This window comes from Pseudomonas sp. GL_135, assembly GCF_057834665.1.
The window spans coordinates 3,845,001-3,901,394 of record NZ_CM174408.1 but is presented as its reverse complement, the minus strand read 5'-3'; the positions used below and the strand labels follow the sequence as shown (position 1 = coordinate 3,901,394).

Annotated in this window: 53 protein-coding genes (2 of these 53 running past the window's edge); 20 read left to right on the top strand and 33 right to left on the bottom strand. The window is 61.4% G+C overall.

Annotated elements, in window-relative coordinates; all coding sequences use genetic code 11:
- The 5 genes from AC3ISG_RS17410 to AC3ISG_RS17390 form a co-directional block, all read left to right on the top strand.
- On the top strand, positions 1–1,031 hold the 3' portion of the coding sequence (locus AC3ISG_RS17410; RefSeq protein WP_272631092.1) for a sugar ABC transporter ATP-binding protein. Its footprint begins 538 nt before the window's first position; the window shows 1,031 of its 1,569 coding nt (coding positions 539–1,569); the start codon falls outside the window, past its left edge; its stop codon occupies positions 1,029–1,031.
- An 81-nt stretch (positions 1,032–1,112) separates the two neighbouring features.
- Positions 1,113–2,135, top strand: coding sequence for an ABC transporter permease (locus AC3ISG_RS17405; RefSeq protein ID WP_122537858.1), 1,023 nt, complete (start codon positions 1,113–1,115; stop codon positions 2,133–2,135).
- Between the two features lie 346 nt (positions 2,136–2,481).
- Positions 2,482–2,886, top strand: coding sequence for a TraR/DksA family transcriptional regulator (locus AC3ISG_RS17400; RefSeq protein ID WP_122537744.1), 405 nt, complete (start codon positions 2,482–2,484; stop codon positions 2,884–2,886).
- Between the two features lie 123 nt (positions 2,887–3,009).
- The gene (locus AC3ISG_RS17395) at positions 3,010–4,692 is read left to right on the top strand and encodes a methyl-accepting chemotaxis protein (RefSeq protein ID WP_489297546.1); all 1,683 of its coding nucleotides are present in this window, start codon (positions 3,010–3,012) and stop codon (positions 4,690–4,692) included.
- A gap of 287 nt (positions 4,693–4,979) precedes the next feature.
- On the top strand, positions 4,980–6,443 hold the full coding sequence (locus tag AC3ISG_RS17390) for a T6SS phospholipase effector Tle1-like catalytic domain-containing protein (RefSeq protein ID WP_122537746.1): 1,464 nt from the start codon (positions 4,980–4,982) through the stop codon (positions 6,441–6,443).
- A gap of 92 nt (positions 6,444–6,535) precedes the next feature.
- On the opposite strand, the gene AC3ISG_RS17385 is transcribed toward AC3ISG_RS17390, so the two are convergent.
- Positions 6,536–6,772, bottom strand: coding sequence for a DUF2789 family protein (locus AC3ISG_RS17385; RefSeq protein ID WP_489297545.1), 237 nt, complete (start codon positions 6,770–6,772; stop codon positions 6,536–6,538).
- A 449-nt stretch (positions 6,773–7,221) separates the two neighbouring features.
- Between AC3ISG_RS17385 and AC3ISG_RS17380 the strand changes: the two genes are divergently transcribed.
- On the top strand, positions 7,222–7,689 hold the full coding sequence (locus AC3ISG_RS17380; RefSeq protein WP_122537748.1) for a hypothetical protein: 468 nt from the start codon (positions 7,222–7,224) through the stop codon (positions 7,687–7,689).
- 105 nt (positions 7,690–7,794) lie between these two features.
- On the opposite strand, the gene AC3ISG_RS17375 is transcribed toward AC3ISG_RS17380, so the two are convergent.
- Genes AC3ISG_RS17375 through AC3ISG_RS17350 form a run of 6 tightly spaced genes read right to left on the bottom strand, consistent with a single transcriptional unit; the run spans position 7,795 to position 13,879 of the window.
- Positions 7,795–8,160 (bottom strand): Na+/H+ antiporter subunit G, encoded by a 366-nt coding sequence (locus AC3ISG_RS17375; RefSeq protein ID WP_122537749.1) that lies wholly within the window; start codon positions 8,158–8,160, stop codon positions 7,795–7,797.
- Entirely contained in the window at positions 8,157–8,435 is a 279-nt protein-coding gene (locus AC3ISG_RS17370; protein WP_122537750.1) for a K+/H+ antiporter subunit F, read from the bottom strand. The genes AC3ISG_RS17375 and AC3ISG_RS17370 overlap by 4 nt, the downstream gene beginning before the upstream one ends.
- Entirely contained in the window at positions 8,432–8,920 is a 489-nt protein-coding gene (locus AC3ISG_RS17365; protein ID WP_489297544.1) for a Na+/H+ antiporter subunit E, read from the bottom strand. The genes AC3ISG_RS17370 and AC3ISG_RS17365 overlap by 4 nt, the downstream gene beginning before the upstream one ends.
- Positions 8,917–10,596, bottom strand: a complete 1,680-nt coding sequence (locus AC3ISG_RS17360) for a monovalent cation/H+ antiporter subunit D (protein WP_489297543.1) — start codon at positions 10,594–10,596, stop codon at positions 8,917–8,919. Before AC3ISG_RS17360 ends, AC3ISG_RS17365 begins: the two co-directional genes overlap by 4 nt.
- A complete protein-coding gene (locus AC3ISG_RS17355; protein WP_065986226.1) occupies positions 10,593–10,937 on the bottom strand; it encodes a Na+/H+ antiporter subunit C in 345 nt (114 codons plus the stop codon). Before AC3ISG_RS17355 ends, AC3ISG_RS17360 begins: the two co-directional genes overlap by 4 nt.
- Positions 10,937–13,879: a monovalent cation/H+ antiporter subunit A gene (locus tag AC3ISG_RS17350; protein WP_489297542.1), complete on the bottom strand. Its 2,943-nt coding sequence runs from the start codon at positions 13,877–13,879 to the stop codon at positions 10,937–10,939. Before AC3ISG_RS17350 ends, AC3ISG_RS17355 begins: the two co-directional genes overlap by 1 nt.
- A 271-nt stretch (positions 13,880–14,150) precedes the next feature.
- Between AC3ISG_RS17350 and tusA the strand changes: the two genes are divergently transcribed.
- On the top strand, positions 14,151–14,405 hold the full coding sequence (tusA, locus tag AC3ISG_RS17345) for a sulfurtransferase TusA (protein WP_065986265.1): 255 nt from the start codon (positions 14,151–14,153) through the stop codon (positions 14,403–14,405).
- A gap of 76 nt (positions 14,406–14,481) precedes the next feature.
- Positions 14,482–15,630, top strand: coding sequence for a 4-phosphoerythronate dehydrogenase PdxB (gene pdxB / locus AC3ISG_RS17340; RefSeq protein ID WP_489297541.1), 1,149 nt, complete (start codon positions 14,482–14,484; stop codon positions 15,628–15,630).
- A 54-nt stretch (positions 15,631–15,684) separates the two neighbouring features.
- Here pdxB and AC3ISG_RS17335 read toward each other — a convergent pair whose 3' ends face one another.
- Complete coding sequence (locus AC3ISG_RS17335) at positions 15,685–15,861, bottom strand: PA1571 family protein (RefSeq protein WP_205484274.1); 177 nt, start codon at positions 15,859–15,861, stop codon at positions 15,685–15,687.
- Between the two features lie 172 nt (positions 15,862–16,033).
- Here AC3ISG_RS17335 and AC3ISG_RS17330 point away from each other — a divergent pair, with 172 nt between their 5' ends.
- Positions 16,034–17,812, top strand: coding sequence for an ABC transporter transmembrane domain-containing protein (locus AC3ISG_RS17330; RefSeq protein ID WP_489297540.1), 1,779 nt, complete (start codon positions 16,034–16,036; stop codon positions 17,810–17,812).
- Positions 17,813–17,833: 21 nt separating this feature from the next.
- On the opposite strand, the gene ppnP is transcribed toward AC3ISG_RS17330, so the two are convergent.
- On the bottom strand, positions 17,834–18,121 hold the full coding sequence (ppnP, locus tag AC3ISG_RS17325; RefSeq protein WP_065986230.1) for a pyrimidine/purine nucleoside phosphorylase: 288 nt from the start codon (positions 18,119–18,121) through the stop codon (positions 17,834–17,836).
- Between the two features lie 90 nt (positions 18,122–18,211).
- The gene (locus AC3ISG_RS17320) at positions 18,212–18,754 is read right to left on the bottom strand and encodes a 3'-5' exonuclease (RefSeq protein WP_122537757.1); all 543 of its coding nucleotides are present in this window, start codon (positions 18,752–18,754) and stop codon (positions 18,212–18,214) included.
- Positions 18,755–19,212: 458 nt separating this feature from the next.
- On the opposite strand from AC3ISG_RS17320, the gene AC3ISG_RS17315 reads away from it, so the two are divergent.
- The gene (locus tag AC3ISG_RS17315) at positions 19,213–20,043 is read left to right on the top strand and encodes a substrate-binding periplasmic protein (protein ID WP_122537758.1); all 831 of its coding nucleotides are present in this window, start codon (positions 19,213–19,215) and stop codon (positions 20,041–20,043) included.
- A 134-nt stretch (positions 20,044–20,177) separates the two neighbouring features.
- Here AC3ISG_RS17315 and AC3ISG_RS17310 read toward each other — a convergent pair whose 3' ends face one another.
- Positions 20,178–20,345, bottom strand: a complete 168-nt coding sequence (locus tag AC3ISG_RS17310) for a DUF2897 family protein (RefSeq protein ID WP_122537759.1) — start codon at positions 20,343–20,345, stop codon at positions 20,178–20,180.
- Between the two features lie 175 nt (positions 20,346–20,520).
- Between AC3ISG_RS17310 and pyrF the strand changes: the two genes are divergently transcribed.
- A complete protein-coding gene (gene pyrF / locus AC3ISG_RS17305) occupies positions 20,521–21,219 on the top strand; it encodes an orotidine-5'-phosphate decarboxylase (protein WP_163022158.1) in 699 nt (232 codons plus the stop codon).
- Positions 21,220–21,265: 46 nt separating this feature from the next.
- Here pyrF and AC3ISG_RS17300 read toward each other — a convergent pair whose 3' ends face one another.
- The gene (locus tag AC3ISG_RS17300) at positions 21,266–22,405 is read right to left on the bottom strand and encodes a glycerophosphodiester phosphodiesterase (RefSeq protein ID WP_489297539.1); all 1,140 of its coding nucleotides are present in this window, start codon (positions 22,403–22,405) and stop codon (positions 21,266–21,268) included.
- Between the two features lie 366 nt (positions 22,406–22,771).
- Between AC3ISG_RS17300 and AC3ISG_RS17295 the strand changes: the two genes are divergently transcribed.
- The 4 genes from AC3ISG_RS17295 (at position 22,772) to AC3ISG_RS17280 (ending at position 26,323) form a co-directional block, all read left to right on the top strand.
- Entirely contained in the window at positions 22,772–23,704 is a 933-nt protein-coding gene (locus AC3ISG_RS17295; protein ID WP_489297538.1) for a 2-hydroxyacid dehydrogenase, read from the top strand.
- A gap of 42 nt (positions 23,705–23,746) precedes the next feature.
- On the top strand, positions 23,747–24,511 hold the full coding sequence (locus tag AC3ISG_RS17290; RefSeq protein ID WP_489297537.1) for an SDR family oxidoreductase: 765 nt from the start codon (positions 23,747–23,749) through the stop codon (positions 24,509–24,511).
- 120 nt (positions 24,512–24,631) lie between these two features.
- Positions 24,632–25,321, top strand: coding sequence for a fumarylacetoacetate hydrolase family protein (locus tag AC3ISG_RS17285; protein ID WP_205484264.1), 690 nt, complete (start codon positions 24,632–24,634; stop codon positions 25,319–25,321).
- A gap of 96 nt (positions 25,322–25,417) precedes the next feature.
- Positions 25,418–26,323 carry an AraC family transcriptional regulator gene (locus tag AC3ISG_RS17280; protein ID WP_489297536.1) on the top strand — a complete coding sequence of 302 codons (906 nt, stop codon included), beginning with the start codon at positions 25,418–25,420 and terminating at the stop codon, positions 26,321–26,323.
- 261 nt (positions 26,324–26,584) lie between these two features.
- On the opposite strand, the gene AC3ISG_RS17275 is transcribed toward AC3ISG_RS17280, so the two are convergent.
- Entirely contained in the window at positions 26,585–27,523 is a 939-nt protein-coding gene (locus tag AC3ISG_RS17275; protein WP_489297535.1) for a LysR family transcriptional regulator, read from the bottom strand.
- Between the two features lie 29 nt (positions 27,524–27,552).
- Between AC3ISG_RS17275 and AC3ISG_RS17270 the strand changes: the two genes are divergently transcribed.
- Positions 27,553–28,257 carry a CTP synthase C-terminal region-related (seleno)protein gene (locus tag AC3ISG_RS17270; RefSeq protein WP_489297534.1) on the top strand — a complete coding sequence of 235 codons (705 nt, stop codon included), beginning with the start codon at positions 27,553–27,555 and terminating at the stop codon, positions 28,255–28,257.
- Positions 28,258–28,410: 153 nt separating this feature from the next.
- Here the strand turns inward: AC3ISG_RS17270 and AC3ISG_RS17265 are convergent, their stop codons facing one another.
- From AC3ISG_RS17265 to AC3ISG_RS17255, 3 genes are all read right to left on the bottom strand, one after another.
- Positions 28,411–29,829 (bottom strand): short-chain fatty acid transporter, encoded by a 1,419-nt coding sequence (locus AC3ISG_RS17265; protein ID WP_065986241.1) that lies wholly within the window; start codon positions 29,827–29,829, stop codon positions 28,411–28,413.
- A 213-nt stretch (positions 29,830–30,042) separates the two neighbouring features.
- The gene (locus AC3ISG_RS17260; RefSeq protein ID WP_122537771.1) at positions 30,043–30,699 is read right to left on the bottom strand and encodes a CoA transferase subunit B; all 657 of its coding nucleotides are present in this window, start codon (positions 30,697–30,699) and stop codon (positions 30,043–30,045) included.
- A 92-nt stretch (positions 30,700–30,791) separates the two neighbouring features.
- Complete coding sequence (locus AC3ISG_RS17255) at positions 30,792–31,493, bottom strand: CoA transferase subunit A (RefSeq protein ID WP_037013408.1); 702 nt, start codon at positions 31,491–31,493, stop codon at positions 30,792–30,794.
- Between the two features lie 130 nt (positions 31,494–31,623).
- On the opposite strand from AC3ISG_RS17255, the gene AC3ISG_RS17250 reads away from it, so the two are divergent.
- The 3 genes from AC3ISG_RS17250 (at position 31,624) to AC3ISG_RS17240 (ending at position 34,691) form a co-directional block, all read left to right on the top strand.
- Positions 31,624–32,547 carry a LysR family transcriptional regulator gene (locus tag AC3ISG_RS17250; protein WP_122624804.1) on the top strand — a complete coding sequence of 308 codons (924 nt, stop codon included), beginning with the start codon at positions 31,624–31,626 and terminating at the stop codon, positions 32,545–32,547.
- A 152-nt stretch (positions 32,548–32,699) separates the two neighbouring features.
- Positions 32,700–34,070, top strand: coding sequence for a GntT/GntP/DsdX family permease (locus tag AC3ISG_RS17245; RefSeq protein ID WP_122537773.1), 1,371 nt, complete (start codon positions 32,700–32,702; stop codon positions 34,068–34,070).
- A 345-nt stretch (positions 34,071–34,415) separates the two neighbouring features.
- Positions 34,416–34,691 (top strand): hypothetical protein, encoded by a 276-nt coding sequence (locus AC3ISG_RS17240; RefSeq protein ID WP_122537774.1) that lies wholly within the window; start codon positions 34,416–34,418, stop codon positions 34,689–34,691.
- A gap of 9 nt (positions 34,692–34,700) precedes the next feature.
- Here AC3ISG_RS17240 and ssuE read toward each other — a convergent pair whose 3' ends face one another.
- The 17 genes from ssuE to AC3ISG_RS17155 form a co-directional block, all read right to left on the bottom strand.
- On the bottom strand, positions 34,701–35,282 hold the full coding sequence (ssuE, locus tag AC3ISG_RS17235) for an NADPH-dependent FMN reductase (protein WP_489297533.1): 582 nt from the start codon (positions 35,280–35,282) through the stop codon (positions 34,701–34,703).
- 358 nt (positions 35,283–35,640) lie between these two features.
- Positions 35,641–36,723, bottom strand: coding sequence for a polysaccharide biosynthesis/export family protein (locus tag AC3ISG_RS17230; RefSeq protein WP_122537776.1), 1,083 nt, complete (start codon positions 36,721–36,723; stop codon positions 35,641–35,643).
- Positions 36,724–36,889: 166 nt separating this feature from the next.
- Positions 36,890–38,302 carry an undecaprenyl-phosphate glucose phosphotransferase gene (locus AC3ISG_RS17225; RefSeq protein ID WP_489297532.1) on the bottom strand — a complete coding sequence of 471 codons (1,413 nt, stop codon included), beginning with the start codon at positions 38,300–38,302 and terminating at the stop codon, positions 36,890–36,892.
- A gap of 13 nt (positions 38,303–38,315) precedes the next feature.
- Positions 38,316–39,539 carry a glycosyltransferase family 4 protein gene (locus AC3ISG_RS17220; protein ID WP_122537778.1) on the bottom strand — a complete coding sequence of 408 codons (1,224 nt, stop codon included), beginning with the start codon at positions 39,537–39,539 and terminating at the stop codon, positions 38,316–38,318.
- Positions 39,540–39,634: 95 nt separating this feature from the next.
- Positions 39,635–40,675, bottom strand: coding sequence for an acyltransferase family protein (locus tag AC3ISG_RS17215; protein ID WP_489297531.1), 1,041 nt, complete (start codon positions 40,673–40,675; stop codon positions 39,635–39,637).
- A gap of 9 nt (positions 40,676–40,684) precedes the next feature.
- A complete protein-coding gene (locus AC3ISG_RS17210; protein ID WP_122537780.1) occupies positions 40,685–41,806 on the bottom strand; it encodes a glycosyltransferase family 4 protein in 1,122 nt (373 codons plus the stop codon).
- Positions 41,807–41,930: 124 nt separating this feature from the next.
- Positions 41,931–43,253, bottom strand: coding sequence for a hypothetical protein (locus AC3ISG_RS17205; RefSeq protein ID WP_272631150.1), 1,323 nt, complete (start codon positions 43,251–43,253; stop codon positions 41,931–41,933).
- Between the two features lie 115 nt (positions 43,254–43,368).
- Positions 43,369–44,622 (bottom strand): glycosyltransferase family 4 protein, encoded by a 1,254-nt coding sequence (locus AC3ISG_RS17200; protein WP_272631152.1) that lies wholly within the window; start codon positions 44,620–44,622, stop codon positions 43,369–43,371.
- Entirely contained in the window at positions 44,619–45,620 is a 1,002-nt protein-coding gene (locus tag AC3ISG_RS17195; RefSeq protein ID WP_122537783.1) for a glycosyltransferase, read from the bottom strand. Before AC3ISG_RS17195 ends, AC3ISG_RS17200 begins: the two co-directional genes overlap by 4 nt.
- A gap of 106 nt (positions 45,621–45,726) precedes the next feature.
- Positions 45,727–46,251 carry a transcription/translation regulatory transformer protein RfaH gene (rfaH, locus tag AC3ISG_RS17190; RefSeq protein ID WP_122537784.1) on the bottom strand — a complete coding sequence of 175 codons (525 nt, stop codon included), beginning with the start codon at positions 46,249–46,251 and terminating at the stop codon, positions 45,727–45,729.
- A 5-nt stretch (positions 46,252–46,256) separates the two neighbouring features.
- Complete coding sequence (locus tag AC3ISG_RS17185; RefSeq protein WP_122537785.1) at positions 46,257–47,057, bottom strand: WbqC family protein; 801 nt, start codon at positions 47,055–47,057, stop codon at positions 46,257–46,259.
- Positions 47,058–47,084: 27 nt separating this feature from the next.
- Positions 47,085–49,301 (bottom strand): polysaccharide biosynthesis tyrosine autokinase, encoded by a 2,217-nt coding sequence (locus tag AC3ISG_RS17180; RefSeq protein ID WP_122537786.1) that lies wholly within the window; start codon positions 49,299–49,301, stop codon positions 47,085–47,087.
- Positions 49,302–49,754 (bottom strand): low molecular weight protein-tyrosine-phosphatase, encoded by a 453-nt coding sequence (locus tag AC3ISG_RS17175; protein WP_122624810.1) that lies wholly within the window; start codon positions 49,752–49,754, stop codon positions 49,302–49,304.
- Positions 49,744–50,673: a glycosyltransferase family 2 protein gene (locus AC3ISG_RS17170; protein WP_122624811.1), complete on the bottom strand. Its 930-nt coding sequence runs from the start codon at positions 50,671–50,673 to the stop codon at positions 49,744–49,746. The genes AC3ISG_RS17175 and AC3ISG_RS17170 overlap by 11 nt, the downstream gene beginning before the upstream one ends.
- 17 nt (positions 50,674–50,690) lie before the next feature.
- Positions 50,691–52,205 carry an oligosaccharide flippase family protein gene (locus AC3ISG_RS17165; protein WP_122537790.1) on the bottom strand — a complete coding sequence of 505 codons (1,515 nt, stop codon included), beginning with the start codon at positions 52,203–52,205 and terminating at the stop codon, positions 50,691–50,693.
- 53 nt (positions 52,206–52,258) lie between these two features.
- On the bottom strand, positions 52,259–53,380 hold the full coding sequence (locus tag AC3ISG_RS17160; protein ID WP_122624813.1) for a DegT/DnrJ/EryC1/StrS aminotransferase family protein: 1,122 nt from the start codon (positions 53,378–53,380) through the stop codon (positions 52,259–52,261).
- Positions 53,381–53,481: 101 nt separating this feature from the next.
- Positions 53,482–54,267 (bottom strand): hypothetical protein, encoded by a 786-nt coding sequence (locus AC3ISG_RS17155; RefSeq protein WP_206079348.1) that lies wholly within the window; start codon positions 54,265–54,267, stop codon positions 53,482–53,484.
- A gap of 911 nt (positions 54,268–55,178) precedes the next feature.
- Here AC3ISG_RS17155 and AC3ISG_RS17150 point away from each other — a divergent pair.
- Positions 55,179–56,394, top strand: the 5' portion of a protein-coding gene (locus tag AC3ISG_RS17150) for an aminopeptidase P family protein (protein ID WP_489297530.1). Its footprint extends 593 nt past the window's final position; the window shows 1,216 of its 1,809 coding nt (coding positions 1–1,216); the start codon lies at positions 55,179–55,181; its stop codon lies beyond the right edge, outside the window.

The window sequence follows — 56,394 nt, the reverse complement described above, 5'->3', positions numbered from 1 at the left end:
CCGTTTCCTACGACTCCGACGTGCTGATCATGGACGAGCCGACGTCCGCCATCACCGAGACGGAGGTGGCCCACCTGTTTTCGATCATTGCCGACCTGCGCGCCCAGGGAAAGGGCATCATCTACATCACCCACAAGATGAACGAAGTGTTCGCCATCGCCGATGAAGTGGCGGTGTTCCGCGACGGCGCCTACATCGGCCTGCAGCGGGCCGACAGCATGAACGGCGACAGCCTGATTTCGATGATGGTTGGCCGTGAACTGACTCAGCTGTTTCCCGAACGCGACCAGCCCGTGGGCAAGTTGCTGCTGTCGGTTCGCGACCTGTCGCTCGACGGCGTGTTCGAAGGCGTGTCGTTCGACCTCCACGCTGGCGAAGTGCTGGGCATCGCGGGCCTCATGGGCTCGGGGCGCACCAACGTCGCCGAAACGCTCTTCGGCATCACCCCGAGCACCCGCGGGGAAATTCTCCTCGACGGGACGCCAATCCGCGTCAGCGACCCGCACTTCGCCATCGAGAGAGGCTTTGCGCTGCTCACCGAAGACCGCAAGCTCAGCGGCTTGTTTCCGTGCCTGTCGGTGCTGGAAAACATGGAAATGGCGGTGCTGCCCCATTACGTGGGCAACGGCTTTGTCCATCAGAAAGCCCTGCGCGTGCTGTGCGAAGACATGTGCAAAAAACTGCGGGTGAAGACGCCGTCCCTGGAGCAGTGCATCGATACGCTGTCCGGCGGCAATCAGCAGAAGGCGCTGCTGGCGCGCTGGCTGATGACCAACCCGCGGGTGCTGATCCTCGATGAGCCCACCCGCGGCATCGATGTCGGCGCCAAGGCCGAGATTTACCGGCTGATTTCCCTGCTCGCCAGCGAAGGCATGGCGGTCATCATGATTTCTTCCGAGCTGCCGGAAGTGCTGGGCATGAGCGACCGGGTCATGGTTATGCACGAAGGCGAAATGATGGGCACCCTCGACCGCGCCGAGGCCACTCAGGAACGGGTCATGCATTTGGCGTCCGGAAACCCTGTTCACTGAATTTCGGGCTGTTGAAGCTCCAATTCGAGCACTGCGCCAGGACCCAGTCGGGTCGAAAAAGAACAAGAGGCACACATGAAGATGAACGCGATACTGGAAAACAAACCCGCGCTGGCGCCCCGCAAGCACAAGCGCCGGCTGCCCACCGAACTGAGCATTTTCCTGGTGCTGATCGGCATTGGCCTGATTTTCGAGCTGTTCGGCTGGATCGTCCGCGATCAGAGCTTTCTGATGAACTCCCAGCGGCTGGTGCTGATGATTCTGCAGGTGTCGATCATCGGCCTGCTGGCCATCGGCGTGACCCAAGTCATCATCACCACCGGCATCGACTTGTCGTCAGGCTCGGTGCTGGCGCTGTCGGCGATGATTGCCGCCAGCCTGGCGCAGTCGTCGGACTACACCCGCGCGGTGTTTCCGTCGCTGACCGATCTGCCGGTGTGGGCGCCGGTGATCGCGGGGCTCGGGGTGGGGCTGCTCGCCGGTGCGATCAACGGCAGCATTATCGCCATCACCGGCATCCCGCCATTCATTGCCACACTGGGGATGATGGTCTCGGCGCGGGGCCTGGCCCGCTACTACACCGGTGGTCAGCCGGTGAGCATGCTGAATGATTCCTACACGGCGATCGGCCAGGGCGCCATGCCTGTCATCATCTTTCTGGTGGTGGCGGTGATTTTTCACATCGCCCTGCGTTACACCAAGTACGGCAAATACACCTACGCCATCGGCGGCAACATGCAGGCGGCGCGTACCTCGGGGATCAACGTCAAGCGTCACCTGATCATCGTCTACAGCATCGCCGGTCTGTTGGCAGGGCTGGCCGGGGTGGTGGCGTCGGCGCGGGCAGCCACCGGGCAGGCCGGCATGGGCGTTTCCTACGAACTGGACGCCATTGCGGCTGCGGTCATCGGCGGCACGAGCCTGGCCGGGGGCGTCGGGCGGATCACCGGCACGGTCATCGGCGCCTTGATTCTCGGTGTCATGGCCAGCGGCTTTACCTTCGTCGGCGTCGATGCCTATGTCCAGGACATCATCAAGGGCCTGATCATCGTCGTCGCCGTGGTTATCGATCAGTACCGCAACAAGCGCAAGCTCAAGCGCTAAGCTATAGACGTGCTGCTTAAAGGGCCAGATATCAGGCCCTTTTCGTTTTTCATCGGTTTGAACCGATCACGCAATGGCCGGTCAGACACCATCTGCCGCTTTTCGAGCGCACCCCGACCGGGCGAGCACGCGTTGAAATCCCGGCGCGACCCAATGCCACCGGGTATTCAAACCCTTGTTGGACGAATCCTGATCAATTATGTTGCCGAGTACCGAACCCGGCCTTAGACTGCCGCCCCTCGTAAATTGAGTGCCAAGCGGCGCTTCGAGACTACGGCGCTCTTTATGCCAGGTTGAGGCGCACCTTTGAGATCGCCTTAATGCACGTTTTTTTATAGAGAAATCAATGACCAAGGAAAAGTTGCTGGCGATGCCGGCCGATGACTACATGAACGCCGAGCAGCACGCGTTCTTCGTCGACCTGTTGCAAGCCATGAAAGTCGAAATCCACGAGCGTATCGAGCAGAGCCGTATCGCGATCGAAAGCCTGGACACCCCGGCTGACCCAGCCGACGCCGCTTCCGTGGAAGAAGAGCGTCACTGGCTGGTGAACGTGATTGACCGTGACCAGCGCATGCTGCCTCAGCTGGAAATGGCCTTGAGCCGCATCGCTGACGACAGTTTTGGCTGGTGCGAAGACAGCGGCGAGCCGATTGGCCTCAAGCGCCTGCTGATCAGTCCGACCACCAAGTACTGCATCGAAGCTCAGGAACGCCACGAGCAGATCGACCGCCACCAGCGTCAGGCGTGATCCCTCGGGTTCGACCGCCTGCAACGGGTGGTCGAGCCGTTCCATTGCGCACCGTCTGCTGCGCCCATTCAAGTTCCCCGTCACCGCACATTCCGACCGACTACCACCAATGACTCATGGCGCATGGCCGCTATTTGGGCGTCTAATGCTTTCACAATAATGAAAGCAGGGCAGGTCCCGGACATGGATGCGAAAGGTCGTCACGCAGCAACACCCTCCCACCCCGCGCACGCGTCTGCTGACGGGCAGGTTCGTACCGGTTCGCGCTGGCTGACGCCCGCCCTGCAAAGCCTTGGTCTGTGCCTGCTGTTTGCGGCGATGGCTTGGGTCAATGTGTCTGTCTATGTGAGTCTGCCCGTTGCGCTGTTGGTCTTGTGGTTACCGGCGCTGTTCGCGAGTCAGACGCCAGGGGCCGTGGCAGGTACGAGCGAAGACGGGATGACTCGTCTGACCCGGGATCTGTCCCGAAGCACCAGTCACAACGCGTTGTCCGCTGCGGCCGTGGCGTTTTCCGTCAGGCAACTGGCGGGCAAGCTGCAGTCCCAGGTCAATGCGGCCGAGCAAATCGTCAGCAGCGCTGACGTGATGATCACCACCGAGCGCGCCACGTCGACCCTGAGCCAGCAAGCGCTCAGCGCTGCCAGTCAGGCGCGGGAGAGCAGCGGTGCCGGGCTCAGCGTCCTCAATGAATCCATTGGTCTGATGCACCAACTGAGTGAACGGGCCGACAGCAGCCGTGAACTGATCGAAGCACTCAGCCAGCGCAGCGAAGACATTCAGCGTGTCACGGCGGTGATCCAGTCCATCGCCAGCCAGACCAATCTGCTTGCCCTGAACGCTGCCATCGAAGCCGCGCGCGCCGGTGAACACGGCCGTGGCTTTGCCGTGGTGGCCGATGAAGTGCGCGGGCTGGCCGGGCGCACGGCGACGGCGACCAATGAGGTCGGGGAGATGGTGGTTGATATTCAGCAGCGCACCCGTCAGGTGGTCGAGCAGATTCGCCAGTTGTCGGGCGACTTGAGTGGCGGCGTGGCCCAGGTTGAATCCACCGGCAAGCAGTTGGCGAACATCGCCGAGCTGGCCGTTGGCGTGGAGCAGCAGGTCGGTGAAATTGCACGGGGCGCCCAGACCAATCAGGAGCAATTGAGCAGCCTGTTCGTGGCCGTCGAGCAAATGCGCAGCGACCTTGCCGTCAGCGATGACCAGACCCGGCGCCTGGCGCAGTCGGCGTTGCAAATGGAAGAACAGGCGGAAACCATCAGCGAACGCCTGGCCCAGGTCGGCCTCGATGACTACCACCAGCGCATTTATGACCTTGCCCGGGAAGGCGCCGGCCAGATTGCCGCGAAGTTCGAGCAGGACATCGATCAGGGCCGGGTCAGCCTGACCGATCTGTTCGACCGCACTTATCAGCCCATCGCCAACACTTCGCCGGCCAAGTACCAGACGCGATTCGACCGCTACACCGATCAGACGCTGCCGGCCATTCAGGAGCCGCTGCTGACCCGTCATGAAGGGCTGGTTTTTGCCATCGCTTGCACCCAGCAGGGTTACGTGCCGACCCACAATCAGGTGTTCAGCCGACCGTTGACGGGCGACACGGCGGTCGACGCGATAAACAACCGTACCAAGCGCAAATTCGACGACCGCACCGGCATCCGCTGCGGCAGTCACCAGCAGCCGGTTCTGTTGCAGACCTACACCCGCGACACCGGCGAACTGATGCACGATCTTTCGGTGCCCATCATCGTCAAGGGCCGGCATTGGGGCGGGCTGCGGCTGGGCTATAGACCGGAGAAAAGCTGAGGATCAAGCCGCAAGCTTCAAGCTTCAAGCTTCAAGTGGAGAGCAGGGAGCAATGATCGGGCGTCTTGTCGCTTGTGGCTTGTGGCTTGAAGCTTGCAGCTCTTCGCGGAGCGTTAGTTGTGCGACTTAGGCCCTTTAATTATTTAACCGTCCGATATTGGAGTAGGACGCGTCTGAAGTGCAGTTCCATCGGTTGACGGAGCGTCAACTGCGATCATCCTGTGAGTATATGTCCGAATATGTAAATGCCTGTTCGGGACTCATGTCAGTACTCACGGATGAATCAAATGACAAAAATATCCAATACTCACGCAGCAAACGATGCCCGCACCGACGCGCCCCAAGTCACCGTTCGCCTCGGCGTGTTCTTCGACGGAACCGGTAATAACCGGGTCAATAGCCAGATAGGCGCCGACTGCCAGGCCATGGCGGAAGTAAACGGTGGCGTGCATACAAAAGAGTGCGGGGGTCGACACACTGACCCTGGCAGCAGTTACAGCAACAGCCTTACCAATATCGCGAGACTGGCCGGCTTATATGCACGCCAACGCAAGGCGATCATTAACGCCGATGGCGCTTATGTGTACGGCGCGGTGTATGTCAGTGGTGTTGGTACTACCTCTGGCGGCCGCGATTCCCGCCTGTCGGGTCAGGGCTTTGGGCGCGGTACTACCGGCGTGGTGGCGAAAGTGTCGTGGGGCATCAAAAAACTTGCCGACGAACTTCTTATGTTTGAGAGCGATAACCCGGGTTGTGTCATCGGGGCGCTGGAACTGGACGTGTTTGGCTTCAGTCGGGGTGCGGCGTCGGCCCGGCATCTGGCCAACGAAGTGCTGAAAAAATCCCGGGGCGCGCTGGACCCGGTTCTCGATCCCCGCAAGCTGCCGCTGTCGGACAGCTTTTCATGGGCCAGCGGCAGCGTGCGGCTGAAGGTCATTGGGCTGTTCGACACGGTGGCCGCCGTGGGCGGGATTTCCGACCTGGGTAGCGTTCGCGATGCCGTCAATAAACGGGTCAATCTGTTTCTGCCGCCAGGGTGTGCGCAGCAGGTGCTGCACCTGGTCGCCGGCGACGAGCATCGGCGCAACTTCGTGCTTAACAGCGTCAAGCCCGACTGGCCCCGGGAAATCGTGCTCCCCGGCAGCCATTCGGACATTGGCGGCGGCTACCAGCCCCAGGAAGTGGAGAAAGTGTCGCTGTTCCGGCCTCGCCGCAGTCTGGTCAGCGTCAATACGCCGTACGATGCCACAGATGCCTGGCAGCAGGCCCACGCCGAGCTGTCCACGCTCGATGCACAACGCTTGCTCGACCCTGCGGATGAAAGCGCCTCGCTGGGCGTGGAGTGTTTCGAGCGGTCCGGCAGCACCTCACGAGGCGTCAAGACAGTCGTCGCGACAGTGACGCTGGAGCGCCGTGTCTACAACCATCTTGCCCTTGTTTACCTGCGGGTGATGCACGCGCTGGCGAGCGAAGAGGGCGTGCCGTTCCTGCCCATCAAGGACTCCGCGGAAATAAGCCTGCCACCGGAGTTGCGTCCCATTGCCGCCAAGCTGCTGAGTTACGCCAAAGGGGAGGGCGGTGCGTTGAGTGATGCTGAGCAAACCCTGTTGTACCGGCGCTACATCCATCGCTCGGCCCACTGGAACAATTTCCGACGCGACGCGCTGGTGGACGGGTTGTTCGTGCATGCCCCTGCGCTCGAAGGGCGGCAGATGTTTACCAATATTGGTCAGCCCGGTTATCCACAGTGAGCAGCGCGCATCAAACGAACCGGTGGCGATGATGACGGAGCAGGAAAAAAATGACGGCCTCCAGGGCCGTCATTTTTTATAAGCGCGACGTGTCAGGTCGGCGTGTGCAGCAAAGCGTTCAGTTCGTCGACGATGGGTGCCCAGTCATCATCCAGCTGGATCTTTTCCTTGAGCAAGGCCGCTTGATTGTCCGTCCAGAAATCGGCTTCGGACACTTTCACGCCTTCAGGCACATGATGCCCGGCGACGAACGCGTCGATGCTGGCCTGATCGGATTCCAGCCCCAGTTGTTCGAACAACAACTCAAGCGACGGTGTCATGATTTCCATTTTTTCTCCCGGACGGGTCGAGGACCCGGATTGGCGTGGTCAGTGAGTAACCTTCTGTTGCATGGGAGTGCCCGGAGAGGACAAGAGTTCTAACTGATTGCCTGAAGGGCCACCGACACACCGCGCGCTTTAGCAGGACTGGCGTTAGCCGGGAACGCGTCTGGTGTCACACGGCGAAATTGAGGGTGCCCAAACCGGCCTCTTTCCGGCTGAAGCCGGTCCTACTCAAACATCCCATGGCGTCTTGCTGTGTTGGGCCAGGTCAACTGAAACAGCCTACGGCGTCAAAAACTTCATTACTGCGGACGAAAGGGATATATCCCCTATAGACTCACTGCCAGTAGAATCCATGCTCACGCCAGCGTCCGGTTTCAGGGCGCACCTTTCTCGTTTCTTTCTCGCCCGGTTCGCTGTACGGGCGAGTTCCTATCATGTTGGGAGTTTGTACATTGGCAGTAGGTAATCTGGATACCCATGCGTTATTCGTGCTCGGCGACGTGCGCGCAAAGTTGGTGAAGCTGTTCCAGGCGCGATTCGTTTATGTCATCGAACAATCCCCTGAAGGCATCTACATGTCTGAGATCGACACTGAAACCGCACTGGTGGTCGATGACAAACCCGGGCTGGAACTCAAAGTGGGTGACCACTTCCGTGCCGCGGTATTGCCCAGCCGCGAAGGCGGCAAGTTCGAACTCCGTTTCCGCGACATCAAGATGACCATCTATGGCTTGGGCGAATACGCGTTTGTCGAAGTGCCCGAAGGCCACGGCATCGTCTTCAAAGAATCCCACAGCATCTTCATGGTGTTTGCCGCCCACGAACAGATCCAGTCCGGCCTTAGCAAAGTCCTCAAAGCAGCGACCGCCAAAGCAGCCAAATGGCGCAAAGGCGAACTGACGTTCAAGGCCAGCGAATAAGAGCACCCCTTCAGCAAAACCTGCACACGGAACGCGCCCACATCCCCCATGTCCCAAGCGGCGGGTGACGGGGCCGCCTGCGCGCTGCAAATCCGCAGACCGGGCTCAATGCCCCTGCTGTCTGCCGTCGCTGACCTCGGGTGGCACGTCGTCACCGGCCATGCGCTTGCGGAACAGCCCGGTGCGCGCCAGCAGCAAAGTAGTCACGGGGACGGTGATTGCGAGCAGGATCGGGATCAGCCAGGCATGCAACACGGGCCCTTCCTTCAGTGCCGAAAAGTAGACGATCGACGCCAGCGCCACGCACCATGCGCCGAGGGTCGAGGCCAGCGCGGGCGGGTGCATGCGCTGGAAAAAGTCCTTCAGGCGCAACAGACCCAACGCGCCGATCAGGCCGAACAGGCTGCTGAGCACCAGCAGGGCGGCGGTCAGCACTTCGACCCAGAACGGCAGAACCTGCAACGAATTCATTCGATCACCTCGCCGCGCAACAGAAATTTGGCCAGCGCGAATGAGCCGACGAAGCCGAACAGCGCGATCAGCAGAGCGGCCTCGAAGTAGGTGTCACTGGCGTAACGAATGCCCAGCACCAGCATCATCAGCATTGCCAGGATGTACAGGTAGTCCAGCGCGAGTACCCGGTCCTGCGCCGACGGGCCTTTGAACAGCCGGATCAGGGTCATGACCATGGCGAGGGTGAACACCGACAGCGTAAACAGAATCGCGTTTGTGAGCAGAGCGCTCATTGGAAGATCTCCATCAGTGGCCGTTCGTACGTGCTTTTGAAATGCGCGATGAAGCGCGCTTCGTCGTCCAGGTCGAACACGTGCATCAGCAGCACGCTGCGATCCAGCGCCAGTTCGGACCAGACCGTGCCCGGCACCACCGTGCAGATCATCGCCAGCGCCGCCAGACCGTGGGCATCGTGCAGCGCCAGCGGGACCTTGACGAAGGCCGAGCGGGGCGGACGGCGACCTGCGCGCAGCACGCCCCAGGCGACGGCCAGATTGGACACCACCACATCGCGACCGACCAGCAGAAACAGGCGCAGGGCGACACCGGGTTTGCGAATTCGCGACGGCGACGGGCGCAACGGCGCGAAAATGCAGGGCGCGAAAAAGCCGAGCAGTGCGCCCAGCAGCAGATTGCCCGGGCTCAGGGACAGGTTGAGCAACAGCCACAAACCCCACAGGCACAGCGACAACAGCGGTGCGGGAAACAGGCGCTTCATGGCTGCACCTCCGCCGTTGACGACGCAGGCCCCGGTATCGGTCTGGCTGCCTTGACTGACAGCACGTATTGCTGCGGATCGTGCAGCGCCTGTGCGGTGTCCTGGGTGTAGTGCAACAGCGCCTGAGCCTTGAACGTCAGCACAATGGCGCAACCCACCAGCAAGGCAATCGGCAGGCATTCGTTGAGCCGCAGCAGCGGCGCCGCGTGTTCCTGAGGCGTCCAGAAACGTTTGATGCCGACACGCACAAACGCAAACAGTGACGTCAGTCCGGAAATAATCAGCAGGGCCACCAGCGTCCAGCTGTCGCCACGAATGGCTTCGTCCTTCGCCACATCAAGGCCCAGCGGATTGAGCAGGGCGCTTATCAGTGTCAGCTTGCCGAGGAAGCCTGACAGCGGCGGCATGCCGATGATCAACAGCGCGCAAGCGATGAAACTCAGGCCCAGGAACGCCATGGTCCAGGGGATGACATGGCCGACCACGGCTTTTTGTTCGTCATCCAGATTGGTGCCCGGCACCGGGTGCAACGACTCCAGCGCCTTGGGCAACTGGTCGGCGTCGTCGTCGAGGGCGATGTCATTGGCCGAGCGCGAACGTTCGATCAGCTCCGCCAGCAGGAACAGCGCGCTCAGCGCCAATGTCGAGCTGACCAGATAAAACAGAGCGCCAGCGGTCAGGCTCGGCTGCGCGAAACCGACCGCCGAGAGCAGAATCCCCGCCGACACCAGAATGCTCAGACTGGCCATGCGCTCCAGGCGCTGGGCCGCCACCACGGAAATCGCCGCCACAGCAACGGTCGCCATCCCGCCCCAGATCAGCCAGTCCCCGCCGAAGAACGCCGAGGCGCCGGCCTGACCGGAAAACAGCAGCGTCCACAACCGCAGCAGTGTGTAGAAGCCAACCTTGGTCATGATCGCGAACAGCGCCGCCACCGGTGCACTGGCAGCAGAATACGCCGGCACCAGCCAGAAATTCAGCGGCCACATGCCGGCCTTGGCCAGAAACGCGACCGCCAGAATGGCCGCGCCAGCGTGCAGCAAGCCCAGATCGCCGTCCGGCACTTGAGGAATTTTCACCGCCAGGTCGGCCAGGTTTAGCGTGCCGGTGACGCCGTAGATCAGCGCTGCGCCGATCAGGAACAGCGACGAGGCAAGCAGGTTGATGGTGATGTAATGCAGGCCCGCCGATACCCGCGCCCGTCCAGAACCGTGCAGCATCAGGCCGTAGGATGCGGCCAGCAGGACTTCGAAGAACACGAACAGGTTGAACAGGTCGGCGGTGAGAAACGCGCCATACAGCCCCATCAGCTGAATCTGAAACAGGGCGTGGAAACTGGCGCCGGCGCGATCCCAGCGGGCGAGGGCGAAGAGCAGCGCGCTGAAGGCGACGATGCCGGTCAGCACCAGCATCAATGCTGACAAGTGATCGACCACCAGCACGATGCCGAACGGCGCTTCCCAGTTGCCCGGCAGGTACACGCCGATGGAACCGGTGGTGCCGGTTTTCTGCACCCACACCATCAGCGTGATGGCGATCGCCAAGCCGAGGCCGGTGGAGAACAGGTTGATCCGCGCTTTCAGCGGGCGGTGTTTCTCGCCGAGCCACAGCACCAGCGCAGCGGTGAGCACCGGCAACAGGATCGGCGCGACGATCAGTTGATTCATCACACTCATTCACCCAGCTCCCGGCCGTCGACGTGGTCGTTGCCGGTCAGGCCGCGCGACGCCAGCAGCACCACCAGAAACAGCGCGGTCATGGCGAAGCTGATGACGATGGCCGTCAGCACCAGCGCCTGGGGCAGGGGATCGGTGTAGTTGAGCAGGTCCTGGGGCACGCCGTCCTTGATGATCGGCTCCTTGCCGATGAACAGGCTGCCCATGCTGAAGATGAACAGATTGACGCCGTAGGACAGCAGGCACAGGCCCATCACGACCTGAAAGGTCCGTGGACGCAGGATCAGCCACACGCCGGAAGCGGCGAGGACGCCGATGGCAATGGCGATGACTTCTTCCATCAGATGGCTCCTTGTGAAATCGGGCTGTCGGCCGGGACCGGCTCAATGGGCGGCGGCAGCGAGGTCGGGCGATGGCTGCGCACCGATTGGTGAGCCAGTGCCGTGAGGATCAACAGGGTCGATCCGACCACCACGGCGTACACGCCGATGTCGAAAAACAGGGCGCTGGCGATGTGCAGGTCACCCAGTATCGGGAGGACTACGTGCGCGGTGTGGGTGGTCATGAACGGATAACCCAGGGCCATCGAGCCCAGACCCGTGGCCAGCGCGAAGAACAGCCCGGTGCCCATCCAGCGCAACGGCCGCAGGCTCATGTTGGCCTCGACCCACTGAGTGCCGGCCACCATGTATTGCAGGATGAACGCCACCGACATCACCAGTCCTGCGACGAAACCGCCACCCGGCTGGTTATGCCCGCGCATGAACAGGTACATCGACACCACGAAGGCCACTGGCAGCAACAGGCGCACCAGCACCGCCGGCACCATCATGAAGCCCAGTGCCGTGTCGGCAGCGTGACGCGGGTTGACCAGATCGGTGACCACGTCGCGGGCCAGCAAGCGCTGTTGTGCTGGCAGGGCGATGCTTTCTTTTGGCGGACGGAAGCGGCGCAGCAGCGCGAAGACGGTCAACGCCACTACCGCCAGCACGGTAATCTCGCCGAAAGTATCGAAGCCACGGAAGTCCACCAGCATGACGTTGACGGCGTTGGTGCCGCCGCCCTGGGCCAGGGCGCGGCTCAGGTAAAACTCGGAAATGGCGTTCGGCGTCGGCCGCGTCAGCATCGCGTAGGACAACACCGCCATGCCGCCGCCCACCGCCACGGCCAGGACGAAATCGCGGATCCTGCGCACCTTGGCCCGGCGTCGCGCCTGGGACGGTGGCGGCACGTTTTCGTTGCGTCGCGGCAGCCAGCGCAGGCCCAGCAGGATCAACACCGTGGTGACGACTTCCACCGCCAGTTGGGTCAGTGCCAGGTCCGGCGCGGAGAACCAGACAAAGGTCACACAGGTCATCAGCCCACAGACGCTGACCATGGTCACGGCCGCCAGCCGGTGATATTTGGCCTGCCACGCAGCGCCAATGGCGCAGGCAATCGCGATCAGCCAGAGCATCACAAAGACGCCGGAACCGGGGATCTTCGGTCGATCACCCCAGCTCAGCCCGCTCTCGTACATTGGCACGAAACCGGCGACCAGCGCGGCCAGAACCATCAGGAACAACTGCGCCTGCAAACGACGTGTGGTCAGCAGCCTCATCAGTCGGCGGGCGCCGCGCATCTTCCACACCAGCACGCGCTCGAACATGCGCTTGCCGTTCAGACGCCACATCAGCGGCGGCCCATTGACTTGCTTGCGCTTGATTGGGCCACGGAGCAGCAGATATAGAACGATGCCAGCCGCCATGGCGATCAGGCTCATGATCATCGGCGCGTTCAACCCGTGCCAGATCGCCAGGCTGTATTCGGGGAGCTCACCGCCCACCACCGGCTGTGCCGCGGCGGCGAGCAATGGGCCGACGGAGTGCGTGGGAAAAATGCCGACGATCAGGCAGGCCAGCACCAGCAATTCCACCGGCAGGCGCATCCAGCGCGGCGGCTCGTGGGGCGTGTGCGGCAGGCGCATGGCTTTCGGGCCGAAGAACACATCGACGGTAAAGCGCAGGGAATACGCCACGCTGAAAATCCCGGCGATCGTGGCGATCACCGGCAGGGCGATTTCCACCCAGTCGGTGGAGGTGATGAACACCGTTTCCGCGAAGAACATTTCCTTGGACAGGAAGCCATTCAGCAGCGGCACCCCGGCCATTGACGCGCTGGCGACCATCGCCAGTGTCGCGGTGTAGGGCATCAGCTTGATCAGCCCACTGAGTTTGCGGATGTCGCGGGTGCCGCTTTCGTGGTCGATGATCCCCGCCGCCATGAACAGCGACGCCTTGAATGTGGCGTGATTGAGGATGTGAAATACCGCTGCAACGGTTGCCAATGGACTGTTCAGGCCAAGCAGCAGGGTGATCAGCCCCAGGTGACTGATGGTGGAGTAGGCCAGCAGGCCCTTGAGGTCGTTCTGAAAGATGGCCGAGTAAGCGCCGATCACCAGCGTGCAGGCACCGGCGCCGCTGACCATCCAGAACCACTGTTCGCTTCCGGACAGCGACGGCCACAGGCGCGCCAGCAGGAATACCCCGGCCTTGACCATGGTCGCCGAGTGCAGATAGGCCGATACCGGTGTGGGCGCTGCCATGGCGTGGGGCAGCCAGAAATGGAAGGGGAATTGCGCGCTCTTGCTCAGCGCGCCGATCAGAATCAGCGTCAGCAGCACGGGGTACAGCGCGTGGGCGCGGATGGCGTCGCCCGAAGCCAGGACGCGATCCAGGTCATAGCTGCCGACGACGTGCCCGAGCAGCATCATCCCGACCAGCAGCGCCAGGCCGCCGGCACCGGTGACCATCAGCGCCATGTAAGCGCCGCGTCGAGCGTCGGCGCGGTGGTGCCAGTAGCCGATCAGCAGGAACGAGAAGACGCTGGTCAGCTCCCAGAAAAACACGATCTGAATGAGGTTGCCGGACATGACCAGCCCGAGCATGGCGCCCATGAACGCCAAAAAGAATGAGAAGAAGCGCGGCACCGGGTCGTCCGGCGACATGTAATAACGCGCGTACAGCGACACCAGCGCGCCGATCCCCAGCACCAGCATCGAGAACAGCCAGGCAAAGCCGTCCAGGCGCAGGACGAAGTTCAGGCCCAGGCTCGGCAGCCAGAAAAACTCTTCTCTGATGACCCCGCCATGGGCGATCTGTGGATACCACAGTGCGACCTGCACCGCGCCGATCAAGGCGATCAGGCCGGCGAGAATGGATTCACTGTTGCGTGCGTTGTGCGGCAAGAGCGCCGCCAGACAGCTGCCGATGAAAGGCAGAAGCAGTAGAACTATCAGGGACATAGGCTTCTAATCTGCGGAGAAATGTCAAGGATCATACGTGCCGGGTCCGGGATGACCAAACGCCAAGATGTCGCAGAATCCTACAAAGTTTGTAGGCAGCAGCGTAGTTGACAGTCTGTGTCGCGTAAGGTTGGCGGCTATCTGCCCCATTGTAAGAGCGCGCTTGCTCGCGAAGGGGCCGGGGCAAAGTGCCGATTGGCGACCTGTACCGATTAGGCGACAATGCCGGCCTGTTTTCGGAGCCCCCCTCATGTCTGATTCGATCACCCCCATGTCTGATCCCATTGAAAGCCCCGCCGTCGATGCCGTGCTCGACGCCACCGGCCTCAACTGCCCCGAGCCGGTCATGATGCTGCACCAGAAGGTGCGTGACCTGCCGCCCGGCGGCTTGCTGAAAGTGATCGCCACCGATCCGTCCACCCAGCGTGATATCCCCAAATTCTGTGTGTTCCTCGGCCATGAGCTGGTGGACAAACAGGCCGGCGACGGTGAGTTCCTGTACTGGATTCGCAAGAAGCTCGACTGATTTGTCCCATGCTTGGCTCCGCGCTGGCCCGTGAGCGCTCTGGCGCCTACACTGCGGCCACTCCAGGAGCCCTGACATGCGCATAGTTGCCGACGAAAACATTCCCTTGCTCGACGCTTTTTTCGCAGGCATCGGCGACATCCATCGCTATCCGGGCCGTACGCTCGACCGCGCCGCCGTCGCCGAGGCCGATATTCTGCTGGTGCGCTCGGTGACCTGGGTCGACCGGGCATTGCTCGAAGGGACGCCGGTGCGCTTTGTCGGCACCTGCACCATCGGCACCGATCACCTCGACCTCGATTACTTCAAGGAAGCCGGCATTCGATGGTCCAGCGCCCCGGGCTGCAACGCCCGTGGCGTGGTGGACTACGTGCTGGGCAGCTTGCTGACCCTGGCGGAAATCGAAGGCGTCGAGCTTGCCAGCCGCACGTATGGCGTCGTGGGTGCGGGGCAGGTCGGCGGTCGCTTGATCAAGGTTTTGCGAGGCCTGGGCTGGAACGTTCTGGTCTGCGACCCGCCCCGACAGGCCAGCGAAGGCGGCGATTACGTCAGCCTCGACGAGATCATCGCCCGTTGCGATGTGATCAGCCTGCACACACCGCTGGATAAAGCCGGAGACACGCCCACCTGGCACCTGTTCGACCGCGCCCGCTTGCAGCAGCTCAAGCAGGGCGCCTGGCTGATCAACGCCGCGCGCGGCCCGGTGGTCGACAACAGCGCCCTGCGCGAAGTGCTGCTGGAACGTGAAGACCTGCAAGCGGTGCTGGACGTCTGGGAGAAAGAACCGGCGGTCGACGTCGAACTGGCCGATCTGTGCGTCATCGGCACCCCACACATCGCCGGCTACAGCCTCGACGGGCGACAGCGCGGCACGGCGCAGATCTATCAGGCCCTGTGCGCGCACCTCGGCCAACCGGCGAGCATCAGGCTTGAAGATCTGCTGCCCAAGCCCTGGCTGGCGCAGGTCACTCTGGATGCCGCCACCGACCCGGTGTGGGCGCTGAATGCGCTGTGTCGCGGCGTGTACGATCCTCGTCGCGACGACGCCGATTTCCGCCGCAGTCTGGTGGGCGACGCCGAGAGCCAGCGGCTGGCTTTCGATGCGTTGCGCAAGCATTACCCGCCGCGCCGGGAAATCGACGGCCTGCAGGTTCGGATCAACGGCAAGTCGGCGGCCCTGCGTCAGATCGTCGAGGCCCTCGGCGCAACGGTTGTGGGTGACTGATCGGCGCCCATAAAAAACCCGGCGCCATGGCCGGGTCTCAAGCAAATCTGCACATCAACTTTGTTTTTCGGGCTGCACCCAGTACTTCTCGCATTCCTGGCAGGCTGCCTGAACCATTTCTTCAGTGATCAGGATTTCCTGCCCGTTTCTATCGAGAATCGCGCCGCCCAGTTGCAGCTCGGGCTGAGGGCGGAACACGGGTTCTTGATTGCTGCCGCTGTGCAAGGTCATGGCCTGTCTCCTCATCAAATACGTGCGCGTCAATAGTAATCACGGCTGCATGTCCAGGCCGTGACAGCATTCCTTGACTGAAACCCGCCTGCAGAGTTCAGCGAAAGCTGACGAGCGTACACGGGGAGGGAGGTGTAGGCTCTGCGGCTGATTCGTCTACCGGGTGTCTTCCATGGCTTCAGTCTTTTCCGGCCGTCAGCGGCATGCCATTCGTCTTGCTCTGCGCATGATCGCGCCGTATCGCAAGCAAGCCGTCGGTGCGTTGGTGGCGTTGGTGGTCACCGCAGGCATCACCCTGTCTATGGGGCAAGGCATACGGCTGATGGTCGATCAGGGCTTCATGACCCGTTCACCAACCCTGCTCAATGAAACCATCGGCCTGTTCATGGTGCTGGTGGTCGCCCTCGCGGTCGGCACCTTCGCGCGCTTTTATCTGGTGTCGTGGATCGGCGAGCGGGTGGTCGCCGATTTGCGCAAGCAGGTGTTCGACCACCTCGTCAGCCTGCATCCCGGTTTCTACGAGAACAATCGCAGCTCGGAAATCCAGTCGCGCCTGACGGCCGACACCACGCTGCTGCAATCGGTGATCGGCTCGTCGCTGTCGATGTTCCTGCGCAACGCGCTGATGGTTATCGGCGGCATCATCCTGCTGTTCTTCACCAACCCCAAGCTCACCAGCATCGTGGTCGTCGCACTGCCTCTGGTGATCGCGCCGATTCTGGTTTTCGGGCGCCGTGTGCGCAGTCTGTCGCGGGAGAGCCAGGACCGCGTGGCGGATGTCGGCAGCTACGTGTCCGAGGCCCTGGGGCAAATCAAGACCGTTCAGGCCTACAACCATCAGGAGCAGGATCGTCAGCGTTTCGCGCAGACCGCCGAAGACGCGTTCGAGACGGCGCGCAAACGAATTCTGCAGCGCTCGTGGCTGATTACCCTGGTGATCGTACTGGTGCTGGGCGCGGTCGGCGTGATGCTCTGGGTCGGCGGCATGGATGTGATTGCCGGCCGCATCTCCGGCGGCGAGCTGGCGGCGTTCGTGTTCTACAGCTTGATCGTCGGCAGCGCGTTCGGCACCCTCAGCGAGGTCATCGGTGAGATGCAACGGGCGGCGGGCGCGGCAGAGCGCATCACCGAATTGCTGCAGGCGCGCAGCGAAATCACGGCGCCCACCAGCGATCTGCTCACGCTTCCCGAACGCATCAGTGGTCGCCTGGCGCTGGAAAACCTCAGTTTCGCCTACCCCTCACGGCCGGAGCGCAATGCCGTGGACGGCTTGAGCCTGACCGTCGACGCGGGGGAAACCCTGGCGCTGGTCGGGCCTTCCGGTGCGGGCAAGTCGACGCTGTTCGACCTGCTGCTGCGCTTCTATGACCCGCAACAGGGGCGCGTGCTGATTGAAGGCATGCCTGCCGAACGCCTCGATCCGCTGGATCTGCGCCGCTGCTTCGCCTGGGTGTCGCAAACCCCTGCGCTGTTTTTCGGCTCGGTGGAGGACAACATTCGCTACGGCAACCCGGCGGCCAGCGTCGAGCAAGTGGAAGCGGCAGCGCGGATTGCCCATGCCCATGAATTCATTCAACTGCTGCCACAGGGTTATCAGACCCATCTGGGGGACGGCGGCATGGGCTTGTCGGGCGGGCAGCGTCAACGTCTGGCGATTGCTCGGGCCTTGCTGGCCGATGCGCCGATTCTGCTGCTCGACGAAGCCACCAGCGCACTGGATGCCCAGAGCGAGTACCTGATTCAGCAGGCACTGCCGACGTTGATGAAGGGCCGCACGACCCTGGTGATCGCCCATCGGCTGGCGACGGTGCAGAACGCAGACCGCATTGCGGTGATGGATCAGGGGAAATTGGTCGCGGTGGGAACCCATCGCGAGCTGATCGCCAGCAACCCACTGTACGCGCGGCTGGCCGCCTTGCAGTTCAATTCCGGGGTGGAGCAGGTCGACTGAGTGCCGACCTGAATCTGCGTGTCAGTCTTTGCGGTATTCACAGAGGTAGGCGGTTTCTTCGGTCGCCTCGACATCGAATTTGACGTTCGCCGGGATCTTGAAATCTGTGCCGGCCTTGAAGGTCTCCCAATCATTGGCGCCAGGCAGCAGGACTTTCAACTCGCCTGAGATCACGTGCATGATTTCGCGGTCGCCGGTGCCGAAGTTGTATTTTCCGGGAGCCATGACGCCGATGGTCGCGTCGCCTGCTGCTTGCTTGAAGGCGATTGATTTGACGGTACCGTCGAAATACTCGTTGACCTTGAACATGGCTGATCTCCTTGGAAAGGGCTGGAAAAGGCCGGACAGTATGCCGAACGTATAAAAGGCCGTCATCCGCTTTGATAAATGCGTCACGCCCTAGCCTGGCATCACCAGCGGTAACAACCGTGCGGTATTGCGCGCGTCCGATAACGCCCGGTGCTGCTGGCCGTTGAAATGCATTCCCGCCAGTTGCAGCGCGGTGTTCAGACCACAGGGTTTTTGCAGGTGACGGGCTTTGGCGAAGCGTTGTTTCAGGTTGATGTGGGGGAGGGTGGCGAGTTCGCTGGCGAGCTGGTGCTGACGCCAGTCCTGTTGCAATTGCTGACGGTCGTAATCGCCCCAACTGGTCCAAGCCACCAGTCGCTCCCGGTGTTGAGCAATCCAGCGTTCGAACTGCGGCCATACGGCGGGCAGTGTCAGCGCACTGTCGATGAAGCGCTGCTGAATGTGCGTCAGCTCGCGGCAGAAGGGCGTCAGCAAGGGCCGGCGCAGGGGCCGAACGAAACGCTCGAAATGATCGATTTCACGTCCGTCCTGATTGACCAGTGACGCACCGATTTCGATGATTTCCATCTCCGCCACCGGCCATCCGCCCTCTTCGGTGGTGGCCTCCAGGTCTATCACCAGCCAGTAGGACATCTTCAACTCCTGTTTCGTAACCTGCGGCAGCGCCCTGGAGCGTAGCCAGATGACGGCCGTCCCGTCCAACTGCCCGGCGCAGATGATCCATGATTGGGACTCGTGACATGCCGGAAGGTTTGCAGGCGCAGCGTCTTTTGTAGCCCCTGACCCGCATATGGCCGGGACAGCGCTTGCCTGGCCAACGCGGCTCGGCATAAATTGCATGTGCGTCCGGTCCTCATATAAAGCGCGGCGCGGTCGATAACGCAAAGGACACGGACAGCTTCAGCGCTTTTGGCAGGACCGGCTTCAGCCGGGAAAGGGCCGGAAAAGGCCGCAAGGGAAAGGGGGCAGCAAGGCGCAAGGAGGGCGAGAATTGGAACGACAGAGGTGATTTAGCCTCCGTTTGACCGTTGTCTAAATGATCGCGAACGCATAGCTTACGCACTCCGTTTCGCCTGAGGTGCCTTGTCTTGATGTCCACGCCGATGCGGATGGCTTTTAAAACCCTGCTGTTCACGACCACAACACTGTGGGCCTGGCAGGCGGATGCGACGCAGATCGTGCGCATTGGTGCGGCGCATTTTCCGCCGTATACGATTCGTCCCGAGCGCGGCGAAGACACCGGATTATTGCCGCAGATGATCAGCGCACTGAACGCGATGCAGAACGACTACCGCTTCGAGGCAGTGCCTACGTCGATCCCGCGCCGGTTTCGCGATTTCCAGCAGGCGCGCTTCGACATGGCCATTTTCGAAAACCCTGCCTGGGGCTGGAAAGGCATTCCCCATCAAGATGTCGACATGGGGCTCGAAGACGCCGAAGTGTTTGTCGCCCACCGGTTGCAGGGCAGGACCCAGACGTATTTCGATGAGCTGCACGGCAAGCGCCTCGCACTGTTCAGCGGCTATCACTACGCGTTCGCGCGATTCGACGCCGACCCTAAATTTCTGGCCGATAACTACAACGCCACGCTGACCTATTCCCACGACAGCAACCTGCTGATGGTGCTGCGTGACCGCGCGGACATCGCGCTGGTGACGCGCTCCTATCTGAGCACGTTCATGTCGAACAACCCGCAGGACGCCGAACAATTCCTGGTCTCGGACCGCGTGGACCAGGTGTATCGGCACTATGCGCTGCTGCGCCCGGATGCACCCATCAGCGGCGAGCGCTTCAGCGAATTGCTCCGGCAGCTTCGGGAGAACGGGGAAATGTTCAAGATCTTCCAGCCGTTTCGGATCGCTGTGACACCCCAGGCAACTCACCACGCGGTGGCTCAGGGCGAAGATCGGAACAGGGACTGACGAAGGCACGTATTACCGGCTGGGGACGCGCGGCGGGTGATTGGCGGATGATTGGCGAGCACTTGGTGGGAGGGCGCTGAGTGCGCGCTCCCACGATGCGCTTGAACGATGTCGGTCAGCGTCGACAAACTGACTCAGCGATCTCGGGCTTCTTTTGCGTCCATCTCGGCATTGCGCTCGTGGACGCGTTTGAGTTGTTCATCGGTGAGGGGCAGTTTCTTCGCTGAATCCTTGAGCATCAGCAGACCGCCGACGATCGAGCCGATTGCAACGAGCAGAATTAACCAGGCATACCAGGGCATAACGCTCTCCTTCTTGTGATAAGGGTTGGAGCAGCGACGCTGTCCAGTGGTTCAATTGTAGGAGATGTCCAACGCCTGGCGCGCGTGGGGCAGGCATTTACCGATTGCCGGGTCCCGCCCTGCGGGATGTTCGGCTACAATGCGCGCCGATTTCGACTTGCCAGAGAACCCGCTCATGTCCGCCTGCCAGACCCCCATCATCGTCGCCCTGGATTTTCCGACCCGCGAAGCCGCGTTGAATCTGGCTGATCAACTGGACCCCAAACTGTGCCGGGTCAAAGTAGGCAAAGAGCTGTTCACCAGCTGCGCATCGGACATCGTTGAAACCCTCAACGCCAAAGGCTTCGAGGTGTTCCTGGACCTCAAATTCCACGACATTCCCAACACCACGGCGATGGCGGTCAAGGCTGCCGCTGAAATGGGCGTCTGGATGGTCAATGTGCATTGCTCGGGCGGCCTGCGCATGATGGCGGCCTGCCGTGACGTGCTGGATCAGCGTACCGGCCCCAAGCCGCTGTTGATCGGGGTCACCGTGCTGACCAGCATGGAGCGCGAAGACTTGGCCGGGATCGGTCTGGACATCGAACCCCAGGAGCAGGTGCTTCGGTTGGCGGCGCTGGCGGAAAAAGCCGGGATGGACGGTCTGGTGTGTTCCGCGCTGGAAGCGCAGGCGCTGAAAGCCGCGCATCCATCGCTGCAACTGGTCACCCCGGGCATTCGCCCCGCCGGCAGCGCGCTGGACGATCAGCGCCGCATTCTGACGCCGCGCCAGGCGCTGGATGCAGGCTCCGACTATCTGGTCATCGGCCGCCCGATCAGCCAGGCGGCCGATCCGGCGAAAGCGTTGGCAGCGGTGGTGGCAGAGCTGGCTTGATCCGCTCTTGCAGTTGAATCGCCGGCAAATGCCGGCGGTTCCTGGCTCAAAAGCTGCTGCGTTTCAGGATCGAGTCCATGCTTTCCTTCGACGGTCGACCGTAGAATTTCAGCAGTTCCGAAGCACGGTTGGTAAAGAACCCGTCCACGCCCTGTTCGCTGATCGTTTTGAAATCCACCGCGTCATCGACGGTGTACGGGTGGACGATCATCCCGCGATCATGGGCCATCTTGTTCATCCACGGCTGCACCAGGTCACTGTAGCTCTGGTCACCGCCGTTCTTCAGCGCCGCCGATGGCCCAGTCCCTACGGCGCCGTGGGCCTTGGCCCAATCCATCCAGGCGGCGAACTCTTCTTTGGATTTCACCTGCTGACTGGCATAGAAGCTGGCTTTGTCCTTGGCCCCCGAATCCTTGAACGTCTTGCCCGAAGCCGTTTCGATAGAGCCGTCACCCAGCCACAGCAGCAGGACTTTCGGCGTGTCGGGCATGGCCTTCTGCAACAACTCCATGCTTGGCTTTTCAAACGTCTGCAGCACCACGCGGCCGGGCATGTGGGCGACGTTGACATAGCCTTTCTCGGCGGCAGGACGCTGGCTCAGCCAACCGCGCTGATCGAGCTTCTTCTTTAAATCTTCTTCAATGCCCGGAAACTGCGCCGGCACCTTGGTTTCGATGTACAGACCGGGCTTGTTCTTGCCGCCTTCGGCGATGTCGATGACCTCATCCAGCGTCAGAATCTTCAGCCCGACGTAGGCGGCGCGGGCGCGATCCGGGTAGGCCTTGTTGAACCACGAGCCGGCGTCCAGGCGTTTGATTTCTTCCAGCGTAAAAGTATTCAGCGGGTCTTTGGCCCGTTGCGGGTAGACCTCCGCGATATTCGTCGTGCGCTCCAGCGTGTTGTCGTGCAGCGCGATGAGCACGCCATCCTTGGTGCGCTGGATGTCCATCTCCAGGTAATCCGCGCCCAGCTCGCGAGCCAGGGTGTAGGAAGCAACCGTTTCTTCGGGTGCATTGAACGATGCGCCACGATGGGCGATCACTGCCGGCCATGGCACGCCGATCTTCGCCGCCAGCGCCCGACCCGGTTCCTTGCCAGTATCAGCGGCGGCCATGGCCACGGCGGATGACAACAACACACCGGCAATCGCGGCGCCGCTAATCGTTCTGGATAATCCTTTCAACATGGTTCTGACGTTCCTTTTAGGCGTGACCGTAAGGGGCGCGGCCATTGCCGAGCCGCGTGGCACATCGTTTTGTCGTGAAAAATCAGGTGTCGCAGGGCTTAGACCTTAAACAGCAAAGCGCGTCTCGGGCAACGGGGATTGTCGTTTCGAGGGGGATTGCTGTCGTTTTGAAGGAGATCGTAAAGACCTCGGCTGCTCCGTTCACTCGGTATCGGGTGCGTGAAAGTGTCCGCGTTGCTTGTGACGTTAATGGGTCTGCCGGGCTAACGCGTTTTGTCAGGACCCTGGATTTTCATGTCCGCCTCTGCCCAACCGCTCTCACTCGCGCTACTGTCAGCACCACGAATTTTGCCTGGCGGAGGGATGATGAAAACGGTGTTGGTGCTGGTGGAAAGCGTGAACATGTATTTGCCGATTCTGGAAAGCAGCGGCTTTCGCCTGATTCTGGCGCCGACGCCGGCAATGCGTGCCGAGGCGGTGGCGAACGGGGGCGAGGAGATTGACGCCGTGCTGACCCGCGGGCCGCTGGGGTTCACTGCCGAGGAAATGGCCGCGCTGCCGAAGCTCGGCATCATCTGTGTGATTGGCGCGGGCTACGAACGTGTCGACCTCGAAGCCGCCGAGGCGCGGGGGATTGTGGTGACTAACGGGGCAGGGGTGAATGCCCCGACGGTGGCAGACCACGCGATGGCCTTGCTGCTGGCGGCGGTTCGCGACATTCCTCAGGCCGACGTGTCGGTGCGCCGCAACGAATGGCGCAAGGTCACACGGCCCTCGTTCGCCGGCAAACGCTTGGGCATTCTCGGCCTTGGTTCGGTCGGGATGGCCATCGCCAAACGCGCGCAGGGGTTTGATATGGTCATCCACTATCACAGCCGCTCGCCGCGCGCGGGCGTGGATTTCAACTATTGCGCGACCCCGCTGGCGCTGGCCGAAGCGTCGGACTTTCTGGTGGTGGCGACGCCGGGTGGCGGGTCGACGCGGCACCTGATCGACAAGGCGGCCATCGCAGCGTTAGGCGCTGACGGCTTTCTCGTCAACATCGCGCGTGCCAGCGTCGTCGACACCGATGCGGTGATCGACGCGCTTCAGCACGGCCGTCTTGCCGGTGCGGCGCTAGACGTATTCGACGACGAGCCCCACGTCCCCGATGCCTTGAAAGCCTTGAACAACGTGGTTCTCACGCCGCACTTGGCGGGGTTGTCGCCGGAAGCGTCGCGCGACACCGTGAAAATGGTCGCCGAAAACCTGCTGGCGTTTTACGCCGGGCAGCCGGTGTTGACGCCTGTTCACAGCTGACGATCAGTTGCCTGGTCTTCTCTAACAAAAAAGGAATCGTGCATGTCTTCATCTCCTGTATTGAAAGTTGCTTTGGTGACGGGCGCCGGGAGCGGCATTGGCCGTGCCGTTGCCCTGCAGCTGCTGGCTGACGGCTTTGCCGTGGTGCTGGCCGGGCGTCGGCCCGAGCCGTTGCAGGCGCTGGTCGAACAGGCCGAGTCTGCTGGACAGCGGGCGCTGGCGGTGCCGACGGATGTGCGTGATCCTGCCAGCGTCGAAGCGCTGTTCGCGACCATTGAAAGCACGTTCGGTCGACTGGACGTGTCGTTCAATAATGCGGGCATTGGCGCACCGGCCGTGCCGATGGACGAGTTGTCGGTCGAGCAGTGGAAGAACGTCATCGACACCAACGTCACCGGGATGTTTTTGTGCGTGCGCGCCGCGTTCGGCCTGATGCGGCGTCAGGTGCCTCAGGGTGGACGAATCATCAACAACGGCTCGATTTCGGCGCACACGCCCCGGTTGTTCAGCTCGCCTTATACGTCCAGCAAACACGCCGTGCTGGGCCTGACCAAAAGCACCGCGCTTGACGGTCGGCAGTTCAACATCGCCTGTGGCCAGATCGACATCGGCAACGCCCTCACCGAAATGACCGATCGCATGACCAAAGGCGTGTTGCAGCCCAACGGTGATCTGCAGGTCGAGCCGACCATGAACGTGCAGCATGTGGCTGAAGCGGTGAGTTACATGGCCGGACTGCCAATGTCGGCCAACGTGCTGAACATGACCGTCATGGCCAGTGGCATGCCGTTTGTGGGCCGTGGCTGATCATCGGTGCTAGTGGTTGCGTTGTTTTGTCCAAAACCTGGTGGGATCCGTCCAACCTGGCTAAGCGATCAATCGCCACACTCAACCCATGCCGAGCCACCTTAAATCGAGGACACCGCCATGACCGAGTTCGTTATCGCCCCCGTTGCCACACCGTCCCTGGCCGTTGCCGGGACTGCCAGCCGTTTTCCGATTCGTCGGGTTTTCTGCGTCGGCCGTAATTACTCCGATCACGCCCGGGAAATGGGCCACGACCCTGACCGCGAGCCGCCGTTCTTTTTCATGAAGCCGGCCGACGCCGTGGTGCCCGCTGAAGGCCAGATTGCCTACCCGCCGCTCACCGAGGACTTGCACCACGAAATCGAGCTGGTGGTGGCGATCGGCAAGGATGGCGTGAACATCGACCCGCAGGACGCCCTGACCCACGTCTGGGGCTACGGCGTCGGTCTGGACCTGACCCGCCGCGATTTACAGGCCCAGGCCAAGAAGATGGGCCGGCCGTGGGAGTGGGCCAAAGCGTTCGACGCCTCCGCGCCCGCCACACCGTTGCGTCCGGTCAGCGAGATCGGCCACCCGGAAGCTGGTGCGATTTGGCTCGACGTCAATGGCGAGCGCCGCCAGCGTGGCGATCTGTCTGACCAGATCTGGGCGGTCAGGGACGTGATCGCGTACCTGTCGCAGTCGGTCGGGGTCAAGGCGGGCGACCTGATCTATACCGGAACGCCAGCCGGGGTGGGCGCGTTGCAGCGCGGCGATGTGGTCAGCGCCGGGATCGAAGGCCTTGCCGAACTGAGTGTGACGATTGGCTGATCCCAGGTTCAAGCCCGCCTGAGAATCCTTTGGTTCGGCTGCCGCCGTTGCCCTACCATGGGGCAGTCCGAACCGGCGATTTCAGGTGTTTCAGCGATGGCCCATCCCTCCCGCATCCAGACCTATGGCATGCAGCAGCGCAGCGACCGCATGGATTTCTACATCCGTGACAAGTCCGTCCGGCCCGCGCTGACCGCGCCCCATCGTCACGACTATTTTCAGATCCAGATCAACCTCGGCGGCGACACCGTGCAGCACATCGGTGGCGCGGTCAGGCCGTTTCCGCGCAACACCCTGGCGTTCATCCTGCCCCATCGCCTGCACGTGATTCCGCACCCGGAAGAAAGCAATTTTGTCGTCATCAACTTCTCTCAGGAATTTCTCCTGCAACACCTGCAGTGCGACCCGATGGACCTTGAAGACGTGCCCGTCGCCGAGGCGCCTGAACTGGCGCCGTTCCGCTTTCAGGAGCATCTGGATTTCACCCTCGATGACACCGATTTCGCCGAAGTGACCGCGCTGCTGGCGCAGATGCGCGTCATGGATCGCGCCAGGCAGTTGGGCTCAGGCGCCATCCTGCGGGGATGCCTGCTGCAATTGATCGGCGCGGTGTGCAATCGCTACGAAGCGCAGTTGCTGGCGCTGTCGGCGAACAAGGCCGAGCGGCGTGGACGGCGCGACGCGATGAGCCGGGTGATCGACTACATTCGCGAACACATCGCCGATCCGGCCATGACCCTTACCGATGCGGCGGCGGCGGCCTTTCTGTCGCCCAATTACCTGACCCACCTGTTGCGCAAGGAAACCGGCAACAGCTTTTCCGAACTGGTCCTGGAGCGGCGCATGCGGCTGGCGCGGACGCATTTGATGAACAGCAGCAAACCCTTGAGCCACATCGCCGAAATCTGCGGGTTTACCGACGAAGCGTATTTCTCGCGGCGCTTCCGCAAAGCCCACGGCATGCCGCCGGGCCAGTTTCGCCGGGAGCGGCGGGGTGGTTGAACGGCTTTTAAAGGGGACTGATTTATTTACAGCGCTTCACCGTAAATTAATCTGTCCCCGTTCGAGCGAGAAAGTGATAGCGACTGAACCGGCCTCTTCCCGGCTGAAGCCGGTCCCACTGAAAGCATCGTGCCCGATCAATCTCAATGTGCTGGCTTCTTTCCTGGCTGAACGCAGGCCTCCCGAACACCGCGTACTTAGTGGGACCGGCTTCAGCCGGGAAGGCGTCGGCACAGCTGGCATCAATCTGGCGCTGTCTGCCTACAACTTAATCGCCCTGGTCAGCTCGCTGAACAACGCCGACACCGAGCGTAGCGCCCGGCAATCTGGCCGGGTCAGCAGCCACAGTCCGGTGTCATGGCCTGCGAGCGGCTCGCTCAAAGGCTGAACCTCGCTGTCCCGAACCATGAAATCCGGCAGGGCTGCTACGCCCATGCCTGCGCGCACCAGTTGGGCCACGGCCAGCATGGAGCTGCAGCGGTAGGCGAGGTTCACGCCGGGTAGCTGCTGCCGCCGCCACACGACGGTCGGGTGATCAGGGAGGAAATCGTCGGGGGCGACCCAGGCCATGTCGTCGAGGGCCAGATCACCGATGCGTCCCGCGTAGGCGGCGCTCGAACAGATCCGATACGCAACCGTGCCCAGACGAGTGCCCACCAGATGCTCAGGCGGTGTGTTGGTCAGCCGTAGCGCAATGTCGGCGTCGCGGCGGCTCAGGTTGGCGAAGGTGCTGGAGGTGTTCAGCTCCAGACGCAGGCCCGGGTAGTCCGGCATGAAACGGCTCAAGGCGGGGAGCAGCAGGCTTTGCAATACGGCTTCCGTGCAGGTCAGGCGCACGGTGCCACTGACAACCTGTCGGCCCTGCTCAAGGCTCAATTGCGCCAGCGCCAGGGCGTTCTCGGCGCTTTCGGCCTGCTGGGCGAGCGCGAGGGCTGCGCTGGTCGGCACATACCCCGCACGGCTCTTGTCGAAGAGCGCCGTGCCCACCGCTTTCTCCATCCGACGCACTGCGCGGAATACCGTCGAGACATCGACCTTCAGCAGCTCAGCGGCCTTGCCCAGCGTCCGCCCACGCACCAGCGCTAGGATGAGGGTGAGGTCGGCATGATTGATTCGATAGTGCGCGGCTGCATTGATCACTTGCCTGGACGCCAATTCTGATTGCAGAGCGACAAGCTTATAGTCGCCTCCGGACCTCATGCAAAGCGTTTTGATATCAGGGAGCACACATGACTCAAGGGCAAAAAATCCAGATCGCGTTGGTAGGTGACTACGACGTGAGCGTGCCGGCACATCAGGCCATACCGGTGGCGCTGGACAGGGTGGTGAGCGAAACCGGGCTCGACGTTCAGGCAACGTGGGTGCCGACGACGGAGATCGGGGATGGCGTGGGCTTGCAGGCGTTCGATGGCATCTGGTGTGTGCCGGCCAGCCCCTACCGCAACATGGACGGCGCGCTGACGGCAATTCGTTTCGCCCGCGAGCGGCAGATTCCCTTCCTCGGCACGTGCGGCGGCTTTCAGCATGCGCTGCTGGAGTACGCGCGCAATTATCTAGGTTGGGCCGATGCCGAGCACGCCGAGACCGCGCCGGAATCGGAGAACGCCATCATCACGCCCTTGAGTTGCTCGCTGGTCGAAGCCTTCGCGCCGATCCGTCTGCGGCCGGGTTCGCGGATTGCCGCCGCCTACGACGCGCTGGAAACGCAGGAGCGCTACCGCTGCCGCTATGGTTTGCGCAAGGAACTGGAGGCCGACGTGTTTAGCGGCCCGCTAAAAGTGTCGGGCTATGACGAAGATGACGAGGTCCGCGCGATGGAGCTCGAAGGTCATCCGTTTTTCATCGCTACGTTGTTTCAACCGGAACGCGCTGCGCTGGAGGGCAGCACGCCGCCACTGGTGAAGGCGTTTGTCCTGGCCTGCGCGGCAATCTAACGCCATAAACGCCGTTCCTGTGGGAACGAGCTTGCTCGCGAAGGCCCTGTGAGTAGGACCCGCTTCAGCCGGGAAGGGGCCTTCACATGCACCCTCGATTTTCCGGTGTGACCATTAACGTCTTCCCGGCTAAAGCCGGTCCTACTTATCCAATCAAGGCATGACCGGCGGGATGTACGCCAACGTCGTGCCCAGCACCCACAACAGGAACAGCACCAGCGGCGTATGCACCAACAGCTGCACGAACGAGAAGCCGATCAAATCCCGCGCCTTCAAACCAAGCACGCCCAGCAGCGGCAGCATATAGAAGGGGTTGATCAGGTTCGGCAGCGCTTCGGCGGCGTTGTAGATCTGCACCGCCCAGCCGAGGTGGTATTTGAGGTCGTTGGCGACCTGCATCACGTACGGCGCTTCGATGATCCACTTGCCGCCACCCGACGGAATGAAGAACCCGAGAATCGCCGAGTACACACCCATCAGCAGCGCATAGGTGTCGTGGGAGGCGATGCTGGTGAAGAAGGTCGAGATGTGGTGCGCGACGGTTTGCGCATCACCGCCCTTGACCGTGGTCAGCAGCGCGGCGATCGATCCGTACAACGGAAACTGGATCAGCACGCCGGTGGTGGTCGGCACCGCGCGAGCTACGGCGTCGAGGAAACTCCGCGGACGCCAGTGCAACAGCGCGCCGACCATGATGAACAGGAAGTTATAGGTGTTCAGGCCGGAAATCGCGGTGATTGCCGGCTTGGTGCTGAACTCGTTGTACAACCAGCCGGACGCCAGCGCGACCATCAGAATGATCAGCAGCGGGCTGTATTCCAGCCATTCCCCCGGGCGGGTGCGCGGCGGCAACGGTGGCAGGCTGAAGCTCGGGTCGATGCCGCACTCTTTAGCGTCACGGGCGTTGGCCGGACCGGGCGCGGTGGCGTAGGCGACGATGATCGAGACCACCACCAAGGCCAGCAGCATCACGCCGGACTGCCAGAGGAAGATGGTCTGGGTGAACGGGATCACCCCGGTGATCGCCAGGATCGACGGCGGCAGGCTGGCAGGGTTGGCTTGCAACTGCGCGGCGGACGAGGACAGGCCCAGTGCCCACACTGCGCCCAGACCCAGATAAGCCGCGGCACCGGCGGCGCGGTAATCCATTTTCAGATCGGTACGCCGGGCGAGGGCACGCACCAGCAAGCCGCCGAAGACCAGTGACAAACCCCAGTTGAGCAGCGACGCCACCATGCTGATCAGCGCGACCCAGGCCACGGCCGAACGACCGTTTTTCGGGAGGCGGGCCAGGCGGTCGATCAGCTTGACCGCCGGCGGCGAACTGGCGACGACATAGCCGCCGATGACCACGAAGGCCATTTGCATGGTGAACGGGATCAGGCTCCAGAAGCCGTCGCCGAAGGCTTTGGCGGTGTCGGCGGGTTTGGCGCCGATGACCAGCGTGGCGAGGGTGACGATGACCACGGCCAGGGCGGCGAACACCCACGAGTCCGGGAACCAGCGTTCCGCCCATTTGGCGCAACGCAGGGCAAAGCGGGCGGAGCGGCTTTCTTCGATGTCGGCGGCCACGTGTGTTACCTCTTTTAGTTATTGTTCAGGTTTTTTGGACGGCAGTTTCAAGTGTTGGCGGTGACGCGAAAAAAGCACCGGCTCAGATACAGCAAAGCCCCTTCATCGCTGAAGGGGCAGGGCGGTCTGACCAAAGGTGCGTGTCTGCGAAAGCTCAGGGTGTGGCCAAAACGTGGAGCACGACGCGGATCCCGTAGGAGCGGGCCATCGCGCTTAAAACGTCATTTCCACCACGTCATCCGGCACGATCAGTTTGCCGGCAGTCTTGGCGATGATTTCATCGACGGTCACGCCCGGTGCGGTTTCGCGCAGCACGAAGGCGCCGTTTTCGATCTCTAGATACGCAAGGTCGGTCAGCACTTTCTTGATGCAGCCTGCGCCGGTCAGCGGCAGGCTGCAGCGCGACAGCAGCTTGGATTCGCCGTCCTTGGACGCATGGGTCATGGTGACAATGATGTTCTCGGCGCCGGCCACCAGGTCCATCGCGCCACCCATGCCCTTGACCAGCTTGCCGGGGATCATCCACGAGGCAATGTTGCCTTCGACGTCCACTTCGAACGCGCCGAGCACGGTCAGGTCGACGTGGCCGCCACGGATCATGGCGAAGGACTCGGCGGATGAGAAAATCGACGCGCCCTTGCGCGCGGTAACGGTCTGTTTGCCGGCGTTGATCATGTCGGCGTCTATGGTCTCTTCGGTCGGGAAGGCGCCCATGCCGAGCAGGCCGTTTTCCGATTGCAGCATCACGTCGATGCCGTCCGGGACGTAGTTGGCGACCAGGGTGGGAATGCCGATGCCCAGGTTCACGTAGAAGCCGTCTTGCAGTTCGCGCGCAACGCGCTGTGCCATTTGTTCGCGGGAGAGTGCCATGGTCTTGGGTCTCTTTTATTCTGTCCGGTCCGTGGGAAGCCCCAGCGCCGGAGATACAAAGGGGGGAGATCGGTTCGAGTACGACGCTGACGTCAGGCTTTTCTGACGGTTCGCTGCTCGATGCGCTTCTCGAACGTGCCCAGGATCACGCGATCGACATAGATGCCGGGGGTGTGGATCTCGGTGGGTAAAAGCACGCCGGGCTCGACGATTTCTTCAACCTCCACCACGGTGATCTTGCCGGCTGTGGCCACGACCGGATTGAAGTTCTGTGCGGTGTGACGGTAGACCACGTTACCGAAGTGGTCAGCCTTCCAGCCTTTGACGATGGCGAAGTCGCCGGTGATGGCTTCTTCCAAGATCACGTTGCGGCCATTGAACTGGCGGGTTTCCTTGCCTTCCGCGACGGGAGTGCCGTAGCCGGTGGCGGTATAGAACGCAGGAATGCCGGCGCCGCCTGCGCGCATTTTTTCCGCCAGGGTGCCTTGGGGGGTGAGCTCGACTTCCAACTCGCCGCTGAGCAACTGGCGCTCGAACAGGGCATTTTCACCGACGTAGGACGCGACCATTTTGCGAATCTGCCGATCTTCCAGAAGGATGCCGAGGCCAAATCCGTCCACGCCGCAGTTGTTGGAAACCACCGTCAGGCCTTTCACGCCCATGCGCTTGATTTCGGCGATGAGGTTTTCGGGAATGCCGCAGAGTCCGAAGCCGCCGGAGAGCACGGTCATGTTGTCGGTCAGCCCGGCGAGGGCTTCAGCGTAGGTTGCCACGCGTTTGTCGAGTCCAGCCATGGTGAGATCCCGCCTTATTTGTAGTTGTGTCCGACAATCTAAGCATCGGAGAGCGTTGACCGCATCTTCTCTCGCGTGCACTGATTTGTTAATTTTGTTTTTTTGATCGATTGATAAGTATTCCAAATATATGAACGTGAAACAGCTTCGGGCGTTTCTGGCAGTGGCGCAGTGCTTGAGTTTCGCTCAGGCCGGCGAACGGTTGCATGTGTCGCAACCAGCTTTAAGCCTGACCATCAAGGCGCTGGAGGAAGACCTGGGCGGGCAATTGCTGACCCGCACCACGCGCAATGTCAGCCTGACGCCCGAGGGCGAGGCCTTGCTGCCGCTGGCCCGGCAGCTGCTCGCCGACTGGGACAACACCGAAGAGCTGCTGCGACAGCGTTTCACGCTGCAAATGGGCAAAGTATCGGTGGCCGCCATGCCGTCCTACGCGGGCAATTCGCTGCCGATCGCGCTGAAGATTTTTCGCGAGCGCTACCCTCGGGTAAACGTCGCGGTGCACGACGTGATCAACGAGCAGGTGGTGGAGATGGTCGGGCATCGGCGCGTCGAGCTGGGCATCGGCTTTGAGCCCGAAGCGGGCAACAACCTGATCTTCACGCCGTTTTACATGGATCGGTTTGTTGCCGTGGTGCCGAAGGATTCCCCGCTGGCCGCGCGCCGCGAAGTGAGTTGGGACGAACTGTTGCATCACGACTTCATCACCCTGCAACGCCCGTCCGCCGTGCGCTTGCTGCTGGAGCAGGACCTGCAGAGCCAGCACGGCAAACTCTCGGTGGCGTTTGAAAGCCATCAGCTGTCGACGGTCGGACGCATGGTCGCCAATGGCTTGGGCGTCAGCGCGGTGCCGTCGCTGTGCATCGCGCAGATGGAAGAACTCGGCGCCCGCTGCATCGCATTGGAAGGCCCGCGCATCGAGCGTCGTATTGGCTTGATGACCCAGGCGGACCACCAGTTGTCAGCCGCCGCTCAGGGGTTGCGCGAGGTGCTGATCGAATGCGCGCGTGACTCAAATGCTGGTTTCGCGAGCAAGCTCGCACCCCCGGCGTGATGCTGCGGTTCAAGTAGGGGCCGGTGGCGAAACGGCCGGATCCTGTGAAAATTTAACTGCGACGCAATGCCGCATCCGGTATGGTTCGGCCGGCTGAAACATATTGTTTCAAACCTTCCTGAAATAAAAACCGAACGATAAGGGGTTCCGCGTTGGATCTGTCGTCTGCTGCGTGGGTGTTTCATGACACTCGTCTGATCATCTGCTGCCTGATCGCCATTGCCACCATCATCGTGCTGATCAGCGCTACCAAACTTCCGCCGTTTCTGTCGATTCTGGTGGGCACATTCATCGCAGGGATAGGCGCGGGGTTGCCAGCGGAGGCAGTGGCGAAGGCGTTCAGCAAGGGCGCGGGCGGGATTCTCGGTGAGGCCGGGATCATCATTGCCCTCGGCGCCATGCTCGGCGCGCTGATGGCCGAGTCGGGCGCGGCGGACCGCATCGCGTCGACGCTGCTGGGGCTGGGCAAGGGCAAGGCGCTGCCGTGGGTCATGGCCCTGGTGGCCATGGTCATCGGCCTGCCGCTGTTCTTCGAAGTGGGACTGGTGATGATGGTGCCGATCATCTTCGTCATGGCCCGCCAGTCGAATCAGCCGCTGCTGAAAATCGCTATTCCTGCGCTGGCCGGCATGACCACGCTGCACGCGCTGATGCCGCCGCATCCGGGGCCGTTGATCGCTGTCAGCGCGTTACACGCCGATCTCGGCCTGACCATGTTGCTGGGTTTCTGCGTGGCAGTGCCGGCGGTGATTCTGGCCGGTCCGCTGTACGGCAATTGGCTGTCGAAGCGCATGCACATTGAGGAACCGGCGGAGCTGGGCGAGCTGTTCTCGGCCAAACCCAGTGCCACGCGCCAGCCGAGTTTCGGCATCTCGTTGCTGATCATTCTGCTGCCGGTGATCCTGATGCTCGGCAGCACCCTGGCGAAAATCGCCATGGAGCCGGAAAGCAACATCGCGCTGACCCTGAAATTCCTCGGTGAACCGCTGGTGGCGCTGGGCATTGCGGTGCTGGCGGCGACGGTGTGTCTGGGCTGGGCCAACGGTATTTCCCGCGAGCACGTGGGCGGCACGCTGCGTAAAAGCCTGGCGCCGATTGCCGTGCTGCTGTTGACCATTGGCGCGGGCGGCGGCTTGAAGCAAACGCTGCTGGACGCCGGTGTCAGCCAGACCATCAGTAAGGTGGCCGAAGGCGCGCATATGCCGTATCTGCTGCTGGCCTGGTTGATTGCGGTCGCGCTGCGGCAGGCAACCGGCTCGGCCACCGTTGCGACCACCACCACGGCGGGCATTCTGGCGCCGATGATGGCCGGGCTGGCGCCGGTTGAAGCGTCACTGGTGGCGCTGGTGATCGGCGCAGGCTCGGTGTTCTTCTGCCACGTCAACGACGCCGGGTTCTGGATGGTTCGCGAATACTTCGGCCTGCAACTGAAGCAGACCATCTGGGTGTGGTCGGTGCTGCAGACCATCGTGTCAGTGGTGGGGCTGATCGGCACGTCGCTGTTGTGGCACTTTCTGGTCTGACGATCTTCCGGTCTCACGCAGATCCATGTGGGGGATCCCCGTCGTGCGAACACCGTAGATGTGGGAGTGAGCTTGCTCACGAAGACGGCATTTCAGCCGCAGAAGAGGTAGCGGATGTACTGGCCTCTTCGCGAGCAAGCTCGCTCCCACAGGATCTGCATCGTCAAATACATCTTCGGTGTGATCATGATCAGAGCCTGCGGGTTCTATGCAGGCAGATGCACCGGGGCAACCCCGCATACGCGCCCAACCCGATAGCCACTATCAAGACGACTGATTTCTGCTGGAAAGGCCCGGCGCGTAGCCTTGGCTTCATTCCAGAAACGAGCCGAATGGAGGCTCCCAATGAACCGTCTTCTTGCCCTCTCCCTGTTACTCTCCGCCTCCGTTCTCGCCGGTTGTGCCGCTGGCAATCATCCCGAACTGCGCCCCTACAGCGCAGAGGAAACCCACCAGTTGGCCCTCGAAGACCTCAACCGTCGCGGCTTGTCCTACGACGAATTTCAGGCCCGCAAAGCCCAACTGATGGAACAGCCACAGCTGCAACGCGCCCACGAGTTCGATAACCGTGGCGAAGTGAACGCCGAAGTCAGCCTCCCTTCGAAAGCTCGTCAGGGTTAAGTCGAAGGCTTACAACGCCAGCTTCAAATGCCCGCCCGCTTCTTTGTGACGCGCCTGGGTACGGTGTTGCAGGCCCAGTAAGAAGTGATCCAGCCCGTCATGCAGACGCTGGGTCAGCAGTTCATCCAACTCACCGCCCAACGCGTTTTCGCCGTAGCTGATCTGGCTGTCGATGGCGAACACCCCATGCAGCACTTCCTGGCATTTCAGCGCGGACAGCACCGGTTTCAGTGCGTAGTCCACCGCCAGCATGTGGGCAATGCTCCCGCCCGTGGCGATCGGCAAGACCACTTTGCCGTGCAGTGAACGCTCCGGCAGCAGGTCGAGCAACGTCTTCAGCGCTCCCGAAAACGACGCCTTGTACACCGGCGTGCCGATCAGCAAGCCGTCGGCCTTCGCCACCGCTTCGATGAAAGCCACGACCTGCGGGCTGTCGAACCTGGCGTACAGCAGATCCTCGGCAGCAAAATCCTGAATGCGCGCACCGTTCACGTCCACGCCACGGTCCTTGAGCCAGTGCGCGGCATGTTGCAGCACCACGCCCGAGCGCGATCGGGTGGACGGGCTGCCTGAAATCGAGACTACTAACATGGGTTGTTTCCTTAGGGTCAGTCACCCGAGGTGCAAGGCACCGAGCAGGCCGCGTTCAACGCGAAAGTAATGGGCGTGAAGACCCTTTGCCAGGACTGAAGCAGCATGCGTGCCAGCGCTCTCGATCAGCCGTTGCACCTGTAGATCCAGCGATCAGCTTAAGCTGTAATCCCGCCAGATACCCCAGACTGTTGATCCAGGCGCACGCAGTTGTTGATCCGCTGTTGGCTCAGCAACACTTGCCGCTGCTAAATTCAACCCAAAAAAAATCCCCGCAGTCGGACCACTGCGGGGATTTCTCTGTTGCTCTGCTGTCAGCTTGAAGCTTCACACTTGCCGCTTGAAGCTGCCTGCCCTATCAATTCCTGAACATCGCACCGGTCTGGATGATGTTGTTCGAACCCAGCAACTGGCTCACGTAACGGCTCCAGCGGGTGATGTTGGCCGGGCCGACAAACACCACGTCCTGGGCCGCCAGCTCGAAGCCTTTCGCCAGCGCATAACTGGTCGGCTTCTTCGCCGCCAGGTGAAACACCGTCGCACCGTGGGTGGCATCCTGTGCACGAATCACATACACCGCGTCGCCATCTGCCGCATCGGGGCTCAGGCCGCCGGAGGTGCCGAGGGCTTCCAGCAACGTCACGCTGGTGGTGCTGAACGAGATCACCTGTGGGCGCTGAACTTCGCCCAGTACGTAGATTTTGTTCTTCGAATTGCTGTTGAGGTGCAGGTAATCGCCGTCCTTCAGGAAGATCTTGCTGATCTGCGAATCCTTGCGGTTCAGCGAGTCAACGTCGATCACGTAATCCTTGCCGTCGCGACGCAGGGTCAGACCGGCAAGGTTGGCGTCGGTCGAATCAAGACCGGCCTGGCTGATGGCCTGAACCAGGCTCAGCGGAATGTTGGTGATCGGTTGCGGGCCCGCCGATTTGAAGGCACCCGAGAGCAGAACGCGCTGGCTGTTATATCGCAGCACTTTGACGTCGACTTTCACTTCGGTGTATTGCGGCGCCAGACCCATGCGCAGTTGGTCGCGGATCTGCGAAACGGTCTTGCCGGCGGCCTGGATACGGCCCACGTACGGGAAGAACACGGTGCCGTCATTCAGCACTTCGCGGCTGTTGGCGTCCAGTTGTTCCTGGGAGCCCGGCGCGGTCAGTTCAGGATGTTCGAACACGGTCACCAGCAAGGCGTCGCCGGGGCCGACGACGTATTCTGGCGTCTTGTAGCTCAGCAATTCCGGGGGCAGCGGTTTGGCCGCTGCGTCCGCGGTTTTCTGCTGCTGCGCAAGCGTGGCGGGGGTGATGTTGATCAGCGTGACCTCGGGACCGTCGGGGTCTTTGTCGGTGACATCGCTGTAAGACATGTACTGACCGGGGGCGAATGCGCAGCCTTGCAACACCAGACTGGAAAGCAGCACGACCGCTAACGTTACTTTCATATGAATGTTCCTTCTAATCCTAATAGGTGCGTACTGGCACCGCAGTGATTTCTTTGCATCCCTTACCTACACCGAACATCGGATCACATTCGCTCATGCACCCGTGCACCTCCCGGCGAGCTTACTAGCCCTTGGCCATGTTTGTTGTAATTGGCAGATTTTCTTTTTAAAAGGCGTTCTTGTTGACGAAGCCTTTGAAGAGCGTCAGCAGGATGATTTTCAGGTCCAGCCAGACCGACCAGTGCTCGATGTACTGCAGGTCGAATTCAACGCGTTTCTGCATCTTGTCCAGCGTGTCCGTTTCGCCACGCCAGCCGTTGATCTGTGCCCAGCCGGTGATGCCCGGCTTGACCTTGTGCCGCAGCATGTAGCCCGACACCTGCTTGCGGTATTGCTCGTTGTGCGCCACGGCATGGGGGCGCGGGCCGACGACGGACATATCGCCGAGCAGCACATTGAAGAACTGCGGCAGCTCGTCCAGCGAAGTGCGACGCAGGAAAGCGCCCAGCGGCGTGATGCGGCTGTCGTTGCGCGTGGCCTGGGTCACCACGGCGCCGTTTTCCTGCACGCTCATGCTGCGGAATTTCCAGACCATGATCGGCCGACCGTCCAGGCCATAACGGCGTTGACGGAACAGCACAGGGCCTGGCGAGGTGAGCTTGATCGCCAGAGCGATCAGCATCAGCGGCAGGGCGATCATCGTCAGAATGAGGCTCGACAGCACGATGTCTTCCAGACGCTTGACCACGCTCCAGGCGCCATCCATGGGCGAATCGAAAATGCTGATGCTCGGCAAACCATTGATGCTCTCGCTGCGGGCGTGCAGCAACTCGAACATGAACACGTCGGGGATCACGTAGACCGACGCGGTGGTGTCGCTCAAGCCTTTGATCAACTCCTGCAGGCGCGCTTGCGCGCCCAGTTCGAGGGTGATGTACACCTTGTCGATCTTGCCGTCGCGGGCGTCCTGGATCAGTTGATCCAGATCGCCCAGCACCGAAATGCGTCGGCCGATGCGCGCCAGGTCGATCTGCTGCGGCGCTTCGTCATAGAAACCCAGCAGGTTCAGGCCCATCCACGGCGCGCGTTCGATGGACATTGCCAGGCGTTCGCCGCAATGGCCGGTGCCGACGATCGCCACGCGGCGGGTGTTGAAACCCTGGGCGCGCAAGGTGTGCAGCACGCTGCGGATCGCCAGGCGATAGCCACACAACGCCACCAGCACGACGGCAAACCAGGCCATCTGGCTGTTGTCCGCCAGATCGTCGGGCTGCAACAGCAGGTAGTCGACGAACAACAGCAGCACAAAGGCCAGGCCCCAGTAATTGGCGACCTTCAGCAGCTCGCGCGCAATGCGCTCGCCACGCCACGAGCCGTACAACTGGTGGTATTCGGCCAGCCAGTGAAAGGCCACCGCCGCCAGCAGAATCTGCATCCAGGCTTCGCTGCTCATCGGTATACCGGTGAGCAGGTTGACGCCGTAACCGCCAACCGCGATGACCGCCAGATCGAGCAACCGGTGAGCAACGGACAGCGACGATGAATGGGCATGCAGAATGCCCCTTAATGGAGTGCGCATAGGCTGGGCTCGCTCAGACGGATTTGATCGGAACAACGCGGGCGGAAAGGTCGTTGCTGACCAGTGTCGGCGCGATCTGGACCGGCCGGATGTGCGCAGGCTGGCGGCTTTGACGAGCTGCACTCAGGCGGGTTTCGACGAACTGGCGCATTTCCAGTTCGAAGCGGGCCTCGCTGAAGCGTTCGGCGTTGGTCCGGCAGGCTTGTGCGGTGATGCGTGAACCGTTGATCTCGAACGTCTCGATGGCGGCCATCAGCGACGCCACGCTTTGCTCCGGGTAGAGCACCCCGGTCGGCTGCGGATGATCCAGCCCGCAGACCGTTTCCACCACGCCACCCTTGGCGAACGCGATGACCGGCGTGCCGCAGGCCTGGGCCTCCACCGGGCTGATGCCGAAATCTTCTTCGGCGGCAAACACGAACGCCTTGGCGTTGCTCATGTGTTCCTGCAAGACCGCAAACGGCTGATAACCCAGCAGCGTGACGTTCGGCGCGTTGGCCGCAGCGGCCTTGGCCTTTTCCATTTCCGGGCCGTCGCCGATCACCACCAGACGCTTGCCCGGCATGGCCGCAAAGGCTTCGATGATCATCGGCATGCGCTTGTACGGCACCATGCGCGAGGCGGTGAAGTAGTAATCCTGCTTCTCTTCCTGCAGGGCGAAACCGCGGGTGTCCACCGGCGGGTAGATCACCGTGGATTCACGGCGGTAGGCCTTGGTGATGCGCGCGCCAATGAAGTGCGAGTTGGCGATGAAGTCATCGACGCCTGCGGCGGTGCGCTGATCCCACATGCGCATGTAGTGCAGGATCATCCGCGCCACTTTGCCTTTCAGGCCTGTGCTCAGGTTCGCCTCTTTGAGGTACTGATGCTGCAGGTCCCAGGCGTAGCGGATCGGCGAGTGTACGTAGCTGACGTGCAACTGGTCCGGGCCGCACAGGACGCCTTTGGCCACCGCGTGGCTGCTGCTGATGATCAGGTCGTAACCGGACAGGTCCAGTTGCTCGATGGCCATCGGCATCAGCGGCAGGTAGCGCTGGTATTTGGTTTTGGCCTTGGGCAGGCGCTGGATGAACGTGGTCTTCGCGACCTTGCCGCCCAATTGGGCGCGGTCCTGGTCGCTGAGGAAATCGATGACGGAGAACAGGTCCGCCTCGGGCCAGATTTTGATCAGCGATGCCAAAACCCTTTCGGCACCAGCGTACGTCACCAACCAGTCGTGGACGATTGCAATCTTCATTGAAATTCTCTGCATTAACGGCTGAGGGACGCCCGGTACGTCGAGTCAGGCTCGCGAGGGCCATCCCATGCCTATCCATGTGCGCAGGCGCTAAATCAGACGCTGACAGGCTGCGTCTCGGCGTTGCGGTTATTAAGGCGTTTTCCGAGCTGTATGAAAGGGTGTTCGATGTAGCGGAAGCACAAATGGGCAGCGCCCAGGGTCAGCACTGTTGCGACCAGCGCCACCAGCAGGCCCGGTGCATCGGTGCCGCGCAGCAGGAATTCGCTGAGCATGCCCATCGACGGGTGCAGCAGGTACAGCGAGTAACTCACTGCGCCCAGCCAGACCAGCGCCGGGTGGTTCAGACGCACACTGCGGGTCAGCAGCACGAAGCTGACAATGGCCACGGCGTAGGTGAAGCAGTAACGGCCCCAGGTTTCGCCGGTGCCCATGTCCTTGCTGTAAGCCATGATCAGCGTCGGCGGTAACAGCACGGCGAAGGCCACGAACAGCATTTTCAGGTTCCGCGTCAGCGCCGGGCTGTGTTCCGCCAGCAACCACTGGCGCCACACGGAGCCAAAGAACATCAGCGACAACGCGAGCGGAAGGGCCACCGGCAACTTGTGTTCAGTCAGCGCGCGGGCCACGCTCATCGCCAATGCTGCAAGCAGAAACACCAGCGAACAGCGCGCCCGGAACGCCAGGTCATACAACTTGCCGGCGATGAACAACGCCAGGCACAGGCCGTAGAACACCAGTTCGATAAACAGCGTCCAGTACAGGCCGACGACGTCGTCGAAGCCCAGTGCCGCCTGCACCATGGTCAGGTTCGCGACGATCTGCGGCCAGGACGGCAACGGCGCGCCGCTCAAATGAAGCATCAGCACAAACAGCACCAGTGACAGCCAGTAGGCCGGGTACAGGCGCATGAAGCGTGAGATCAGAAAACGCCGGGCGCCATCGGGGACCGGCTTCAGGCTGTAGGGAATTACTACGCCGCTGATCATGAAGAACCACAACACCCCCAACTTGCCGGGGTCGATCAGGTAATCCAGCGCCCAGACGTGACCGATGACCGGTGCATACAAATGGGTGAAAACCACCATCAAGGCGGCGATGCCGCGCAATGCGTCGAGATAGGCAAGGCGTTTCATGGCAATGCCTCAGAGCTTGCTGGAAGATTCGCGACCCAGGGCATCGCTGCCCTGGCTGCTGCGCCGGTCTCTGGCCGGACTCAGCAGCGCGTCGATGCGTTGGGAAACCTGGCGTGCCGACTCTTCCCAGGAAAACCGCGCCACGTTGTTCAGTCCGCGTCGGCGCAGCGACTGGCGCAGCGGCATGTCCGTCAGGATGCGTTCCATGGCGGCGGCCATGTGTTCAATGTCCAGCGGGTCGAAATACAGCGCGCTGGCCTGAAGCACTTCAGGGATCGACGCCGCGTTGGCCGCCAGCACCGGGCAACCACAGGCCTGTGCTTCCAGGGGCGGAATGCCGAAGCCTTCGTACAGCGACGGAAACACAAACGCCGTGGCGCCCTGGTACTGGCTGATCAGTTCGTCATCGCTCAGGCGACCCAGAAAGCGGATGCGCGGGTCACGACTGGCCAGGCGTTGCAGGTTGTCGTCGCTGAAGATTCCGCTGGCGCCCCCGACGATGCGCAATTGCAGATCATCGTGGCCGCGCAGCAGCAGGAACGCCTGAATCATCCGGCTGAAATTCTTGTGGGCGCTGGGCGAAGACACCGCCAACAGGTAATCCTGTTGCTCTTTCAGGGGCGGCCCCGGTTGAAACGCACCGCTCACGGCATTGGGCACCACGAAGATTTTCTTCTCCGGGAATTTGTAGAACTGCGAGATCTCGCCCTTGGAGAAGGCGCTCACCGTCAGCAGCGACTTGATCCGCGACAGCATGATCGGTGTCATGGTCCGGTATAGCAGCCGGAAGGTGCGCGTGTAGCTTTCCGGGTGACGCACATAGGTGACGTCGTGGTGGGTCGCGATCTGATTGCCGTACAACAGCGGCGCGGTGCTGCACAGCGAAATCAGCAGCGGGTTGCCCTGACGGCGCAGGTACAGCGGCAGGTCCAGTTGCTCCCACAGGTGGCCGCTGTGACTGCCGATGCATTGCACGTCGAGGGCTTTGGCGCTCTCGTGCATCTGAATGCCGTGGGGGGCCACAAACACCACGTCGTCGCGCAGTTGCTTGAGGGCCAGGCAGATCTGTTCGGCGAAGCGTTGAACGCCACGCAATTCCTGGGTCAGGAAACGTGCATTGATCACAATCATTGTGGTCGACCTGTAGAAGAGATAAAGGGGTCGTGCGCAGGCGCCTTCAGCGCGCTCAGTCAAGAGCCGTCAGCGCCCTGAATGAAGGGGCGCTCGAAAGGCGGGCCAAAAAAAAAGGCAGAATTCAGGGCAAGGCAAACAGTGCCGGGCGTGTGCCCAGGCTTATTATTTTCGGGAAGTCATCAATCGGCACTTGCGCCGAGCAACGCCCGTCGTTGCAGTTCCAGGGGATACCGCTATCGACCTGCCCCCGTTGTGGCTGGCGGGTGTCGATGTATTGCACGTTGCCGCGCAGCACACTGCTGGCGTCGACCTTGATCGATCGCGGCAGCCCGGCGGTCCAGGCGACCATGATCTGCTCTGACCCCTTGGCGAATCGCAGCAGGTATTGCGAGTCGATTTCTCGACTCTTTTCAGCGTCGTAGCGGAACTGATGCAGCGTCGGGCTGATGGCCTTCAGCGTCAGGTACGCCTGCTTGATGCTCAGGTCCTGATTGAGCAGGCCGAAGTTCTGCTCCGGGTCAGTGCCGTCGGGACCGTCGTTCAGCAGGCCGTTCCACCACATGCCCTTGACGTTGGGCATCGTCTGCGCAAGGAAGAAACTGCGCGCCAGGAACGCTGCCTGGGTCTTCTCGTCACCGCCGCAACGCCCGTCATTGCTGGGCCAGCCCATCTCGGTGAGGTACAGCGGCACCGGGCCTTTGTTGCGGTTCCTGTCCGTCAGGTCCTCGCTGATTCGTCGCAGCCAGGCAATCCAGTTTTCCGGGGTGTTGCGCTCATCCGAACGGCAATACACATACGGATGAAGCGACAACCCGTCGACATGGTTCAACAGCCCCGATTCCACCAGCCGGTCGGCGAACCCCAGGTCCATGCCCTGACTGGTCACGGCGCCGGCCAGAATCACCATCGGCCGCTGGTTGGCGCGAATGCGCTTGGCCGTTTGCTCGATGAGGAGGCTGTAGTCCCTGGCGAACGCCGGGTCGACCGGGTTTTCCTTGTCCCACTCATTCCAGATTTCGTAGAAGTCCACGCTGTCGGTGAGCTGGCGGGTGACAAAGCTGGCGTAGTTGCCGTAAGCATCGCGCACCGAAGGTTTTCGCGGTTTGGCGTAGTTCTCGTAAAACGGGTTGCCGTAGCCCAGCACCAACAGCGGTCGCAAGCGGTTTTCCTGGGCGGCGCTCAGGAATGACTGCCACGAAGGCTCGATCTTCAACGACCCTCTTCGGGGCTCGGCGCTGGACCAATAGGCATCGTCGCGCACCGAGTCGACACCCGCCGCTTTCAGCAGCTGCAATGCGCGGACGGAGGTGCCGGGTTTGTTCATCAAGTGCGTGTCCACGCCGATGATGAACGCTTCGTCCGCCCGCGTGATGCAGCTGATCAACAAACCCAGCAACAGGACCGCCGAGGGTCGTCGTAACCGGGGCAGGTAAGGGATAAACATGGCTTGTCTCAATGAAGAGGCACGGTCCGGAGCGCTTGCTCAGGTAGGTCGCGGGCCGTCGGCGGTAATGTCGGCATGACGCAGGTGCATGCCGGTGTGCTCAAACGAATGTGGCTCAAACCGGGTAGGGCAGTGAGTGCCGGTTGCCTTGGGCGACATCGTCCAGCAGCGTCTGGTCGAAAATACTTTGGTAACTGTCGAGCATCAGCTCCAGGTTCAGTAACGACGCCACGCTGACCCGCGCCTCTCCGCTCAGACGCGCCAGTAATTCCGGGTTCTGGTGCAACTGCAACATCGCCTGGCCCAGTGAGTCGGGATCCTGCGGGTCGCACAGCAAACCGTTGAGCGGGTCCTGAATGATTTCAGGCAGACCGCCCATGCGGCTGGCAATCACCGGCACCGAGTGGGCGCAGGCTTCGACGGCAACCATGCCGAACGGCTCATTCCACAGCGAAGGCACCACGGCGACGTCGATCTGACGGTAGAACGTTTCAGGCGTCTGATAACCGACGAAGCTGATCTTCGACGAATTCGCCAGGGCCTTGAACGTGGCTTCGTCATCCGTCTGGCCACGCCCTGCGATCTGCAGCGTGGCGTCGAAGGGCAGTCGCTGAAATTGCTCGATCAGCCAGGCCACGCCTTTCTGGTGGGACAGCGTGCCCATGTAGCCGAAGCGCAACGGCGCTTTTTTCACTGCGAGATCCGTTTGCCGCCGCTGATGGGGCGAGGCGGTCGGCGGGGTGAACGGGCTGGCGTTATGCACGACGTACGGGCTGGCGTTGCTGAAATATCCGCGCAGCTGCAGCTTTTCAAGAATGAAGCGACTGACCCCGACCACCGCCGCGACTTGTGCCGACCGAACATCGTGGCCCTTGCGAAAGGTCTGGCAACTGCCGCATTGCTGTTGGCAGCATTGGCCGCGTTTGAACATGTTGCTGCTCGGGCACATCAGGTACATGTCATGCAGCACCTGAACGATCGGCAGCTTTGCAGCGGTGATCTCGTCCCAGACCGACACCGACCAGCCGGCCAGGTTGTGGCAGACCACCAGTTGCGGCTGCTCGTTGCCGATGACCTTTTTAACGTAGCTGCGCATCGCGCCGTTGTAGCGGTCGCGCAGATGCCAGCCTAGGCGCGCCAGACGGCCAGGCCGCTGCGCACCGAAATGCCAGTAAAAGTTACGCAGGCCGGCGCGGTAGACCTTGACGCCGTTCACCGCCTCAACGCTCAAACCTGCGTCGGGACCGGTCACCAGCACGCTGACTTCACAGCCCCGCTGCTGCAGGCCTTCGACGGTACGCTGAAGAATGATTTCCGCGCCGCCTCCAATGTGAGGGGCATACAGGCTGCTGATGAACAGTATTTTCATAATGGATACGACTGATTCAGACCCAGTACCCCGGACTCACCGTCACGGATGGCTTTTTCGATCAGGCCCAGGCGCTCCTCGGCACCGCGTCGCTTGGCGATCAGCCGCAGCAGGCGGAAGAACACCCAGCGGTTGAGGCCGTACAGCAGCGACGAATTGGCCCAGATGTTTTTGTCGAACCAGGCCTGGTTGCGCGCGCCGTAGTAGGCGCGCAAGTCCGAGCCGCCCAGCAGGAAGCTCTCGTAGATGTTGTTGGTGCGCGCTTTGATGTTCCACGAGCTTTCCAGGTCATCGAGCAAGGCATCCGGCACCAGGAAGATCCGGCCGCCACCGGCGGTGATGCGAAAGGTGTATTCGCTGTCGTCGGCATAGAGCATCAACGCATCCAGCGGCAGGCCGATGCGGCGATACAGGTTGCGATGGGCGAGCAGGCCGCCGTAAGTAGCGAACGGCAATTGCACCAGCGGCAGTTTGCGGTGGGGGCTTTGCGGCGCGCCCCACGGCAGGCGACGCCAGACCTTGTACGGCAGCTGCGCGATGTGAAAACCGAAAAAGCTCGAACGGCGCTGGATGGCGAAGCGATTCGGCACGCCGGCGGCGATATCCGCCTGATGGGTCGGACGAAAGCCCAGTACGGCGGCCTTGTCTTCGCCGTCGACGCGTTTACGTTCTTCGAGCACCTGATGCAGCGTGGCAATGGCGTTGATGGTCGGCGCGTTGTCGTCGTCCATCAGCCAGATGTGCTCGGCCCCGGCGTCCAGCGCGGCCTGAATCCCCACCGAATAGCCCCGCGCCGAACCGGTGTTCTCGTGCATGTAGATCACGCTGACCTGGTTCGGCCAGTTGCGGCGCAGGGTGTCCAGCGGCGCGGTGGACGCGTTGCTGACAATGATCACGCGGTCGATCAGCGGGCTCTCCAACGAACGGCTGACCAGCGTGTGCAGGTAGTTGAAACGATCACCATAGGTGAGCGTCACCAGTGTGGTTTTCTGGGTCATGGCGAGTTCCGGGCGAAGGGGGGTCAAGAGGCTGAAAGCATCAGCCCCGTGGGAATCAGGATGTGTGGGTCAGAATGTGTGGATCAGTACGGACAACGCTAACGGCTCACGCCTGCGCTTGCATCCGCGACAGGCTGCTGACCGGCAGGGTGACCTTTTGCTCGCGTTGCAGCAGGTTGAGCAGAATCACCGCACGTTCATCACCGTCGGCGGCGAGGAAGATCGCTTCGACGTCGTTAAAACCCTCGGCCGTGACCCGCACTGTTTCACCTTCTTGAAAGGCGACCCTGGGCGGCGGCGCCAACAGACGCTGGCGAATCTGCTCGATCAACGCATCCTGCACCGGAACCGGCATGCCGCCGAACGTAACGATGCGCGCCACGCCCCGGGTCGAGCGGATCGGGTACCAGTTGTCGCTGGCCTGGTCCATGTGGATGAACAGGTAACCGGGAAACAGCTCTTCTTCGGCTGGCGCCCGTGAGCCGCGTTTTTTCTCACCGTGCTTGACCGGGCGGTAGCACTCGAACTGCTGACGTTGCAGGTGCTCTGCCGCACGCGCTTCCTGGCGGGGTTTGGTCTGGATGAGGTACCAGCGCGCCGAGCCACCGGAGCTATTGACGACTTCAGACATACACTTCACTCCACTGCGATCCGGTGCGACCCGGTCAGGACAACGTCAGGTTTTTGCGCCACCCCGTGCATCATGACGGGCCTTGCGCAGGGTGGATTTTTGTCCAGCCCGTATTCGGTCAACAGTTGCTGCACCTGCTCGACGCAGTTGAACATCAGCACATCAATAATCGACAGGTTGGCGACGAAAGGTTGCCCGAACTGCCGATACGCCACCGGGTTCATCCGGAAAAACCGCACCAGCAAACCGTTGCGGGCAAAGTGATCACGGTCGTAGAGCACCGAGCCGCCTTCCGGGGTAATGAACGTGGTGGCTTCAAACGTGTGAGCGATGCGGATAATGCGCTCTTGCTTGTCCGCAGCGCTACCTAATATCAGGTCCGAGCTGCGCAGGATCGGCGTCACGATGTGGAGATAAGCACACATTTCACGGATGGCGTGTTCGGCATACAGCGCGATGTTCTGCTGGGGGAAACGGATCAACCGTTCCAGCAGCGGCATGACCTGAGCGAAGTAGGGCGCCTCTCGGTAGTTCTCGGCGAGCAGATCGATCAGCCGTGGCGCTTCATCGCTGAAATGCTCACACAGTTGGCGCTGATTGATCTGCAGCTGAAAGCGGTCTTTCTTCAACGGGAAGCTGATCAGCCTGGCCGCGCCGTTGTGCAGGATGCGATTGCGATTGACCCAGCCGGACCGCACATACTGCAGATCATCTCCCAGGACGAAGACGTCTGCAGCAGCGATGAGCTGAAAGTAGCCCAGGTACGGGAACAGATAGGGCTGCATCACTGCAAGGGTCCTGGCCATGTGTTTCTCCTTGGCGTGCGTGTCGATTTACTTGCGGACCGTGGTGTAGTCGTAACCGTAGGCGGCGCAGTCGTAGTCGGCGGTCGACGCCTTGCGCAGGACGCCGTTGAAGATCGCACCCTTGATCAGAATGCCGTTGTGCATCAGGCGGCGTTTGCACGCTTCGATTTCCTTGGCGGTGCTCAGGCCGAAGCGGGTCACCAGCAGGCAGGTGCCGGACTGACGGCCGACCAGCGTGGCATCGGTCACGGCCAGAATCGGCGGGGTGTCGATGATCACCAGGTCATACAGCGGCGACAGCTCGCTGATCATTTTGTTGAAGTTGTCGTGCATCAACAGTTCGGACGGGTTCGGCGCCGCGTAACCGCAGGAGATGAAATCCAGGTTCCGCACTTCGGTGTGGTTGATGACTTCCTTGCTGCCCAGACGCGCAGCGAGGGTGTCCGACAAACCATGCTTGGGCGTCAGATTGAACATCTTGTGCAGGTAGCCTTTGCGCATGTCGGCGTCGATCAGCAACACGCGTTTGCCGGTCTGCGCAATGATCACCGCCAGGTTGCTGGAGACGAACGACTTGCCCACGCCCGGCGTCGGGCTGGAAATCATCAGCACGTTGTTGCGGGCTTCGAGCATGGCGAAGTGCAGGCTGGTGCGCAGGCTGCGCAACGCTTCGATTGCCAGTTCCGTCGGCGCGCTGACACTCAGCAGGCGTGGCTCCTTGCTTGTCGAACGGCTCTGAGCGGCCTTTTCCATGCGTTCCTGCAGTCGCGAATACGGCAGCGACGCGTACACCGGCATGCCGAGGTTTTCGATGACTTCCGGGTTGTCCACGCCGCGGTAGAACGCCTGGCGCACGAACACGGTGGCAACGGCCAGCAGCAAACCGATCAGGGCGGCGACCAGCACGATGATTTTGCGCATCGGCTTGACCGGCTCTTCGACGTTGGCGTCGGCGTTGTCGATGATACGGACGTTGCCGATGCTGCCGGCGCGCAGAATGTCCTGCTCCTGGCTCTTATCCAGCAACAGGGTGTAGGTCTGCGAGGTGACCTGCATGTCACGGTTCAGGCGCAGCAGCTCTTGTTGCGTGGCCGGCAGGGCTTCGATCTTCTTCAGCAGCGCAGTTTTCTGTGCTTCAACCTGGCCGATCTGAGTCATCAGGGCGCGGTAGGTCGGATGCTCCGGCGTGTACAGACGCTCGACGTCGACGCGCTTCATTTTTAGGTCCGACAGGGTGCCTTCCAGCTTGACCACCTGATCCAGAACCGATTTGGTCTCAACGCTCAGGTCAACCGACTTGGCGCCCATCTGGAAGTTGTTCAGCGCGATTTCCGACTGTTCCAGCTGCTTGCGCACGGCAGGCAGTTGCGAACGCAGGAATTCCAGACGCTGGGCGGCTTCGGCCGAACTGCGCTCGACATTCTGGCGCACATACAGGCGACTGACTTCGTTGAGGATGCGCTTGGCCAGTGCCGGGTCGGGGTCTTGAATCGACAGGTAGACGATCCCGGAGTCCTTGCCCGCTTCCATGATTTTCAGACGGTCCTGATAATCCAGCGCGGCGGTCAGGGTGCGTTGACGCACCACGGTGAACTCGGTGCCCGGACGGGCGTTGAGCGCAGCCACCTGGATTTTGATGCCGCTGCCTTCGACGGTCTGACCGACAGGGCCGCTGAGCAGCTTGTTGCGGTCTTCGTCATACAGGGTGAAGGTGCCCGGTTTGCCCGCCACCATGGTCATCTTTTCGCCCAGCAGTGCGTCCGGCACGTCCAGCTGAAAGACGTCGATTTTTTCGCCGCCCCAGGCGTAGCTGTTCAGGCCGAACATCGGATCGGCCAGCGCGCCTTCACGCTCGGGCTTGAACCGACGCGCCATGTAGCTGCCCAGGCCCGGGATGTATTTGGGCTTCTGCACGATGTACAGCTTGAGGTCATCAACGACCTTGCCCAGCACCGCGCGGGATTTGATCAGCTCGATTTCGGTGGTCGCCTGGGAAACCGACAGCGGTTTGCTGGAGACTTCGGTGCGGCCCTCGATGCCGACTTTGCGCGGCTCGATCTGAATCATCGCGTTGGCCTGGAAGATCGGCGTGGCGAGAATGGCGTAGGTGGCGCCGAGCAGGACGCAGATGCCGACAATCGACGCAATCAATCCTTTGTGATCGAAAAGTGTGCGCAAGATAGTCGCCAGATCGATCCGGGAGTCCTGGACCTCGTCCAGAGAAGTACGGTTCATAGCGGTCATTTATCTTGGATCTCCTGACTGAAGATAAGGAAGCCAGTCGTCGACGCAACGCGAAAGCTGCTCGTAGGTCTGTTCAAAGGCTAGTTTCGGGCGCCGGTAGGGGTCGGCGATTTCCAGCGCTTGTTGCCATTTGCCAATCAGAAACGTCTTGCCGCGTACCTCGGGGGCCAGCTTGAGGACGCTCTGGGTCTGACGATGCTCCATGACCAGAATCAGCTCTGCTTCGTGGAGCATCTGCCGATCGATCTGACGGCTTCGATGTTTGTGGGCGGGAACGCCATTGACCAGCAGCACGGCCTGAGCCAGCGGGTCAATGGTGGAACTGAGCATGGCGTGGGTCCCGGCCGACGAGATCTGGACGCGTGCGTTCGGCACCCGTTGTCGGAACATGGCTTCGGCCATGGGGCTGCGACAGATATTGCCGACGCAGACCACCAGTACGTTACTGAACATGACCTTTGCTGAGGCTCGTCATCAGTCTCTTGCTGATGTTGGTGCTGAAGTTCTGCCCGACTGCCAGGAGCGTCTGCATCTTGCGTTTCGGGGTAATCGCCGACAGCGAATACTCGACCAGCTCCATCAGGAAGTGCTCATACAGCTCCTGATTGCCGAGCCGGTTGTAGTAGTTGGCCAGGGCGCCGGAGGTCTGCAGCGCCATGTGCAGCTTGCGTTTGTTGGAGCGCATGGAAAACACGCCCCCCGGGTGCAGCCGGTACATCGCTGGCTTGACCTCACCCATGAATTTGCCCTTGCCGTAGGCACCGAGCAGCGACCACCAGACCAGATCGTTGAGTGGCGCGGCGCGCAGTTCGGGTGGCAACGAATCGAAGACGTTGCGGAACACCGTGGTCAACGTCGAGATCGGCCGCGCCTTCTGCAGCTCCAGCGCCGTGGCATCCCCGCGCAGCTTGCCTTGCAGCTGGATAGGGTACTGGCCGCTGATGTCGAAGGGGATCGCGTCGTGGTAGGTCAGCACGTAATCCGGGTTGTTTTCGAGGAAGTCCACCTGGATCTGCAGCTTGCGCGGGTCAGTCCAGTAATCGTCGCCTTCGCAGTAAGCGATGTAGCGGCCACGCGCTTCGCCGAACAGGCGCGGCACCGGCGGGTTGTTCTGCGAGTACTGATTGGTCTCGTGATAGAAGGGCCGGATCAGCGTCGGGAAGCGCTTGGCGTAATCGGCAATGATGCGGGCAGTACCATCCGTGGAGGCATCGTCGTTCACCAGGATTTCGAAGGCGAACGTGGTTTGCTGCATCAGGAAGCCTTCCAGCGTCTGGGCGACGTAGGCTTCCTGGTTGTAGGCTGGACAGACGATGCTGACCAAGGGCGCGGCGGACGGCGAGGTGCTCGTCTTATTGCTATTAGCATCCATGGCTTGGGTACTCGGAGTTAAACACTGGGTTTGCTGAACAGAACGGAAATCTTCATGACCAGCGGCTTGTAGCTGGCGGCCACAATCAGCAGCGTGAGCAGGCCGCTGACGGCCAGACCCAGGAAGATGCTGATGCGGTTTTCATTGGCGATCAGGCGTAGCAAGGGCTCGGTGATCGCAAGGCCCACGCCGGTCATCACGCTGATGCGGATGATGTCGCGCAGCCATTGGCTGTGAATGCCCGGGGCCAGGCGCTGGTGGACGATGACCGGCCAGACGGCGAAGGACACGACGCGCAACACGAACCAGGCGATCGCCGCGCCGTAAGCGCCATAACCACGAATCGCCAGAAACATCACCGGCACCGTGATCAGCGCCGAAACGATGCTGTACCAGACATGCAGGTGCATGCGCCCGTAGGCATATTGCAGATAGAACTGGAAAGCGCTGACGGCCATGATGGCGCTGCCCAGCGAGTACCACGGCAGAATCGTTCGGCTCCAGTCGGCAGCAGGGCGATCCCCCGACCAGGCAAAGACCATTTCGTCGGCGTGCAGCGCGATCAGCGCCGCGAGCGGGAACAGGAACGTGCACACAAACCGGTTCGCCGCCAGATAAAGCTGATGCATGTCGTCCCGGCGTCCTTCGGCCATCAACACGGTGAGGCGCGGCAGCAGCGTCTGCGCCAGCGGGTTGGAGAGCATCATGATCCCGGTGGTGATCAGCGCCACCAGTGAGAAGTAACCATATTCATTGAGCGGCAGTAGCTCTGAGAGCAGCACCTTGTCGATCTGGGTCAGCACGATCCACAGCACCGCGGTGCCGGACATGCTCGCCGCGAACGGGATGATCGGCTTGACCAGATCCCAGTCAAAACCGGTCAGCGGCGATGGCGTCGGCATCTGCTGATAGGCACGGGCCGCGAAGATCACAGCTTCGATCAGGCCCACCAGCGCCTGGAATTCGAAGAAGTGCACCGGGTCGTTGGAAATCGTGCTCACCAGCAGCAGGCCACCGAAGTAGCGCAGCGTGGCGATGATCACGTTGGCAATGTTCAGCCATGCATGCTGTTCAAGGCCTTGAATCCCGCTTTTATAGAGCGTTGAAAACAAGCGCAGGGCGATAACGATGCCCATCAGCCCGATGCACTGCACCAGCGTCTCGGTCGACAATTGCTGAGCATTGAGCCAGTGCACGGCGATCCATTCGCTGCCGGCGTACATCGCCACGCAGCAGAACCCCGCCAGCGGCAGGAAAATGATTTCGAACGAGCGCAGCAGGCGACCTGTGTAGCGATCCAGTCCTTCACTGCCTTGTCGATGCGCCACCGCCCTGACCAGACTTGGCGACAACCCCGCATCCAGCAATTGCAGCCAGGCCTGCAGCACCGAGAAGAACCCGATCAGCCCGTACGCCTCGGCCCCCATGTGGCCGAGATAGAACGGCATGATCAGGATCCCCACGAGCAGCGTGTAGGCCTGGCCTGCATAGCTCAACGCAGTGTTGCGTATGACTGAGCGCTTGGTTTGCATCGAAAGTCCTTCCGGCGAAACAGGTGAATGGCGCAGTGGCTGGCCCGGCGGTGTTACATGACCTGCGCGAGGGACGGCACGCGGTAGGGCGAGTGGGCGCCGCTGGTTTCGGCGATCACCGTGCTGATCACGCGGTCCTGATCGTCGCGCAGCAGGCCCGGGTAAATCGGCAGACACAGCACGCGCTCGCTCAATGAACGTGAAGCGGTTTGTGCCGCTTGCGGCTGCAAGTATTCAAGGGTGTCCAGCGAGGGATAGAAGTAGCGGCGCGGGTTGATCCCGTTGGTGTTCAGCGCTGAACGCAAACGCAGCAGTTGCTGTTCGTCGCTCAGGGCAATCGGGTAATAGCTGTGATTGAGCTGGCTGTTGTTTTCCGGCCGCTGCAGGTCGACGTAATCGCCCAGGCGAGTGGTGTAGCGGTCAGCGATTTCGGCGCGTTCCTGAAGAATGTTCTCGATGTCGTCGAGAATGCACAGGCCCATCGCGGCGGAGAATTCGTTGAGCTTGGCGTTGATGCCGATGCCTTCGATCTTGTCGACGTCAGCGATGCCGAAGTTGCACAGCAGGTGAACCCGGCGCGCTGTTTCGTCATCGTTGGTGATGATTGCGCCGCCTTCGATGGTGTGAAACAGCTTGGTGGCGTGGAAGCTCAGGGTGCTGATGTCGCCCCAGTTGAGCACCGACTGGCCAGCGTGGCGCACGGCGAAGGCATGGGCGCCGTCGTACACGACTTTCAGATTGCGCCGACGGGCGATCTCTTCGATGCGCTCGACAGCGCACGGATTGCCGAACACGTGGGTGCCGACAATGGCGGTGGTGTCGGAGACGATGCGGCTTTCGATGTGGTCGGGCGAGATGTTCCAGGTCTGGGCGTCGATGTCAGCGAAGATCGGTCGAATGCCTTCCCACTGCAGCGAACTGCTGGTCGCGACGAAGCTGAACGGCGTGGTCACTGCGCTGCCGCTCAGACCCAGCGCGCGATAAGCGACTTGCAGGGCGAGGGTGCCGTTGTTGGTGAGGATGACGTGTTTGACGCCCAGATATTCTTTCAGGCGTTGTTCGAGCTCGCACACCAGCGGCCCGTGATTGGTCAGCCAGCCGCGCGCATAAATGCCCTCGACGTAGCCTTTGAACTTGTCGATATCGCCCAGGTAAGTCTTGGTGACGTTGATCATCGAATTCTCCATTTCAGATGCAAAGCTTTTAAAAGGCTTTTGGGCAGTGATGCGATGGCGCCGGTCTGACGCCGGGCCGTCAACGCCAGGTTCAAGGGGAATCAGTTGGGGGTGGATGCCGGCGGCGGGTTGCCTGCCTTGTTGCTCATCCGCTGCGCGCGGCCTTGATTGATTTTCAGGATCAACCGGGTGGCCAGGCTGCCGGTATGGGGGTCACCGAAGTGGAAGAGCGCGGTGGCGCGCTTTACGTCCGGCCGGCAGGCCTGATTGGCGTGCAGGCTGCGATAACCCCAGAAGAAATAAACGCTGCCCGGCTCCAGGCGCAGGACATATGGCTTGAGCCAATTGCGCTGCATGCCTTTGATGATCCAGCCGCGGGTGATCTTGTTCTGCAGCAGGGCTTTCTCGATCACGTTGAACAACACCCATGAGCGCACCCGACGGATGTTGGGAAACAACATCAGATCGCCGCGTCCTTCGCCTTCGCTGGGGATAAACACGGGGATCAGCGCGGTCACCAGGCTGGCGTCGTAATGGAAGCTGTTGGATTCGCGCTTGCCCTGATTGCCCTGCACGCAGCGCAGGACCGGGAAGATGCGGTCACTGGCAGCGTCGCGACGGGCAGCATGCTTATAGAGGCGACCCAGCAGCGCCTTGAAACGCGGGTCAGACCAGTAGCTCGCCAGCAGGCTTTCGCTCAGTGCAGCTTCGCCGTGGTAGGCAAAGTATTCGCCCCGGTGTTTCTGCGCCTGCTCGTCAGTCCAGGCCTGTAACTGCTGCAGGTCCGAGTCCGGAACGGCCGCGTTCAGTTTTGCAAAGCCGTTGGTATCGATTTCGTCAGCCAGTCGCTGAACCAGCTGCTCATCCATGTCGAAAGATAAAGGCATTGCATCAGGCCCTCGGAGAGAGTGAGGAGTGCAGGGCAGGGGTAGATTGCGCTTCAGGCACGCTACCGCCCGAATCTGCAGATCCTGCCGTTGTACTAATTAGGCGTGCATTCAAACGGCGGCCTTATTCAGCACTCGCTGACTAAAACGTTGGGCAAAGCTACCGCCCCACCGAGCACATTCAGTAATTCGAAAAAACCTTTCTTTGAACCAAAAACTGCCCACCGGCGCTGATTTCACACCGTTTGAATCGTCAACTTTATTGGCAGTCGCAGGGTAATTAAGTCGGAATGCTCTCGGCGCACAGCTCTAGGGCCGCACTGCAAAAACGGGAAAACATTGGACGTGCCTATATATCGACGGAGGCGGCGTTTCTGTCAAATTATTTCGCCATCATTCTGTTAGATTTTTGATAAACGGGCCGACAGCATCTCTAAGTAGTTGATTTTATTGGTAGTCAATAAAACATCACTGCGCTGTCGTGGTGCGCGCCGCTTTTTAGGCGCTCCTGAAAACCACCTATCTGGCCGTCAAAAATAACCGGGAAGACGTTTTTCCAACGTCAGAACTTGGGCGCGGGTGGGGTTAACGGTTTTATGGCGCTCGATGATTGAATCCCGTCATACAAACGTAATTGTGTGGTTGAGTAACTAATCCACTGAGCGGTAAGTGTGTAATTAAGCGATCACAGCGGTGTTGCAGTTTTATAGATGGAACTGTGTTCGGTTATATATAAATCGACGCGGGTGAAGTGGTTGATATGACGAAGCTTTCATCAGTGCGCCAGGAGGTGGATCCTACGCGCCATTACTGCGCCCGACGGTGGAGGCGGCGCTGCGGTTGCTCAGCTTTGATCGCTGCTCCATTATCCGGGTCTGCGATGCAAACAATTCGGGTCACCAGGAGATTCAATGAATACGCAGTCGAAAACCACTGGAGTGGCGATGCAACGCCTTGCGCAGGCGCGCGCCCTGATGAGCCGTGAAGGCATCGACGCTTGGCTGGTGCCGTCGGCCGACCCTCATCTCTCTGAATATCTGCCGGGTTACTGGCAAGGGCGGCAGTGGCTGTCCGGCTTCTACGGCTCCGTCGGCACCCTGATCATCACCCAGGACTTCGCCGGTCTGTGGGCGGACAGCCGTTACTGGGAGCAAGCGAGCAAAGAGTTGGCCGGCAGCGGGATTGACCTGGTCAAGCTGCAGCCCGGCCAGCCCGGTCCACTTGAATGGCTGACCGAGCAGGCAAAGGCTGATTCCGTCGTCGCGGTGGATGGTGCGGTGTTGGCCGTGGCGTCGTCGCGTACGCTGGCTGCCAATTTGTACGAAAAAGGTGCGCGGCTTCGCACCGACCTCGACCCTTTAACGGAGCTGTGGAACGACCGGCCTGCGTTGCCGGCCCAGGCTGTCTATGAGCACGCGGCGCCCCACGCTACCGAAACCCGCACCGACAAACTCACTCGACTGCGTACAGTGATGGCCGAGCGCGGGGCGGACTGGCATTTCCTCGCCACTCTGGACGACATCGCCTGGCTGTTTAACCTGCGTGGCGCCGATGTCTCCTACAACCCGGTGTTCATCTCCTTCGCCCTGATCGGCCCGAACAGCATCAATCTGTTTGTCGCATCGGAGAAAGTCGATGCCGCGCTGCGCAGCACGCTGGAGCAAGAAGGCATCACTCTGCATGAATACACGCGCATCGGCACTGCGTTGCGCAACGTGCCCAAGGATGCCCGATTGCTGGTGGATCCGGCGCGGGTCACCTGTGGCCTGCTGGATTACCTGGACAGCGAAGTCACCCTGGTCGAAGGTTTGAACCCGACCACGCTGTTCAAGTCGCAGAAGAGCGCTGCCGACACCCGGCATATCCGCCAGGCGATGGAGCAGGACGGCGCGGCGCTGTGCGAGTTCTTCGCCTGGCTGGATTCAGCGCTGGGTAACGAGCCCGTCAGCGAACTGACCATCGACGAGAAGCTCAGCGCGGCGCGTGCCCGTCGTCCGGGCTACGTGTCCCAGAGTTTCGCCACCATTGCCGGCTTCAACGGTAACGGGGCGATGCCTCACTACCGCGCCACCGAAGAAGAGCACGCGCAAATCGAAGGTGACGGCTTGCTGTTGATCGACTCCGGCG

Coding starts and splice junctions, on each gene's coding strand:
- AC3ISG_RS17370 (WP_122537750.1), bottom strand. CDS start 8,435: ATGAGCGCTCTGCTCACAAACGCGATTCTGTTTACGCTGTCGGTGTTC.
- AC3ISG_RS17400 (WP_122537744.1), top strand. CDS start 2,482: ATGACCAAGGAAAAGTTGCTGGCGATGCCGGCCGATGACTACATGAAC.
- AC3ISG_RS17160 (WP_122624813.1), bottom strand. CDS start 53,380: ATGATCAACGTCACCAAGACTTACCTGGGCGATATCGACAAGTTCAAA.
- tusA (WP_065986265.1), top strand. CDS start 14,151: ATGTCTGATCCCATTGAAAGCCCCGCCGTCGATGCCGTGCTCGACGCC.
- AC3ISG_RS17250 (WP_122624804.1), top strand. CDS start 31,624: ATGAACGTGAAACAGCTTCGGGCGTTTCTGGCAGTGGCGCAGTGCTTG.
- AC3ISG_RS17290 (WP_489297537.1), top strand. CDS start 23,747: ATGTCTTCATCTCCTGTATTGAAAGTTGCTTTGGTGACGGGCGCCGGG.
- AC3ISG_RS17175 (WP_122624810.1), bottom strand. CDS start 49,754: ATGTTCAGTAACGTACTGGTGGTCTGCGTCGGCAATATCTGTCGCAGC.
- AC3ISG_RS17350 (WP_489297542.1), bottom strand. CDS start 13,879: ATGTCCCTGATAGTTCTACTGCTTCTGCCTTTCATCGGCAGCTGTCTG.
- AC3ISG_RS17215 (WP_489297531.1), bottom strand. CDS start 40,675: ATGAAACGCCTTGCCTATCTCGACGCATTGCGCGGCATCGCCGCCTTG.
- AC3ISG_RS17230 (WP_122537776.1), bottom strand. CDS start 36,723: ATGAAAGTAACGTTAGCGGTCGTGCTGCTTTCCAGTCTGGTGTTGCAA.
- AC3ISG_RS17300 (WP_489297539.1), bottom strand. CDS start 22,405: ATGTTGAAAGGATTATCCAGAACGATTAGCGGCGCCGCGATTGCCGGT.
- AC3ISG_RS17285 (WP_205484264.1), top strand. CDS start 24,632: ATGACCGAGTTCGTTATCGCCCCCGTTGCCACACCGTCCCTGGCCGTT.
- AC3ISG_RS17320 (WP_122537757.1), bottom strand. CDS start 18,754: ATGTCCTACTGGCTGGTGATAGACCTGGAGGCCACCACCGAAGAGGGC.
- AC3ISG_RS17165 (WP_122537790.1), bottom strand. CDS start 52,205: ATGCAAACCAAGCGCTCAGTCATACGCAACACTGCGTTGAGCTATGCA.
- AC3ISG_RS17280 (WP_489297536.1), top strand. CDS start 25,418: ATGGCCCATCCCTCCCGCATCCAGACCTATGGCATGCAGCAGCGCAGC.
- AC3ISG_RS17330 (WP_489297540.1), top strand. CDS start 16,034: ATGGCTTCAGTCTTTTCCGGCCGTCAGCGGCATGCCATTCGTCTTGCT.
- AC3ISG_RS17375 (WP_122537749.1), bottom strand. CDS start 8,160: ATGAATTCGTTGCAGGTTCTGCCGTTCTGGGTCGAAGTGCTGACCGCC.
- AC3ISG_RS17185 (WP_122537785.1), bottom strand. CDS start 47,057: ATGGCCAGGACCCTTGCAGTGATGCAGCCCTATCTGTTCCCGTACCTG.
- AC3ISG_RS17240 (WP_122537774.1), top strand. CDS start 34,416: ATGAACCGTCTTCTTGCCCTCTCCCTGTTACTCTCCGCCTCCGTTCTC.
- AC3ISG_RS17275 (WP_489297535.1), bottom strand. CDS start 27,523: ATGAGGTCCGGAGGCGACTATAAGCTTGTCGCTCTGCAATCAGAATTG.
- AC3ISG_RS17260 (WP_122537771.1), bottom strand. CDS start 30,699: ATGGCACTCTCCCGCGAACAAATGGCACAGCGCGTTGCGCGCGAACTG.
- AC3ISG_RS17310 (WP_122537759.1), bottom strand. CDS start 20,345: ATGCCCTGGTATGCCTGGTTAATTCTGCTCGTTGCAATCGGCTCGATC.
- pyrF (WP_163022158.1), top strand. CDS start 20,521: ATGTCCGCCTGCCAGACCCCCATCATCGTCGCCCTGGATTTTCCGACC.
- AC3ISG_RS17365 (WP_489297544.1), bottom strand. CDS start 8,920: ATGAAGCGCCTGTTTCCCGCACCGCTGTTGTCGCTGTGCCTGTGGGGT.
- AC3ISG_RS17205 (WP_272631150.1), bottom strand. CDS start 43,253: ATGTTTATCCCTTACCTGCCCCGGTTACGACGACCCTCGGCGGTCCTG.
- AC3ISG_RS17390 (WP_122537746.1), top strand. CDS start 4,980: ATGACAAAAATATCCAATACTCACGCAGCAAACGATGCCCGCACCGAC.
- AC3ISG_RS17360 (WP_489297543.1), bottom strand. CDS start 10,596: ATGAGTGTGATGAATCAACTGATCGTCGCGCCGATCCTGTTGCCGGTG.
- ssuE (WP_489297533.1), bottom strand. CDS start 35,282: ATGTTAGTAGTCTCGATTTCAGGCAGCCCGTCCACCCGATCGCGCTCG.
- AC3ISG_RS17200 (WP_272631152.1), bottom strand. CDS start 44,622: ATGAAAATACTGTTCATCAGCAGCCTGTATGCCCCTCACATTGGAGGC.
- pdxB (WP_489297541.1), top strand. CDS start 14,482: ATGCGCATAGTTGCCGACGAAAACATTCCCTTGCTCGACGCTTTTTTC.
- AC3ISG_RS17295 (WP_489297538.1), top strand. CDS start 22,772: ATGAAAACGGTGTTGGTGCTGGTGGAAAGCGTGAACATGTATTTGCCG.
- AC3ISG_RS17315 (WP_122537758.1), top strand. CDS start 19,213: ATGTCCACGCCGATGCGGATGGCTTTTAAAACCCTGCTGTTCACGACC.
- AC3ISG_RS17255 (WP_037013408.1), bottom strand. CDS start 31,493: ATGGCTGGACTCGACAAACGCGTGGCAACCTACGCTGAAGCCCTCGCC.
- AC3ISG_RS17270 (WP_489297534.1), top strand. CDS start 27,553: ATGACTCAAGGGCAAAAAATCCAGATCGCGTTGGTAGGTGACTACGAC.
- AC3ISG_RS17210 (WP_122537780.1), bottom strand. CDS start 41,806: ATGATTGTGATCAATGCACGTTTCCTGACCCAGGAATTGCGTGGCGTT.
- AC3ISG_RS17220 (WP_122537778.1), bottom strand. CDS start 39,539: ATGAAGATTGCAATCGTCCACGACTGGTTGGTGACGTACGCTGGTGCC.
- ppnP (WP_065986230.1), bottom strand. CDS start 18,121: ATGTTCAAGGTCAACGAGTATTTCGACGGTACCGTCAAATCAATCGCC.
- AC3ISG_RS17170 (WP_122624811.1), bottom strand. CDS start 50,673: ATGGATGCTAATAGCAATAAGACGAGCACCTCGCCGTCCGCCGCGCCC.
- AC3ISG_RS17355 (WP_065986226.1), bottom strand. CDS start 10,937: ATGGAAGAAGTCATCGCCATTGCCATCGGCGTCCTCGCCGCTTCCGGC.
- AC3ISG_RS17335 (WP_205484274.1), bottom strand. CDS start 15,861: ATGACCTTGCACAGCGGCAGCAATCAAGAACCCGTGTTCCGCCCTCAG.
- AC3ISG_RS17225 (WP_489297532.1), bottom strand. CDS start 38,302: ATGCGCACTCCATTAAGGGGCATTCTGCATGCCCATTCATCGTCGCTG.
- AC3ISG_RS17405 (WP_122537858.1), top strand. CDS start 1,113: ATGAACGCGATACTGGAAAACAAACCCGCGCTGGCGCCCCGCAAGCAC.
- AC3ISG_RS17385 (WP_489297545.1), bottom strand. CDS start 6,772: ATGGAAATCATGACACCGTCGCTTGAGTTGTTGTTCGAACAACTGGGG.
- AC3ISG_RS17155 (WP_206079348.1), bottom strand. CDS start 54,267: ATGCCTTTATCTTTCGACATGGATGAGCAGCTGGTTCAGCGACTGGCT.
- AC3ISG_RS17180 (WP_122537786.1), bottom strand. CDS start 49,301: ATGACCGCTATGAACCGTACTTCTCTGGACGAGGTCCAGGACTCCCGG.
- rfaH (WP_122537784.1), bottom strand. CDS start 46,251: ATGTCTGAAGTCGTCAATAGCTCCGGTGGCTCGGCGCGCTGGTACCTC.
- AC3ISG_RS17395 (WP_489297546.1), top strand. CDS start 3,010: ATGGCCGCTATTTGGGCGTCTAATGCTTTCACAATAATGAAAGCAGGG.
- AC3ISG_RS17195 (WP_122537783.1), bottom strand. CDS start 45,620: ATGACCCAGAAAACCACACTGGTGACGCTCACCTATGGTGATCGTTTC.